The organism is Streptomyces sp. NPDC032940 (genome assembly GCF_040636935.1).
GTDB lineage: Bacteria > Actinomycetota > Actinomycetes > Streptomycetales > Streptomycetaceae > Streptomyces.
Genome location: NZ_JBEZVJ010000007.1, coordinates 258,369 through 314,447 on the forward strand (window position 1 = coordinate 258,369; position 56,079 = coordinate 314,447).

Consider the following 56,079-nt stretch of genomic DNA (forward strand, 5'->3'; position numbering starts at 1 on the left):
GCTGTGCCAGTCTCTTAGTGTAGCCGATACCGTGGGGGAGTATGGTCAACTTGCCTTTTATGTGGGCCAGTTGGCCGCCGAAACTCGCGGAGATCGCCAGATCCACCGGTGTGGCCAGCGCCTGGCGCCACGGCAGTACGGGCAACCCCAGTTCGGAGAACAGCTCGTGGACGCCGTCCTGGAAGACGGACGATCCCGTCGACGTGACCAGGAGCTGCACCCGGAAGTCGTCGTGGAACAGCGGGAGCACGTCGAGCAGGCGTCCGGCGGAGGTGACGTTGTGCACCACCAGCAGGACGTGACGAGACGGCCGCCGACTGTTCCACCGGTGGGAGTCCTCGCCGACCGGCACCCGTATCGCGGCAGGTCCGCCTGGTCCCACAGATGCCTCCGGAGTCGACGCGGCGAGATCGAACGTCCCACCCTATCCGCGCCGCGGAAGGCGAGGCGGGGCAGCCCGGGGCACAGGGACCATCGGCCCTGTGATCCGGGCCCCGGCCGTCCCATCATGGGAGCAGGACGGTGGGGGATCCCGGCGGCCAAGGAGGAGCTATGCCGCACACGGCCGAGTGGAGAGTCCGGCTCCACCTCTTCGAGGACGACGACGGAACCACGAAGGCGCACGTCGTGCTGGACACCGGCACCACGGCGCTCACCGCGCACGGCACCGCGCACTGCCATCCGGCCGACGCGGACGTGGCCGAGATCGGCGACGAACTGGCGGCGGGCCGCGGCCTGCGCAGCATCGCTCAGCAGCTGCTGGACATCGCCGAGCGCGACATCGAGGGCATGGGGTCCTCGCGGCCCGGCCCCCGACAGGTCACCGAACGGTCCAGCCCCCGCTGAGCCCCCGGTCAGCCGGCGGACCCGGGCCCGTCCCCGCCCGCCGGCTCGCCGGTGAGGTGGGGCTCGACGTCCACGACGCCCTCCACGGCACGCGCCAGGCGCACGGCGACCGAGATCAGCGAGGTGTCGTGGATGTGCCCGCGGAGGGTGACGACGCCCTCGTGGACGTGCACGTGCACGGCGTGGCTGAAGGCGGGGAACAGGTAGGAGACCACGGTGCGACGGACCTCCTCCTCGATCTCCTCGTCCGGCCTCAGGAAGACCTTCAGCAGGTCGACGCGGCTGACGATGCCCTGGAGCAGGCCGATCTCGTCGACCACGGGCAGCCTCTTGACGTGCCGGACGGCCATGATCCTGGCCGCCTGCGCGAGCGTGGCGTCGGGGTGGACCGTGATCGCGGGAGCACTCATCAGCTCCTCCGCCGTCACCGCCCCGGCCTTGCCGACGTCGGCCAGCCGCCGGCCCTGCTCGACGAGGCTCGGCTCGCCCTCGCGGAACTCCTCCTTGGGCAGCAGGTCGGCCTCCGAGACGACGCCGATGACCCGCCCTTCCCCCTCCAGGACCGGCATCGCGCTGACCCGCCACTGCTCCATGGTCTGCACGATCTCCTTGAAGGAGGCGTCGCGCCCGACGGCCACGACCGTCCGGGTCATCACGTCGCCGACGATGTGCGGGGTCTCAGGCACCGCATCCTCCTCGTCCCACCGGGCCCATGACTCCACCATCGCCCCGAACCGGCACAGTGCAACCCGGGCCGCGGACCGGCCGGCGGCGAAGGGCGCCCTGTCGGCCGGCTCCTCCTGGCCCCTCGGGGACCGGGCGGCGACGGCGGGTGCCCGCGGTCGTCCTGGGCCTCGGCACCGACGGAACCGCAGCGACGCGCGGCTGGACCGACGGCGTCGCGGGATCCCGCCGGTTCGCATCCCGGCGCGAACCGCCCGATGCTGGGACGCAGGCAGACGGCGGTGTCATCGACGGCACGGAGGAGGACGCGAGCATGCCCGGCGGTACCCCTTCCGGCTGGCGGTTCTGGATCGACAGGGGCGGCACCTTCACCGACGTCGTCGCCCAGGCGCCCGACGGCCGTGTCCGGGCGCACAAGCTGCTCTCCGAGGATCCCGGCCGCTACCGCGACGCGGCCGTCGAGGGCGTGCGGCGCCTGCTCGGACTGGCCCCGGGCGCGCCGATCCCCGGCGACGCCGTCCACAGCGTCCGCATGGGCACCACCGTGGCGACCAACGCCCTGCTGGAACGCGCCGGGGAACGCACGGCCCTGGTGATCACCCGCGGGTTCCGTGACGCCCTGCGCATCGGCCACCAGAACCGCCCGGACCTCTTCGCCCGGCGGATCGAGCTGCCGGAACCCCTCTACGAACGCGTCGTCGAGGTCGACGAGCGCGTCACCGCCGAGGGCGAGGTGCTGCGCCCGCCCGACCTCGACGCGCTCGCCGTCGAGCTGAGGCGTGCATACGCAGAGGGGATCCGCGCGGTCGCGGTCGTCTGTCTGCACAGCGCGCTGCACCCCGCGCACGAGCGTGCCGTCGGCCGGCTGGCCGCCTCCCTCGGCTTCACCCAGGTCTCGCTCTCCTCCGCCGTCGGACCGCTCACCCGGCTCGTCCTGCGCGGCGACACCGCCGTCGTGGACGCCTACCTCACACCGGGACTGCGCCGGTACGTGCACGACGTCTCCCGTGAACTGTCGGGCGTCCGGCTCATGTTCATGCAGTCCAACGGCGGTCTGGCCGCGGCGGACCACTTCCGCGGCACCAACGCCGTCCTCTCCGGCCCGGCCGGCGGCGTCGTCGGCATGGCCGGACTCTCGCAGCAGGCCGGACACGACCGTGTCGTCGGCTTCGACATGGGCGGCACCTCGACGGACGTGTCCCACTTCGCGGGCGACTTCGACCGGGTGCCGGTCACCCGCATCGCCGGAGTCCGTCTGCAGGTGCCCATGCTGGACATCCACACCGTCGCCGCGGGCGGCGGCTCGGTCCTGCGCTTCGACCACGGCCGCTACCAGGTGGGCCCGGACTCCGCCGGGGCGCGCCCTGGCCCGGCCTGCTACCGCGCGGGCGGCCCGCTGACGGTGACCGACGCCAACGTGATGCTCGGACGCGTCCCGCCCGCACACTTCCCCCACGTCTTCGGCCCCGACGGCCACCAGCCGCTGGACGAGACCGTCGTACGGCGGAAGTTCACCGAGCTGGCGGCCCGGATCCACGAGGCCACCGGGGACCGGAGGACCCCCGAGGAGGTGGCCGAGGGCTTCCTCCAGGTGGCGGTCGCGAACGTCGCCGCCGCCGTCAAGCGCGTCTCCGTGCACCGGGGCCACGACGTGCGCGGCTACGCCCTGACGTCCTTCGGCGGCGCCGGCGGTCAGCACGCGTGTGCCGTCGCCGACGCGCTCGGCATCCGCACCGTGCTCGTGCCGCCGCTGGCCGGTGTGCTGTCCGCCCTCGGCATCGGGCTCGCGGATGTCACGACCGTGCACGAGCGGTCGCTGGAACTGCCGCTGGACGACGCCCACATGGACGCGGTCCGGACGACCGCCGGCCGGCTCGAGGCCGCCGCCCGGGACGAACTGGCCGACCAGGGCACCCCGGACGAGCGGATGCGCGTCGCCCGGACGGCACGCCTGCGCTACGACGGGACCGACACCTCCGTCACCGTGCCGCTCGGCGCAGCCGCTGAGATGGCACGCGCCTTCGCCGAACGCCACCGCACGCTCTACTCGTTCCTGCTGGACCGGCCGGTCGTGGTCGAGGCCCTCTCCGTCGAGGCCCGGGGACTGACCTCCCGGCCCGACCTCGGCCGGCTCGGCGGCGAGGACCTGCCGTACGGCGAGGACGACGCGCCCACCACCCGCCTCCACGTCGCGGGCGAGTGGCGGACCGTGCCGCTGCGGGAGCGCACGCGGCTGCGCCCCGGGACGGTGCTGGCGGGGCCCGCCGTGATCGCCGAGGACAACGCGACCACCGTCGTCGACCCCGGCTGGCAGGCCACCGTCACGGAGACCGGACACCTGCGCCTGACCCGGACGGCCACCCCCACCGGGATCCGCACCGCCACCGAGGGCCGGGGCGACGCCGCAATCCGGGCCGATCCCGTGCTGCTGGAGATCTTCAACAGCCAGTTCGTCTCCGTCGCCGAACAGATGGGCGCCCGGCTCGCCGCCACCGCGCAGTCCGTCAACATCAAGGAACGCCTGGACTTCTCCTGCGCCCTCTTCGACCCCGAGGGCGGTCTCGTCGCCAACGCGCCGCACATCCCCGTCCACCTCGGCTCCATGGGCACCGCCGTCCGGGAGATCGTCCGCCGCCGCGCCGGCGGTATGCGGCCGGGGGACGCGTACGCGGTGAACGACCCGTACCACGGCGGCACCCACCTGCCCGACGTCACCGTCGTCACGCCCGTCTTCGGCCAGGCCGGCACCCCGCACGCCGACCGCGTCCTGTTCTACGTCGCCTCCCGCGGCCACCACGCGGAGATCGGCGGCCTCACCCCCGGCTCGATGCCCGCCGACAGCCACCGCATCGAGGAGGAGGGCGTCCTCTTCGACAACTGGCTGCTGGTCCAGGACGGCCGGCTGCGGGAGGCCGAGACCCTGGAGCTGCTCACCGGTGCGCCGTACCCCTCGCGCAGCCCGGCGACCAACCTGGCCGACCTGCGCGCCCAGATCGCCGCCAACGCCAAGGGCGTCGACGAGGTCGACCGGATGATCCGGCACTTCGGCCTCGACGTGGTGCAGGCCTACATGCGGCACGTCCAGGACAATGCGGAGGAAGCGGTCCGGCAGGCCCTCACCACCCTCACCGGCGGGGCGTACCGGTACGAGACCGACTCCGGCGCGGTGATCGCCGTACGCGTCACCGTGGACCACGGCCGGCGCGAGGCCACCGTCGACTTCACCGGGACCTCGCCCCAGCTCCCGTCCAACTTCAACGCGCCGACCTCCGTGGTCACCGCCGCCGTGCTCTACGTCTTCCGGACGCTGATCGCCCAGGACATCCCGCTGAACGACGGCTGCCTGCGGCCGCTGCGCCTCCTCGTCCCGCAGCGGTCGATGCTCGCCCCCGCCTCACCGGCCGCCATCGTGGCCGGCAACGTCGAGACCTCCCAGGCCGTCACCGGGGCGCTCTACGCCGCGCTGTCCGCGCAGGCGGAGGGCAGCGGCACCATGAACAACGTCACCTTCGGCAACGAACGCCACCAGTACTACGAGACGGTCGCCTCGGGCGCCGGGGCCGGCCCCGGCTTCCACGGCGCCTGTGCCGTGCAGACGCACATGACCAACTCCCACCTGACCGACCCCGAGGTGCTGGAGATGCGGCTGCCCGTGCTCGTCGAGGAGTTCTCCGTGCGGCGGGGCAGCGGGGGGCGGGGCCGGTGGCGCGGCGGCGACGGGGTGGTGCGCAGGATCCGCTTCCGCGAGGCGATGACGATCAGCGTGCTGTCGGGGCACCGCCGGGTCCCGCCCTACGGCATGGCCGGCGGTGAACCGGGCGCCCTCGGCCGCCACCACGTGGAACGGGCGGGCACCGTCCTGCCCATGGCGGGCTGCGGCTCCCTGGCCGTACAGCGGGACGACGTGTTCGTGCTGCTCACCCCCGGCGGCGGCGGTTACGGAGACACGGACCCGGAGGGGGCGACGCCGCACTGACCACGGAACGTGCTCACCGCGTGCTCTCGGGCCCCCGGGCGACGACGAGCGGACACTGCGCGTGGTGCAGCAGGGCCTGACTGACCGACCCCAGCAGCAGACCCGCGAACCCGCCCCTGCCGCGCGCCCCCACGACCATGAGCTGGGCGTCCCCGCTCGCGTCGATGAGAGCACGGCGCACCCGGCCCACGACCGGCAGCCGGCGCACCGCCACCTCAGGATGCCGCTCGGCGGGTCCGGCCACCACGGTGTCGATCACCTGCTCGGCGTGCGCGAGCAGCCTCCTCTCGTCCCGCGTCACGAACGGCGGGTCGGCGGGCCCGTCGTAGGCGTCCGCGTCCCCCTCCCTGACCGCGTGCACGGCCAGCAGCCCGGCCCGGCGCAGGGACGCCTCGGCGAAGGCGAAACGCACGGCCTCCGCACAGGAGGGCGAGTCGTCGACGGCCAGCAGCACGGGACCCTCCGGTTCGTCCCGCCCCCGCACGACCAGCACCGGAGACCGGGCGTGGGCCGCCAGATGCCCGGCGGTCGAGCCGAGCAGCAGATGACCGAAGGCGCTCAGCCCGCGGTGGCCGACCACGACGAGGGACGCCGTGCGCGACGCGATCTCCAGCACCACCAGCGGCTCGCCCACCGTCACCTGGCGGGCGATCCCGACCCCGGGAGCCACCCGGTGCACGAGCTGCTCCGCCTCGGCCATGGTGCCGTCCACCATCTCCCGCACCCCCGACCCGCCCGGATTCCAGGGCGGCCCGCCGGGCGGCACATGCGGCATCGGCCGGCCGAACGCGTGCACCAACAGCAGCCCCGAGCCGCGCAGTTCGGCCTCCCGCGCCGCCGTCCCGACCGCCTTCCGGCTCGACGGGGAACCGTCGACTCCCACTACCACGGACCGTGTCATGATCATGCTCCCTCTTCGGTGACCGCCCGGACGCTCACGGGTGCCGTCCGTGCGGCACGGTGATCACGGGGCAGTGCGCGTGGTGCAGCACGCCCTGACTGACGGAGCCCAGCAGCATGCCGCGGAAGCCGCCGCGCCCGCGGGCGCCGACGACCAGCCCGAGGGCGTGCGCCGACGCGTCGGTGAGCACCTGCACCGGGTGCCCTTCGACCACCTCGTGGTGCAGCTCCACCGACGGATGGGCGACGGTGCGCCCGGCCACCGTCTCCGCGAGCAGCTGACGCCATTCCCGCACCGCCGCGTGTTCGTCCATGACGCCGAGCACGGGCGTGTGCCAGGCGTACAGGGCGCGCAGGTTCGCACCGCGCAGGTCCGCCTCGTCGAACGCGAAGTCGACCGCGGCGGCCGCGTCAGGGCTGCCGTCCACGCCGACGACGAGGTACGGCGGCTGCCGGGTGGTGTGCTCGGACTCGCGCAGCACGACGACCGGGCAGGCGGCGCGGGCGGTCAGCGGCAACGCCACCGCCGTGGAGGCGAACAGCCCTCGGCGGGCAGCCGGATGCCGGGAACCGATCACGACCAGTTCGGCGTGCTGGGACTGCTCGGCCAGCACCCACGCGGGAGGCCCCTCGGCCAGCAGCACCGAGACCTCCGCGCCGGGCAGGCGCTCCTCGACGAAGGCGGCCGCGCTCTCGAGGACGTCGTTCCCCGTCGTGTGCAGTTCCTCGCGCCACCGCTCCCACGAGGGACGGCCGCCCTCCGGCCGGTACCCGGGGACCGGTTCGCCCTGCGCGTACACCAGGGTCAGAGGCCGCCGGCGGCGCCGGGCCTCGTCGGCGGCCCAGGTGAGGGCGACGCGTCTGTCCGGATCGGGGTCGACGCCTACCACGATCGGAGCGGGGTTCGGGTCGGTGGACATGGTCACCACCTCACTTCGGACGGTTCGCCCGGCCGCGCCGGAGGGTCATCCCCGGACGACGGCCACCGGGCTGTGCGCATGGTGGAGGACGGCCTGGCTGACCGAGCCGAGCAGCAGTCCCGTGAACCCTCCGCGGCCCCGGGCACCGACCACCGTGAGGCGGGCCGTGCGGCTCGCCTCGATCAGCGCCGGACGCGTCGGCCCCTGCACGGTCCTGCGTTCCACCTTCACGTCGGGATACCGGTCGCTCGTGCCCGCGAGGGTCTCGGCCAGGAGCCGTTCCTCCTCGGCGGCCAGCTGACCGGGCGCGTACGCGTAGGGCTCCGAGGGATCCGTGGGCGGCGGCAGCGGGGAGTTCCACGCGGTCCAGGCGTGCACCGCGACGACGTGGGCCCGCTGTGCCGCGGCCTCCTCGAAGGCGAACCGCAGCGCCGCCGACCCCGCGGGCGAGCCGTCCAGGCCCAGCACGATCGGTCCCGTCGGAACCTCCGGGACCCGGACGACCAGCACCGGGCACCGGGCGTGCGCGGCCAGCCCGGCCGCCGTGGAGCCGAGCAGCGGCCCGGTGAACGCGTTCAGGCCGCGGTGTCCCACGGCGACCAGCTCGGCCGTCCGGGACTCCTCCAGCAGAACGCCGAGCGCGTCCCCCGGACGCACCAGCCCCGAGACGTCCACGCCGGGTGCCGTCGTCCGCGCGCGGAGCACCGCCTCGTCCAGCACCGCGTCCGCCTCCTGCCGGAAGCGTTCCCTGACCGCCCTCGGCAGGACGGTGTCCAGCGGCAGACGGGCCGGCCGGGCGAGCGCGTGCACCACCCGGAGCGCGAGCCCCCGTACCTCGGCCTCGCGGGCAGCCAGGACGACCGCGTCGAGGGCCGGCGCCGAACCGTCCGTCCCCACGGCCATGAAGCCGCTCATCGTTCCTCCTCCCGGCCGGGTGTCAGCTGGCCGCACGTCCCCACTGGGAGCCGATGTGCTGCCATTCGTCCTCCCAGGCCGCACGGCGCCGACGGTCGAGTACCACCCGTGCGCCGTAGTACCCGGCGGCCGCCGCGGTGACGACGGCGAAGGAGGACGCGGTGCCCGTGAAGGCGGCGTCCACCCCGGCCTGGGCCGCTGTGGGCGGCGCGGTGGTCAGGCGGTCCTGCCGGTCGGTCCACAGCGTCACCCGCGAGCCGGCCTTCAGCCCTTCGTCGACCACGGCCCTGCCCGAGTGGCGTGTGCCGTCGGACGCCGTCCAGCGCACGGTGGCGTCGACGCGGTCCTGCGTCGTCCCGCCGACGAGACCACTGCCCTTGGCGTCCGAGACCAGGGTGGCCGTGACCTGGTGGCGTTCGGCGCGCCGCTGTGCGGACGCTTCCCCGCCGGCCTGCGCCCCGAGCACACCGGCCAGGGGGCCCGCCACCGCGATCACGAGCCACGTCAGCAGCAGGACCCATCCTTCGAGCACGTCCTCACGGCGGCGCAACGGATTGCGGCGCCAACGCCACAGGGACCGCCGAGTGGTTCCGGTTCCACGCATCGTGCTCACCTCCGGCCGACGTCTCCAGCCTCACTCCGGAGCCGCCCGGCGTGCAGGGGCCGTTCGGGCACCGCTCGCGGTGGCCGTGGGTCGAAAGGCCCCACATGCCCCGGACCGTCAGCGGTCGGCGGTCTGGTGGACGCGGCGCCGGCACGTGCGGCGAGACCGGTTCCGTGGTGCGGCCGGCCGGCGTGCCGGGGACCACGTACATCCGGTTGCGGGCAGGGAGTCGGCGCGCGGCCGTGCCGCACCCGCCGTCGACACACGGGAAGGGGACACCTCGCGCCGACCACGCGGAACGGCCCCGTGGTGCTCCCCGACAACTACGAGGTGACGGACGTCGCGCTCGCCTTCCGTACGGCCGACGGCCCCCGACCGGGAGCACGGTGGCCCGGGGTCTCAGCGGGTCGCGTCGTCCTCGTGCCGGACGACCACGACGGGACAGGCCGCGTGCTGGGCGCAGCGCTGGCTCACCGACCCCAGCATCGCCCGGGCGAAGGCCCCCCTTCCCCGGCGCCCGACGACGAGGACGTCGGCACCTTCCGAGGCACGGATCAACGCCTCCGAGGGGTCGCCCTCGACGAGCACCTCCCGGAACCCCGGCGGCCGCTCGTCCGGGAAGACGGCGCCCAGCTCCTCGGCGAAACGCTCGCGTGCCTGCTGGAGGTCGAAGTCCGGGTCGATGGCCGGCCCGGCGAAGCCCGTGGCGGACGGGGTGTCCCAGACGTGGATCGCCTCCACGGCCCCGCCGACGGTCCGCGCGTAGCGGTCCGCCCAGCGCAGCGCCGCGTAGGAGGACGGTGACCCGTCCACACCGACGACCACCCGTCGTACCGCCTCAGAGGGTTGCATGGTCACCTCACAGGAGTGTTGTCCGCTACGTCCACGCTGCCCGGTGGCGCCCCGCCGCGCCAGCCGGCGGCCGGCCGCCAGGCCCCCGGCCCAGGGCGTCGTGCGCGGCGGCGAAGGCCGGGTCGCCGAGACGCTCGCGCATCCGGGCGGTCAGCTCGGACAGCGGCTCGGAGACCACGGCCCGGCACGGCTCGGGGCCGCGGACGCGCAGCGCCTCGGGCGGCAGTCCGGCCAGGTCGGCCGTCAGACGGGCGTGCGCCTGCGGCAGGGTGTCCGGCGGGCAGGCGCGACGTCCGCATCTCATCACCGTGCGCAGCAGCGGTTCGCCCCCGGCCGGCGCCGGCTCGTCCCACAGGGCGATGACATCGGCGCCGCCCGGGCGGCGGAAGACCTGCTTGCGTCCCGGCAGGGACATCTTGGCGGACGACAGCTTCATCACGGGGCGGCCGGCGTACTCCACGAGCTTGTAGGCGGAGTCCAGGTACGGGGCGTCGGCCGAGGTGCCGACGCGGGTGCCGACCGCGTACACGTCGATGGGCGCCCCGGAGCGGACCAGGGCGTCCACCGCGTACTCGTCCAGGCCGCCGCTGGCGATGATGCGCACGCCGGGCAGGCCGGCGTCGTCCAGGACGGAACGCACCCGGCGGGCCAGATCGCCCAGGTCGCCGCACCGCGCAGCCCGGCCCCCGGTCGAGGTCGCGCAGCACGCGGGCCGCCGTGCGCGCGCCCCGCACGGTGTCGTACGTGTCCACCAGCAGGGTCACGGGCCCCGGGTGGCAGCGGGCGAAGGCGCGGAAGGCGCTCTCCTCGTCCCGGAAGGCCTCGACGTACGAGTGCGCCATCGTGCCCGAGGCGGGCAGCCCCCAGCGGACCGCCGCCGCCACGTTGCTGGTGCCCGCGAAACCCGCCAGGGCGGCCGTGCGGGCGGCCTGGAGACCGGCGGAGGTGCCGTGGGTGCGGCGCAGGGAGAAGTCGACGACCGGACGGCCCGCCGCGGCCAGGACGGAGCGCACCGCCTTCGACGCGACGGCCGTCTGGTGCGAGACCTGGTTGAGGAGGAAGGTCTCCACGAGCTGGGCCTCGGCGATCGGCGCCGTGACCTCCAGCAGCGGCTCGCCGGCGAAGACCACCCGCCCCTCGGGCACGGCGCGGACCTCTCCGGTGAACGTCATGCCGTCCAGGGCGGCCAGGCCGGCGGGCGGACGGCCCAGCGCGGCGGCGAAGTCCTCCACGTCCGCGGGCGTGACGGCGAAGCCGCCCAGATAGTCGAGGGCCGGTTCCGCCCCGGCGCTCACCAGGAAGCCGCGTTCGGGAGGCACGGCCCGTACGAAGAGGCTGAACGTCGCGGGCCGGTCCATCCCTTCGTGGAGGTAGGACAGCGCCATCGTCACCTCGTACAGGTCCGTGGTGGTCACGTCTGACATGACGGTCACCTCGTCCGTGTCGGCATGCGGCCGGGACACCTCCCAGCGTCGTCCGCTCCCGGGCCGGCCGGAAGGGCCGGGCGGCCCTTCCCGCCCGCGGCACGGGCGACGACGATGGAGAGGGCGAGCGGAGGAGGCTGCCATGGTCCGGGTCCGGCTCGATTCGAAGACGGTGACCACGCTGGTGGCGGAGGCCACCGCCGCCCCGTCCATGCACAACGCCCAGCCATGGCGCTTCCGTTACGTGCGGGCCACTACCCGTGGCTCGACGACGCGGACCTGTTCGTGGCGGCGACGCTCGCCTTCCTGGACGGCGAGGCCCGCATGCGCGACCAAGGCGCATGAGGTACTCATCGAAGGGCGGGTGGGTACCGCTCGCGCCACTCCCCACCAGCTCGGCACAGCGGAGGCCCGCCCGTGATGCGACGGCTCGCCCGAGAGGCTCGCCCATGACCGAGCCGGGGCACCACGAACGGCGTGCGGACGTCCGCGAGACGCACACCTCGGTGATCTTCTTCGCGGGGGACCGGGTGTACAAGTGCAAGAAGCCGGTGGACCTGGGCTTCCTGGACTACACCACGCCGGCCGCCCGTCGTGCGGCGTGCGAGCGCGAGATCACGCTCAACCGGCGGTTCGCACCGGACGTCTACCTGGGCCTGGGCGAGCTGCGCACCCCGGGCGAGGACGAGGCCGAGCCGCTCGTGGTGATGCGCCGCATGCCCGCCGACCGCTGTCTGTCACGCCTCGTCCGGGCGGGAGCGCCCGTCGACGACGCCCTGCGTGCCGTCGCCCGGCAGCTCGCCGCCCGGCACGCCGCCGCGCCCCGGGGCCACGGCGTCTTTGACGAGGGCACCCGCGACGCGCTGGCCGGGCGCTGGGAGGCCAGTTTCGCGGAGGTCGCTTCCATGGCCGCACCGGGCCCGGAGTCCGACGGGACGGCGGAGACCCGGCGGCTGGTCCGCCGCTATCTCGCCGGCCGCAAGCCGCTCTTCGACGCCCGCATCGAGCAGGGCCGGGTGGTCGACGGGCACGGGGACCTGCTCGCCGACGACGTCTTCGTGCTCGACGACGGACCGCGGATCCTGGACTGCCTCGAGTTCGACGACCGGCTGCGCCACGTCGACGGCCTCGACGACGCCGCGTTCCTGGCCATGGACCTCGAGCAGCTCGGCGCACCCGAGTCCGCGGCCTTCTTCCTGGCCCGGTACAGCGACTACGCCGGCGACCCCGCGCCGCCCTCCCTGTGGCACCACTACGTCGCCTACCGCGCCTTCGTCCGCGCCAAGGTGTCCATGATCCAGGCCCGGCAGGGGGCGCCCGGAGCACAGGCGGCGGCCCGCCGGTTCGTCGCCACGGCACTGCGCCACCTGCGCGCCTCGGCCGTCGGCCTGACACTCGTCGCCGGACTGCCCGGCTCGGGCAAGTCCACGTTGTCCGGCGCCCTGGCCGACCGGCTCGGCGCGGTCCTGCTCAGCAGCGACCGCCTGCGCAAGGAGATGGCGGGCATCCCCGCGGAGCAGTCCGCCGCCGCCGACTACGGCGAGGGCCTGTACACACCCGAACGGACGGCCAGAACCTACGCCGAACTGCTCGACCGGGCCGCGGCGCTGCTGGCCCGGGGCGAGTCCGTGGTCCTGGACGCCACCTGGATCGACGCGGCGCAGCGCGAGGAGGCACGGCGTACGGCCGAACGCGCCTGCGCCGACCTCGTCGCCCTGCACTGCCATGTCCCCGGGGACGTGGCGGCGGCCCGCCTCGGCACACGTCCCCCCGGCGCGTCCGACGCCGGCCTCGGCGTGGCCGAGGCCATGGCCGACAGGGAACAGCCGTGGCCCGAAGCGGTCCCGGTCGACACCAGCGGCCCGCTGCGGTCCGCGGTCGCCCGGGCCCTGGCCGCCGTCCGGCCGTGGGGCCCCGACCAGGCGACGGTGTTCCGGCGCCCCTACATGGAGCCGGACTGAGCAGGGCCGTTCGGCCCGCATCGGGGCCGTATCGCCCATGCCGTGTCCCGGGCGCCGTGCGACGCTGGCGATGGAGCCCCGTGCGGCTGCCGCACTGCGCAACCCGACGAAAGGTGGTGGGGACGGTGGAGTTCCCCCTGGTCGTGGGTGTCGACGGGTCCACCGCAGGCTACGCCGCCGTGGACTGGGCGGTGGACTACGCCGCCCGGCACGGACTGCGGCTGAGACTGGTGTACGGGTCCCTGTGGGAACGCTACGAAGGCGCCGTCCCCTCCGGACCCGCCCGGCCGCCGGGCCAGGTGATGGCCGAGAACGTCGTCGCCGTCGCCGCGGAACGGGCCGGCCGCCGCGATCCGGCGCTGCCGGTCACCACCGAGGTGGCCGCCGAGGACCCCGCGAAGGCCCTGCTGGAGCGTGGCCGCGAGGCGCACGCCGTGGTGACCGGGTCACGCGGACGTGGCGGGATCCCGGGACTGCTGCTCGGCTCGGTGGGCCTGGCGGTGGCCGCGCGGGCCACCTGCCCGGTCATCGTGGTCCGCGGGGACGGCGCCGCGCTGGCGGGCATCCACCAACGGATCCTCCTCGGCGTGGGCGAACCGGAGTACGGCGACGAGGCGGTGCGGTTCGCCTTCCGCGAGGCCGAGGCGCGCGGCTGCGCGCTCGACGCCGTCCGCACCTGGCGCCGCCCGGCCGGTGAGCGGGCGGACGGAGCCGCGGCCGACGAGGAACAGGCGGCGGCCGTCCTCGACGCCGTGCTGGGCGCGGCGGAGGCCGACCACGTGGCGGTGAAGGTGGGACGCACCGTCGTGGAAGGACCCGCCCGTTCGGTCCTGCTGCGACGTGCGGCCGCCGCGGACCTCGCCGTCATCGGCGCCCGGCGCCGCCACGAACGCCTCGGACTCCAGCTCGGTCGCGTGGCGCACACCCTGCTGCACCACGCCGACTGCCCGGTCGCCGTCGTCCCGCACATGGTCTGACCGCCCTCGACACGAGGCCGGAAACAGACAGAGGGTGAGAGCCGTGAAACTGCCTGTCGTCGTCGGCGTGGACGGTTCCGAGGCCAGTCTCCGCGCCGCGGAGTGGGCCGCCGACGAGGCCGTGCTGCGCGAACTGCCGCTGCGCATCGTGTACGCCTCCCTGTGGGAGCGGTACGAGGGCTCGGCCGTGGCCGAGGACCTCGGCGAGCGGGCGGAGGACGTGAGCGCCCGGGACATCGTCGACCTCGCCGCCCGGCGGGCCGCACACGGCCGGCCGCAGCTGAAGGTGACCACCGACATCCTGCCGGAGGACGCGGAGCACGCCCTCGTCGGCGAGGGACGCAACGCCTCCGTGCTCGTCGTCGGCACCCGTGGCCGCGGCGGCCTCGCCGAGGTCCTGCTCGGCTCGGTCAGCCTGGGCGTCGCCGGGCGCGCCGACTGCCCGCTGGTCGTGCTCCGCGGCAGCCACGACAACCAGACCGTGCGCCCGGTCCGGGGGCGGGTCGTCGTGGGCGTCGGCGAAGGCGCCGACGACGCGCCCGTGGTCCGGTTCGCCGCCGAGGAGGCGCTGCGGCGCGGGGTACCACTGCACGCCGTACGCGCCTGGCGGCGCCCCGCGCGCGAGATCACCGGGGAAGCGCCGACCGCCGGCGAGCCGGGCGGGACGCACGAGCGGCGGGCGGCCGAGGCCCTGGAGGCCGCGCTGGCCGGCGTCCCGCCCGAGACGCGGGTGCACCGCCACACGGTGGAGGGGCACGCCCGAGGGGTACTCGAGACCGCGTCCCGCGAGGCCGACCTGCTGGTCGTGGGGACCCGGCGCCGCCGAGGTCAGTACGGGTTCCAGCTCGGCCGGGTCACGCTGGCGGTGCTGCACCACTCGACCTGCCCCGTGGCCGTCGTCCGGCACATGTGACGGGCGGACGGCGCACCCCGCAGGGAAGAGACCGGAAGAGAAGCGAGCGAAGGGGAGTGAAGGCCGTGCACGCAGACCGGGACCGGGCCGGGCCCGCGGCCGACGCCTCCTCGGGGGACGAGGGCGTCGCCGACCGCATCGCGCTGCGGCGGGGGCAACTGGGGATGTCCCGCGAGGAGATGGCCGCACGGGCCGGGATGTCCGTGACCTATCTGCGCCAGGTCGAGGAGCTGGGAACCGGCTTCGACCCCGGGGCGCTGATGCGGCTCGCCGCCGTGCTGGACATGCCCTACGAGGAGCTGACCACGGGCCGCCGCGACACGCCGCCCGGCCGGGGCGGGCCGGCGGCCCACCCGGTGCTGGCGCGGCTGTCGGAGCAGGAGTGCTGGCAGCGGCTGGGCACCCACGGCATCGGCCGCATCTCCTACACGGCCGGCGCGGCCGAGGCCCCCGTGGTGATGCCGGTCAACTTCCTGGTGGACGGGCGCAGCGTCGTCTACCGCACCGACCCGGCCGGCGCCGCGGCGGTCCGCGTCGGTGCCCGGGTCGCCTTCGAGACCGATCACATCGACGAGGCCGCGGGCCTGGGCTGGAGCGTCCTGGTGACGGGGACCGTCGAGCACCCCGCCGATCCGGAGACGCTCGAGGCCCTCGCGCGGCGGTACGGGTCGACACCGTGGGCCGGGGGCCGGCGCGACCTGTGGATCCGCGTCGTGCCGGACCGGACGAGCGGCCGTGTCATCGAGCCGCTGCGGGAGGAGTGACGGCCCACGGGGATGGCCGGCGGGGCGCCGCCGGCCCGGGCCGCTGGTCACCTGGCAGCCGGGCCGAGGACGGGCGCCGGTGCTGCCCGCCCCGGCGGTGGCCTCGTCGGGCGGCGACGGCCGGATCGGCCGGCATCAACCGGGCCAGTGCGAGTTGCCGGGCGGTATCCAGCGGGCGGCCCGCCCCCGCCGACGACCGTGGCGGGCCCCTCGAACCGCGCCCCGGCCCACTGCGGGGCGTCCACGCCGGACCGGCCCGCCGACCGATGAGTTTCGAGCCGGGCGGAGGTCACCACGGCATGGCCAAGCTCATCTACTCCATGATCACCTCACTCGACGGCTACGCCGAGGCGGCGGAGGGCGACCTCGGTCTCGGCGCCGAGGACCCGGAGGTGCACACCTTCGTCGGCGACCTCTACCGCCCCGTCGGCACCTACCTCTACGGCCGGCGGATGTACGAGACGATGGTCTACTGGGAGACCGTGCACCCCGGGCCCGACGTGCCGCCGCACATCGCGCAGTACGCCCGCGACTGGCGGGCCGCGGAGAAGGTCGTGTACTCCACGACGCTCGGGTCGGTGTCCAGCGAGCGGACCAGGATCGAGCGGACCTTCGACCCGGACGCGGTGCGCCGGCTCAAGGCCGAGTCCCCTCACGACCTCACCGTCGACGGACCGAACCTCGCGGCCCAGGCGATCGCGGCCGGACTCGTCGACGAGTACCACCTGTTCCTCACCACGAGCGTGGTCGGCGGCGGCAAGCGCTTCTTCCCGGACGGCGTGCGCCTCGACCTCGAACTGGTCGGGCAGCGCGCCTTCGCGAGCGGACTGATCCACGCCCGCTACCGCACCCGTCGAGCCGCCGGCCCGGCGTGACGGGGGACATGACGAGACCCATGACGCACACCGCCCGCCGCATGCACGAGCTCCTGGAGCCCGTCTGCCTGGTCACCTTCTTCGCCGGCGAGGCCGACCGGGAACTGGCCGCGCTCGGCCACCGCACCTACTGGGACGGCTACTTCGCCAGCCGCGCCGCCCCGCTGGGACGGGTGCCGGCGGAGGTCGTGCACGCGGCCTTCTACAGCTTCGCCGACGGTGAGGCCGCGCGGCACATCCCGAGCGCGTGGGAGACCGTCCCGCCCGAGGAGTCCGTCGCCGCGCGGCTGCGGGGCAGCGCGGCCTCCCTGCGGCGGATCCTCGGCGAGGGACTGGCCGGCTCCCCGGGCCTGGTGCGCGCCGCCGACCTGACCACCGAGGCCGCCACGCGCGCGCCGACGGAAGGCCGGGTGATGTTCGCCGGGATGCGTACCCTCCCGATTCCGGGCGACCCGGTGGCCCGGCTGTGGCATTCCGCGACCATGCTGCGCGAGCACCGCGGAGACGGCCACGTCGCCGCCCTGGTCGGCGCCCGCATCGGCGGCACGGAGGCCCACGTGCTCTCCGCGATCGAGCAGGGCATCCACCCGCCCGAGTCCTTCGGACGCATCCACCACCTGCCGAAGGAGCGGCTGGCCTCGGTCATGGCCGGCCTGCGCGAGCGCGGGCTCGTCGACACCGACGGCCGGTTCACCGACGCCGGCCGCGCGACCAAGGCACGCATCGAGGCCCTGACCGACGAACTCGCCGCCCCGCCGTACGACGCCCTGTCTCCCGCCGAACTGGCGGAACTGGTCACCGAACTCGAGCCCCTCACCGCGAGGCTGGTGGCCGCCGGGTCACGGTGACGAGCGGCGACGCACGGGGCCCGAGCCGTCAGGTCACGACGGCGGTGGCGTCCCGCCGGTCCGGGACGGGCTCCAGGCGGACCAGGATCCCCTTGGACGTCGGCTGGTTGCTGATGTCGGCCACGCTGTCCAGCGGCACCAGGACCTGGGTCTCCGGGTAGTACGCGGCGGCGGAACCGCGCGAGGCCGGATACGGGACGACCTCGAAGTCCTCGGCCCGGCGCTCGGTGCCGTCGGTCCACACGCCGACCAGGTCCACGTGCTGCCCCTCGGCCAGGCCGAGAGCGGTCAGGTCCGCAGGACTGACCAGCACCACGCGGCGGTTGCCGTGGATGCCCCGGTAGCGGTCGTTGGGCGTGTAGGGGACGGTGTTCCACTGGTCGTGGGAGCGCAGCGTCTGCAGGAGGAGGTGCCCGTCCGGGATGTCGGGCATCTCCCAGGCGTTGCGGGTGAACATCGCCTTGCCCGAGGCCGTGGAGAAGACGCCCTCGTTCACCGGGTTCGGCAGCCGGATCCCCCCGGGGCGCACCACCCGCCGGTTGAAGTCGTGCAGTCCCGGCACGATCCTGGCGATCCGGTCGCGGATCGTCCCGTAGTCCGCCTCGAACCGTTCCCAGGGGATCTCCGTGCGGTCGCCGAGGGTCCGGCGGGCGAGCCGGCACAGGATGGCGACCTCGCTGAGCAGCACCTTGGAGGCCGGTTCCAGCCGCCCGCGGGAGGTGTGCACCTCGCTCATCGAGTTCTCCACGGTGACGAACTGCTCACCGCCCGCCTGGATGTCCCGCTCGGTGCGGCCCAGCGTGGGCAGGATCAGCGCCGTCTCGCCGCAGATTGTGTGGGACCGGTTCAGCTTGGTGGAGATGTGGGCGGTCAGACGGCACCGGCGCATCGCGTCCTCGGTGACGGCGCTGTCCGGCGCGGCCCGCACGAAGTTGCCGGCCAGGGCGAGGAAGAACTTGATCCGTCCCTCGCGCATCGCCTTGATCGAGTTGACCGAGTCCAGTCCGTGCGCGCGGGGCGGGTCGAAGCCGAACTCCTGCTGGAGCGCATCGAGGAACGAGTCCGGCATCTGCTCCCAGATCCCCATGGTCCGGTCGCCCTGCACATTGCTGTGCCCGCGCACGGGACAGGCGCCGGTGCCCGCCCTGCCGAGGTTCCCGCGCAGCATCAGGAAGTTGACGATCTCCCGGATGGTGGGGACGCCGTGCTTGTGCTGGGTGACGCCCATGGCCCAGCAGACGATGATCCGTTCGCTGCGCAGGACGTCGTCGCGGACCTTCTCGATCTCGTCGCGGGACAGTCCGGTGGCCGCGACGATGTCCTGCCAGCCGACGGTGCGGGCGTGTGCGGCGAACTCCTGGAAGCCGCTCGTGGAGGCCTGGATGAAGTCGTGGTGCAGCACCTCGCCCGGCCGGGCGTCCTCCGCCTCCAGGAGCATCCGGTTCAGCAACTGGAAGAGCGCCAGGTCACCACCGGGCCGGATGTGCAGGAACCGGTCGGCGATCTGGACGCCCGAGCCGACCACTCCGCGTGCCTTCTGCGGGTTCTTGAACCTGAGCAGCCCGGCCTCGGGCAGCGGGTTCACGGCGATGATGCGGGCCCCGTTCAGCTTCGCCTGTTCCAGTGCCGACAGCTGCCGCGGATGATTGGTGCCGGGGTTCTGCCCGACCAGGAAGATCAGATCGGCCTCGTGGAGGTCGTCCAGACTGACCGTGCCCTTGCCCGTGCCGAGCGTCTCGTGCAGGGCGAAGCCGCTGGACTCGTGGCACATGTTGCTGCAGTCGGGCAGGTTGTTGGTGCCGTAGGCGCGGGCGAACAGCTGCAGGACGAACGCTGCCTCGTTGCCGGCCCTGCCGGAGGTGTAGAAGACGGCCTCGTCCGGGGAGTCGAGCGACGTCAGTTCCGTGCCGAGCAGGTCGAAGGCGTCGTTCCAGCTGATCGGCTCGTAGTGGTCGGAGCCCGGCCGCTTGACCACCGGTTCGGTGAGCCGGCCCTGCTGGTTCAGCCACATGTCGGAGCGCCCGGCCAGGTCGGAGACCGAGTGGCGGCGGAAGAACTCGGGAGTGATACGCCGCGTCGTCGCCTCGTCGTTGATGTGCTTGGCGCCGTTCTCGCAGTACTCGTTGCGGTGCCGGTGCCCCGGCGACGGGTCCGCCCAGGCGCACCCGGGGCAGTCGATGCCGTCCACCTGGTTCATGGTCAGCAGCGTCGTCCCCGTGCGCACCGGGGAGGTCTGTTCCAGGGAGTACTCGAGGGCGTGCACGACCGCGGGCACCCCGGCCGCCCACTTCTTGGGCGGGGTCACCGTGAGGCCGTCCTCCGGCTCCTCGCTCGGCGGCTTGTTCATGGGTGTGCCTCTCCTTTTCTGCTGCCGCGGGGCGATCAGCCGACGGGCCAGGTGGGCACCCGGCTCCTGGGCGGTTCCGGTTCCAGGGGGCGGACGTGACCATGGCGGATGACTCCGCGCCAGGCCCCGCACTCCTCACCCAGCCCTTCGATGAACTCCTTGAAGTTCCTCAGCTCGAGACGCACGACGCGCTCGGTCATCGCGGGGACGCGGGCCAGCGCGCCCGCCAGGCCGCGCGGCGCGAACTCCATCCGCACCGTGACCCGGGCCCCGCCCGCGTCGGCCGGCCGGAACGTCACCTCGCCCCGGTGCGAGGGGCCCCGCCCCAGACTCCGCCAGGTCAGGTGCGAATCGGGCACCTGCTCCTGGATCTCGGCCGTGAACTCGCGGTGCACGGGTCCGTATCCGACGACCCACACGAGCACGGTGGGCCGGACCTGATCGACCCGCCGCACCCACGACGTGAACCGAGGGAAGGTCTTGAACTGGGTCCACTGGTTGTACGCCGTGCGCACCGGTACCGAGACCTCTACGGACTCCTCGACCGTGTGCGTGGTGACGCTGTGCATGGCTCACCCACCTCAGGGACTCCGACCGTCACGGTCCTCAGGACTGGGGCCGCTTCCCGTGGTTGGCGGCGTGCTTGCGGCGTGCCTTCTTCTTCCGGCGTCGCTTCGACGACATGTCACCCTCCTGCCCGCGGTCAGACGTACGAGTGCTCTCCGTCCCCACCGTTCCACAGGGCGCCGGATGGCGCGACCGGAGGCGAATTCACGGGCGAACCGGACTAAAGTGGCGCGTAGACCGTGCCCGGACGCCCTCGGCACGCCAAGGAGCTGGAATGCCCGGCGAACCCGAACCCATCAGCGACGACGCCCGACAGGCCCTGGAACGGGAACGCGCCGACCTGCAGGCCGAACGCGGGAGGGTCGCCGCGACGCTCCAGGACTCCGACGACGAGGTGGGCGACCGCGCCGACGCGGCCGACGAACTGCAACGCGCCGACGCACTCCGGAAGCTGGACTCCCGCATCGCCGACATCACCACCCGCCTCACCCGGGCGGCGGACGCGGGCCCGCCCCGGACCGACGCGGTGGGCGTGGGCAGCACGGTCACCGTGCGGTACGGCGACGGCACGGAGGAGACCCTCGAGATCGGCGAACGGGCCGAGGCGTCGGACCAGGCCCTGATCACGGCCGACAGCCCCCTCGGACACGCCCTCCTCGGCCGGCGCCCCGGGGACACCGTCACCTACGACACACCGGCGGGACGCGCGACCGCCGCCGTCGTGTCACTGGGCCGACCGGGCGAACGGTAGGGAGGACGACATGGCCGCGAAGGTCGTCTGTCGCAGGGTGTACGAGGAACCGACGGCGCAGGACGGCAAGAGGGTGCTCGTGGACCGCCTGTGGCCGCGCGGAGTGAGCAAGGAGGCGGCGCACCTGGACACATGGCTGAAGGACATCGCCCCCTCGACCGACCTCCGCCGCTGGTACCACCACGACCCCGAGCGCTTCGCCGAGTTCCGCCGCCGCTACCTCGCCGAACTGGACGACCCGGAGCACGAGGACGCCGTCCGGGAACTGCGCGAGCTGGCGGCCCACGGCAGGGTCACCCTGCTGACGGCCACCAAGGACGCCGACCACAGCGAGGCCGCCGTACTGGCGCAGTGGCTGAACGACGGCGCGCCCTCACACTGACCCGCCCGGCTCGTCCCCGCCGGGCGGGTAGACCAGATGCCCGTCCCGGACGCGCGCGTGCGGATTGAGGACCGCGGGCTTGGTCGTCGCGGCCGACATGATGTGTCCGACCTCCACACCGGCGACGAGCAGCGCATCGGTGATCAGCCTGCGATGACAGCGCCACGGCACCGCCTCACTGCACATGATCGCCGGCCGTCCCTCGGCGGCCAGGCCGGTCAACTCGTCCAGCCCCTCCCGGAATTCGTCGCTCGCCATGTGGTCGGCGTAGTCCCGGAACGCCTTCACCCGCCAGGCGCCGTTCTCGCTCGGCACACCCTTCGGGGTGTGCCGTCGGCCGCCCAGCTGAGGAATCCGCCGGTACTCGATGTCGGGCGGCAGCGCCTCCTCGATCGCGGACCGGTTCCACTGCGGGAACTTCCGTGACGAGGGGAAGGAGCGGACGTCGACCAGGTGGGTCACCTCGTTGTTCCGCAACATCGTCAGCACCTCGTCGAAGTCGCGGGTCGAGTGACCCACCGTGAGGACGCGGTCCGTCATGCAGCCGCCGGCTCGGTGTCGTCGCCCTTCCTGACGGTGCAGTGCAGCGAGTCGTCGCGCACGTCGGCGACGATGGTGTCGCCGGGTTCGGCCTCCCCGCCGAGCAGCAGGTCGGCGATGCGGTTGTCGAGTTCGGCCTGGATGGTGCGGCGCAGGGGACGCGCGCCGAACTCCGGCTGGTGCCCGTGGGCGATCAGCAGCTTCTTCGCGGCTTCCGTGACCTCCAGCTTCATGCCCTGCGCGTGCACCCGCCGCTCGCTCTGCCCCAGCAGATGACCGACGATCTCGCTCAGGTCGTCCTCGGTGAGGCCGTGGAAGACGATGATGTCGTCGATGCGGTTGAGGAACTCCGGCAGGAACCTGCTCCGCAGGTCCTGCATCAGCTCGTCCTTGAGGTCGGACACGTCGCCCTTGTGGTCGAGGATCCGGTGGGCACCGATGTTGGACGTCATGATGACGACACAGTGCCGGAAGTCCACGGTGCGGCCCTGGCCGTCGGTGAGGCGGCCGTCGTCGAGGATCTGCAGCAGCGTGTTGAAGACGTCGGGGTGCGCCTTCTCCACCTCGTCGAACAGGACCACGCTGTAGGGCTGCCGGCGGACCTTCTCGGTGAGCTGGCCCGCCTCCTCGTACCCGACGTAGCCGGGAGGGGCCCCGACGAGACGGGCGACCGTGTGCTTCTCCTGGAACTCGCTCATGTCGAACCGGATCATGCGGTCCTCCTCGCCGAAGAGCAGCTCGGCGAGGGTCTTGGCCAGCTCCGTCTTGCCCACGCCGGTGGGACCGAGGAACAGGAAGGAGCCCACGGGCCGGTTGGGGTCGCCCATGCCGGCCCGGTTGCGGCGCACGGCCCGCGAGACGGCGGTGACCGCCTCGTCCTGGCCGACGATCCGGGAGTGCATCTCCTCCTCGAGCCTCAGCAGCCGCTCCTTCTCGCTCGCGGTGAGCTGGGAGACCGGGATGCCCGTACGGCGGGAGATCACGTCCGCGATGTCGGCGGCGGTGACGGAGACGACGCCCTCGCGGCGCTCCTCGATGCCCGCGAGCTCACCCTCCGCCTCGGCGATCTGCCGCTTGAGCTCGGAGGCCCTGTCGAAGTCCTGCGCGGCGACGGCCTGGTCCTGTTCCCGGCGCAGCTTCGCGATGCGGTCCTCGCGGCTGACGACCTCCGTGGAACGGGCGGCGCTGCGCAGCCGCACCCGCGCGCCCGCCTGGTCCATCACGTCGATCGCCTTGTCCGGCAGGAAACGGTCGCTGACGTAACGGTCCGACAGGTCGGCCGCCGCGGCCAGGGCGCCGTCGGCGAAACGGACCTGGTGATGGGCCTCGTACACGTCGCGCAGCCCCTCGAGGATCTGCACCGTCTCCTCGACCGTCGGCTCGGGCACCAGCACCGGCTGGAAGCGGCGTTCGAGTGCGGCGTCCTTCTCGACGTGCTTGCGGTACTCGTCGATGGTCGTCGCGCCCACCACGTGCAGTTCGCCGCGTGCCAGGGCCGGCTTGAGCATGTTGCTCGCGTCCATCGAGCCCTCACCCGTGGCACCCGCGCCGACGACGGTGTGCAGCTCGTCGATGAACAGGATGATCTCGCCCTCGGCCTGCTGGACGTCCTCGATGACCTTCTTCAGCCGCTCCTCGAACTGGCCCCGGTACTGCGCGCCCGCCACCATGCCGGACAGGTCGAGGGCGACGACCCGCTTGTCCTTCAGGGTGTCGGGGACCTCGCCGGCCACGATGCGCTGCGCCAGCCCTTCCACGATCGCGGTCTTGCCGACGCCGGGCTCCCCGATCAGGACGGGGTTGTTCTTGGACCGCCGGGAGAGGATCTCGACGGTCTGCTCGATCTCCTCGGCCCGCCCGACGACCGGGTCGAGCTTCCCGGCCTTCGCCTCCTCCGTCAGGTCCCGGCCGTACTCGTCGAGGGTCGTCTCCGGCTGTCCCCGCTCGGCGGACTGCCCGTCCGCGCCGGCCGCCCGCTCCGTGAGGCCCTGGAGCTTCTTCACGTCCTCGCCCTCGGCGCCCAGCAGCCGGGCGGCCCCCGAGTCGGCGCCGTCGAGCAGCGCGCCGAGGATGTGCTCGGGCCCGATGTAGGACACGCCGGCCGCCTGGGAGCGGGCGTAGGCGGTGGCCAGGGTGCGTTTGGCGGCCGGGGTGAGGCCCGGCTCCGAGGACGGTTCGGCCGACTCGCGGGGGAGGACCTTCGCGATCTGGGAGGCGAGCGTGTCGGGGTCCACCCCGGCCTGGGCGAGCAGCCCGCGTGCCGGCTCGACCTTCGTGGCCGCCCACAGCAGGTGCTCGGTGTCGAGATCGGACGTGCCGTCCTCCACCGCCCGCCGTGCCGCCAGATTGAGCAGCTCCTGCGAGGACTCGGTCAGCAGCCGCCCGATCGGCACCCGCTGCACCGCCGGGGGCGAGGACGTGGGCGACATGCCGAAGAACCGGTTCAACAGGTCACTGAAGGGATCGGACGAGCCGAAACCGAAGGAAGACATCGACATGACAGCTCCTGGCCTGGGGCAGCGTGCAGCGACACGGTGTCCTTCAACCGAACCGCGTCGCCGCGGCCCCCGCAACCCGAGGGCGGAGCCTGCCGCGCGGACCGAGTTGGCAACGCGGGGAGGTGTCGGGTACACCCGTGAGGTGTTGTTTCGCCAGCTCGAATACCTGGTGGCCCTCTCCCGGGAGCGCCATTTCGCCCGCGCGGCCCAGACCTGCCACGTCTCCCAGCCCGCCCTCTCCGAGGCGATCCGGAAACTGGAGGACGAACTGGACGTGCCGCTCGTCCGGCGCGGCCGCAAGTACGAGGGGCTCACGCCGGAGGGCGAGCGCATCGTGGTGTGGGCGCAGCGCATCCTGGCCGACCGCGACGCGCTCCGGGACGAGGTCGGCGCTCTGCGCACGGGGCTGAGCGGCCGGATGCGGATCGGCTCGGTGCCCACCGCCTCCGGTGCCGTCTCCCTCCTGACGGGCCCGTTCTGCGCGGCGCATCCGCTGGTCACCGTGGAGGTCATGGCGGATCTCCAGTCGGTGGACATCCTCCGGCAGGTGCAGAACTTCGAGATCGACGCCGGCATCACCTATCTGCACGGAGACCTCCCGGAGGGCGTCCGGGCCGTCCCGCTGTACGAGGAACGCCATGTGCTGCTGACCACCGCCGCGGAGAGCGCGGCCCAGGGGCCGGCGGTCACGTGGGCGGACGCCTCACGCCTTCCGCTGTGCCTGCTGACCGGGACCATGCTGGGCCGGCGGACGGTGGACGGCATCTTCGCGGAGGCCGGACTGAGGCCCTCCCCACGGATCGAGACCGACTCGGTGGGCACCCTGTTCGCCCATGTGAGGACCGGTCAGTGGGCCAGCGTCGTGCCGCACGCCTGGCTGCACGTCTTCGGGGTGCCGCAGGGCATGCGGGCCGTGCCCCTGATCGAGCCCGCCCGCACGGTACCGGTCGGACTCGTGACCAGCGCCCGGGAACCCGGCTCGGTGATGGCCCGCGCGCTGACGGACGTCGCCCGGCGCACCGACGTCGCCGCCGCACTGGAGCGCCTGCCCCGGGAGCGGTGACGCACCCGGGTCACGGCCGGCCAGCGGGCACCGGCTCCAGCCGCTCGGCACCGGTGTAGACGTTCATCGACGTGCCGCGCAGAAAGCCCACCAGGGTCATCCCGCTCTCGGCCGCCAGGTCGACGGCGAGCGAGGAGGGGGCGGAGACGGCCGCCAGCAGCGGGATGCCCGCCGTGACCGCCTTCTGCACCAGTTCGAAGGAGGCCCGGCCGCTCACCATCAGCACCGACGACCGCAGGGGCAGCAGCCCGGACCGCAGAGCGTGCCCCACTACCTTGTCCACGGCGTTGTGGCGGCCCACGTCCTCGCGCAGGCACAGCAGCTCGCCCTCGGCGGAGAACAGCCCGGCGGCGTGCAGGCCGCCGGTGCTGTCGAACACCTTCTGCGCCGACCGCAGCCGGCCGGGAAACGTCGCGAGCAGCTCCGGGGCCAGGCGCAGCGGGTCCTCGGCCACCGGCCAGGCCGCCACGGTGCGCACCGCGTCCAGACCGGCCCTGCCGCACAGTCCGCACGCGGACGTCGTGTAGAAGTGCCGCTCCAGCGACGTGTCCGGAGCCGGCACGCCGGGGGAGAGGGCGACGTCGACGATGTTGTACGTGTTGCCGCCGTCCGCGGTGGCGCCCGAGCAGTAGCGGATCCCGGCCACGTCGGCGGCCGCGTGCACCACGCCCTCGCCCACCAGGAACCCGGCGGCGAGATCGAAGTCGTCGCCCGGGGTGCGCATCGTGATCGTCAGCGCCCGGCCGCCGACCCGGATCTCCATCGGCTCCTCGACGGCCAGGGTGTCCGGGCGTGCCGAGGCCACGCCCTCCCGGACCCGCAGTACCCGCCGCCGTACGGTGACCCGTCCCATCCGCTTCCGTCCTCTCCTCGGGCGCACTGCCGCCGTGGTGCCGGATTCCGGCGCACGCGGAAATCAGAAGCTTTTCCCGTGTCGCGAATACGCCGGATTCGGCGAGAGCAGCTTTCCGCAGCGCTCATGGACAGTCAAAGAGGTGACGCCGATGACCTGGTAAACGGCGCCTGTGCGCACGGCGGGCGGGCCGTCGCCTATCGTGCGATCGGCAGGGCTTGTTTGACGTGGCCGGGAAATGTGCCGACGATGACGAGAAGTGCCGGGCCGTACTTTTCCCTTTCCGCCGCAGGGTGGCGAAAACCCCGCATTCGGCGGGTGACGGTATTCGGCCCCGATCAGCAGAGGGATCGACAGAACTCATGCCCCGACGGTATCCCGGCCGTTGTCCGGACCTGACCTGGGAACAGGCGCGCGCGACGGCGCTCCGCAGTGGAGCGCCGCTCCCCGCGGTCACCTGCACGCTGCCCGACGCTCTCGGACACGCCCTGGCCGCGCCGCTCGGCGCGCTCTGTGACCTCCCTCCGTTCGACACCTCCGCCATGGACGGCTGGGCCGTCGCCGGAGCCGGCCCGTGGCGGCTGCGCGGCGACGGCGTCCTGGCGGGAGCGGCGGAGCCGGTGACGCTGGGGCACGGCACCGCCGTACCCGTCGCGACCGGCGCCCCGCTGCCGGCCGGTGCCACCGCCGTCCTGCGCACCGAGCACGCGCAGGTCCGCGACGGCGTCCTGCGCCACCGGATCGCGGACCTCGGCGGCCCGCCCGCCGGCCGTGACGTCCGGCCCCGCGGTCAGGAGTGCCGGTCCGGCGAGACCCTGCTCCCCGCCGGCACCACCGTGACCCCGGCGGTGCTGGGCCTGGCCGCCGCGGCCGGCTGCGACCACCTGTCCGTGCACCGTCGCCCGAGCGCCGAACTCCTCGTGCTCGGCGACGAGTTGCTGGCCCGCGGGGTCCCCAGGGGCGGACGAGTCCGGGACGCCCTCGGTCCCATGGTGCCGCCCTGGCTGGACTGCATCGGAGCCCGGACCGTCGGCGTCCGCCGCATCGGGGACGACCTCCGACTGCTCCAGGAGGCCGTCCGCAGCTCGCCCGCCGACGTCGTCGTCACCACCGGCAGCACCGCCGCCGGCCCCGTCGACTTCCTCCACGACGTCCTCCGCCGTGAGGGCGCCGTGCTCACGGTCGACTCCGTCGCCGTACGGCCGGGCCACCCGATGCTGCTCGCCGAACTGCCGCCCGCCGCCGACGGCCGCGCCCGCCGGCTCGTGGGACTCCCCGGCAATCCGCTCGCCGCCGCGGCCGCAGCGGTGACCCTGCTCCGTCCGCTGCTGCGGCGCCTGGGCGGGCACGCCGACCCCGAGCCCCTCCGGCTGCCCGCCGCGGCCGACCTGGCCGGCCACCCCCACGACACACGTCTGCTGCCGGTGCGGCACACCGGCGAAGGAGCGGTGCCGCTGCCGTTCGACGGCCCGGCCATGCTGCGCGGACTGGCGCTCGCCGACGGCCTCGCGGTCGTCCCGCCCGGCGGGGCCCGGGCCGGTGCCCACGTCAGGTTCCTGAGACTTCCGGGGCGGTGAAGGCCGCCCGGGCCCGGGTCGCGGAGCGCGAACCTGGAAAGAGCAAGGAGTACGTGCCAGACATGCCGAACCTTCGCCACCTCCTCCCTCCCGGGCCACGCAACGGCCGGCGGCCCTCGGTGGCGGGTGCGCGGCAGGTCCTGTCACCCCGCGGTGCCCTGACCCTGCACGAGGCGGACGGAGCCCTCCTGTTCGCCGTGCGGGCCGCGCTCGCCATGGGCACCCTGGCGGTCCCGATCACCCTGGCGGGCCGCCCCGACCTCGCCGTCTACGCGATGCTGGGCTCCTTCACCACCACCTTCGGCCGCGATCTGCCCTACCGGCGCCGCGCCCCCGTCCTCGCTTTGGTGGCCGCCGCCATGACCGCGCTCGTCGCCTGCGGCGCGGCCCTCGCCGCGTGGGTGGGGCAGGGCGCCGGTGCGGCCGGCACCGCCGCGGTGGTCGCGGCGACCGCCCTGGTCGCCGGTGCGGCGAAGTTCGCGTGCGACGCCGCGAGGCTGGGCGGGCTCGGCGCGGTGCTCCTGCTGTTCTCCTTCGCCGTCGCCGCCAACGACACGACCACCGGGGCCGACGTGCTGCCCTACACCGCGCTCGCCGCGGCCGGCGCGGCCTGGGCCTGGGTGCTGGCCCTGTCGGGACGGCTCGTGCACCCCGACCGGCCGCAGCGCGTCGCCGTGGCCACCGCGCTGCGCAGATTCGCCGGTCTGCTGGACGCGGCCGCCGCCGGGGAACCGTCCCGGCGGACCCGGCACCGGGCCACCACCGCCGTCCTCCACGCCTACCACTGCCTCGGCGTCGCCCCGCTCGTGGACGCCGGGACGTCCGAACCGGGCCGCGAGGCGGTCTTCCGGCGGCTGACCGACCTGTCGTGGACCCTGCTCGTCCGGTCGGCCCGGCAGGACGGCGAAGACCCCACGGCCACGGCGGAACTGCTGCGGCGACAGGCACGTCTGCTGACCAACCGGCGCCGCCGTGGCCCCGTCGTGCTGGACGCGCTGTGCCCCCGTCCCGCGGCATCCCCGGTGGGACGGCAGCACACCGCCCCGCCCGCCGTCGCCGCACCGGACGGTCCCGCGGCACGCCGGGCCACCGAACTGCTGAGGGGCCGGCACGGCACCGTCCCCTTCGCCGTACTCGCCGTACCGGCCCTGCGGATGGCCCTGGGCACCGGCGTGGCGGGCGGCGTGGCCGCTCTCCTCCACCTCGAGCACGGCTACTGGGCGGCGATCTCCGCGTCCGCCGTGCTGCACTCGGTCAACCTGCGGATCACCTCGCAGCGTGCCGTCCAGCGCGCCCTCGGCACGGCGGCCGGACTGCTGCTCGCCTTCGCGGCCCTGGCGGCGGGCGTGGAACCCGTGGTCCTGGCGCTGCTGATCGTGGTCCTGGAGTTCCTGCTGGAGTACGCCGTCGTCCGCAACTACGCCCTGGCCGTCGTCTTCGTCACGCCGCTGGCCCTGCTGCTGAGCGACCTGGCGGCCCCCGCTCCGGCCGGCGAACTCGTCCTCGACCGGGTCCTGGGCAGCGTCGTCGGCATCGTCGTCGCCCTGGTGTGCGCGCTGCTCGTCGTCCACGACCGCGCCGCGATCCGGGTGGAGCACGCGCTGGCCGGCTGCGAGGAGGCCGCGGACCGTGCCGCCCGGGTGCTCGGGACCCTCGCCGGGCCGCCGCCCGCCCACGTCTCCGTACAGCTGGCGCTGGCCGTCGTGGAGCTGCGCGAGGCCGACGACGCGGCCTCCGGGGAGCTGTGGCCGGCCGGGATCGACCCGGCCGTGCTCGCGACCACCGAGCAGCGCGCCTACCGCCTGCTCGCCCGCCTGCACGGGCCCCGGTGGTGAACGGACGTGCCGGCGGGCCGCTGCCTCACACCAGCTCGGGCCTCGGTTCCGTGAGGTCCGGGCCCGGGTCCGGGTCCGAACGCGGCGCGGGCACGGCCTTCGGCTCCCACCGCCCGGTCGTCCGCACATAGCCGTAGATCACGGAGGCCATCGCCAGGAGGAGCAGCGGTCCGAACAGCCACGGACACCCGGCCATCTCCCGCGCCAGGAAGCGGTACGCCAGCAGCAGCAGCGCGAAGACGGCCGTGCCGTGGGCGACCAGCAGGGTGGCCGACCGGTCCCAGCCGCGGGCGAGCGCACGCATCGCCGCCTCGACCGTGAGCGCGAACACCACGCCGGCGACGAGGTCCGTGCCGTAGTGGTAGCCGAAGCCCAGCGTCGCGATGAGGGTGCCGGCCAGCCAGAACGTCCCCGCCCAGCGCACCGGCCGGGAGCCCCGGCGGGTGTGGACGTACAGCGAGGTGGCCCACGCCGTGTGCAGGCTCGGCATGCAGTTGCGCGGGGTGATCCCGTCGAACGGGATCGCGTGCGGGACGCCGACCTGCGGCAGCGCGCCGGGCCACACGTCGGCCACCGCCCAGGCGCCGCCTTCCCAGCCGTAGGCGAAGACCGGTCCGACGACCGGGAAGATCATGTAGACGGCCGGTCCGATCAGCCCGATGACCAGGAACGTACGCACCAGATGATGGCGCGGGAAGCGGCGCTCGGCCGCCACGTGACGCAACTGGTAGAGCCCGACGAGGGCCGCCGCCAGCGGGAGCTGACTGTAGATCAGGTGGATCGAGTGTTCGCCGACCGGGCCGGTGGCCCGGAGCAGGCGGCCGACCAGCCACGACGGATCGCCCAGCGCGTGATCCGCGATCACCAGGTACGGGTCGAGCACCGTCGGGCGGGTCTTCGACGTGATGAGCAGCCAGGTGTCACCCGTCTTGTGGCCGGCCACCAGCAGCAGGCCCAGCCCGGTGCCCTTCAGGAGCAGCGCCCGTTCGGCACCGGTGCGGCGCGTGACGGCGACGACCCCGCAGCCCAGGACGGCCCACAGCGCGCCGTTGCCGAAGTTGAGCTCGGCGCCGGCCAGCCACCGCACCAGCAGGAAGACCAGGTCGACGCCGACCGCGGCGCAGAGCGCGACGAGCCGCTGCCGCCAGGTGAGCACCACCATCGTCAACGCGAGACCGGCGTACAGCAGCGGACCCGACCTGGGGGAGAGCACCACCTCCTGCGCCTGGTAGGTGACCGGCCCCGGCACGCCGTAATGGCGCGCGGCGCATTCCAGCGCCACGAGGAATCCGAGGGTCGCCACACCCGCAGTCGCCCACAGCATCGCCCGTGGCCGGCGCAGCGCGGCGAGCACAGAGGCGCGGTCCGTCCGCCGGGGTGTTCGTGGGGGAGCAGTTCTGTTCGGCATGGTTTCCCGGTGAAGAGCCGACGGTCGGGGGGACCGTCGTGAGAGCTCGAACATGCTAGCGGCATGCCGGGAGGTGCCCTGGAGAGGGGAGCGCCAGGGGACGCGGGGCCGCGGCGGGCCGGTCAGCCGCCCGGGCGGATGAGGAGCAGGGCGATGTCGTCGCCCGGGGACGGCGCGTGCCGGATGAGGGCGTCGGCCATGGCGTCGAGGTCGGCCGGGTCGCAGTGTTCGAGCAGCCCGGCGAGGGCGGCGGTCGCGTCGTCGGGGTCCACGCCGGGAGCCTCGACCAGGCCGTCGGTGTAGAGGGCGAGCACGGAGTCGTGCGGCAGCGGGACGTCGAGTGCCGGATAGACGGTGTCGGGCTCGATGCCCAGCAGCAGCCCGGGGGGCACCCGCAGGAGTTCGGTGCGCCCGTCGGCGTGGCGCAGCAGCGGCGGCGGATGGCCGGCGGTGGCCAGGCACGCGCGCCGGGCGGAGAGGTCGAGGTGGACGTAGACGCAGCTGGTGAACAGGCCGGGGTCGAGATCGGTGAGCAGCCGGTTGGTGCGGGCCAGCACGTCGGCCGGGGACGCGCCCACGGTGGCGTGGGCGTGCACGGCCGTGCGGACCTGCCCCATGAGGGCCGCGGCGTCCACGTTGTGCCCCTGGACGTCGCCGATGGCGGCACCGACCGTGTGGTCGTCCAGGCGGATGAGGTCGTAGAAGTCGCCCCCGATGCCCAGGCCCCGGGCGGCCGGCAGATAGCGGGCGGCGACCCGCAGACGGGGGATCTCGGGCAGCGTGTGCGGCAGGAGGGCGGACTGCAGGCGGTGGGCGAGGTGGTCCTTGCTGTCGTAGAGCCGGGCCCGGTCCAGGGCCTGCCCGACCAGACCGGCCAGGGAGGTGAGGACCGCGCGCTCGCCGGGCGGGAAGTTCCGGGGACGGTCGTAGGCGAGGAGGACGGAGCCGATGGGGCGGCCGGACGCGATCAGCGGCAGGAAGGCCCACGACGCCATCCCGTCCTGGTGGAGGGTGGCCGGGTAGGCGCGCCTGAGGTCGGCGAAGGACGGGAAGAAGCCCGGCATGCCGGTGGTCAGGACCTCGCAGCCGGGGATGTCCGAGCTGAGCGGGATGCCGTCGAAACCGCTGATGATCTCGGGGGAGTAGCCCCGGTGGCCGAGGATCTTCAGGCGGCCGTCCTCGGCGGTCATCAGCACCATGGCCTGCGCGCCGAGAGCGGGAAGCAACTGGTCCGCGGTCTGCTCGACCACGTCCTGGACACCGACGGCCTCGGTGAGGGTGGCCGCCAGGTGCATCAGGTGGTAGAGCACGGTGGCGCGGCTGGGACCGGCGGTCGGCACGGACGAGGATGCGGGCGCCTCTCCGGTGGGGTCGCTGCGGGTGATGCGCACGCTGATGCCCGACGAGTCCGGGTACAGCTCGAAGGACAGCCACGTGTCCGGGGGACGCAGCACCGTGAAGGCCTGCGGCTGCCGGCTGACCAGCGCGGCCCGATAGCGGTCCTCGACCTGGGGGACGTCCATCCACGGCAGCGACTCCCAGGGCAGCGTGCCCAGCACCTCCTCGGCGTCCCGGCCGAGGAGTCCGGCGGCGTCCGGGGTGATGAAGGTGATGTGGCCGTCGATGTCCAGTGCGCAGGACCCCCCGGGCAGACGGTCGACGAAGGCCGAGACCACCGTCGCCTCATCGGGGGAGACGCGACGGCCGGCCGGCGGCGGCAGCACTCGCGGCCGGTCGGCCGGCAGCAGCGGGTCGCCGCGGTCCGCCGCCCGGCCCAGCGGGCCGGCCAGCCTGCGGCAGCCCTTCTCGATGGTGTCGCGCTCGCTCCGGCTCAGCCGGCTCGGCCGGTCCCCGGCCCACATGAGCACCAGCCCGCCCCGCAGCTCCCCGTCCGCGGCGATCGGCGCCGCCGCCAGCGCGAACTCGTACGGCAGGACGAGTGCGGGCCGGGGGTAGCGGCGGGCCATCTCCTCCTGGCCGCCGATCCAGACCAGGCGCCGCTCGCGCACGGCGTCCGCCACCGGGATGGGGTCGGTCAGCGCGACCCGCCGCCACGGGGTCGCGATCTCCTGAGGCACCCCCGCGACCAGGACCAGCCACAGCGCGTCACCGCCCGGCGGCAGCACATACAGCAGCCCGCCGAACGCCTCGCACTCCCGCACCACGGCGGCCATCGCCTCGTCCATCAGCCGCCCGTCCCGACTCGCGGCCGGGCCGGTCCCGCCGCACCGGTCCGAGGCCGTCGTCTCCGGGCCCCCGGCCCGCTCACCCCGGCCCGTCGGCCGGACCGAACATCGCCCATAACCGGACACTACGCCCTGCCCGCCGCCCCGGCATCCGGTCCGCGGCGGCGGGTCCGCAGGCGACGACGGGGTCATGATCGTGGAGCACGGCGTCGTCGTCACCGACGCCCCGACCCAGGAGGAACCATGCCGGTCAGCCCCGTCCCCGACACGATGCGCGCCGCCTGTATCGACGCCGTCGGACCGGCCGACGCCATCCGGTACGGGACGCTGCCCGTGCCGCCCGTCGGACCCACGGACGTGCTCGTACGCGTGGAGGCCGTGGCCGTCGACCCCGTGGACACCTTCGTGCGGTCCGGGGCCTACGCCACCCCGCTCCCGTTCCCCTTCGTCGTCGGGCGCGACCTCGTCGGCGAGGTCGTCCGGACCGGACCCGGCGCGGTGGGCTTCACGCCCGGGCAGCGGGTGTGGTGCAACAGCCTGGGACACGCGGGCCGGCAGGGCGCCTGTGCCGAGTACGCGACGGTCGCCGTGGAACGCCTCTACCCGGCGCCGCCCGGCGTCTGTGGGGAGCACCTCGTCGCGGCCGCGCACCCGGCGGCGTCGGCCTGGCTCGCGCTGTTCCGGCACGGGCGGCTGAGGACCGGCGAGACCGTGTACGTCGGCGGCGGGGCCGGCAACGTGGGCGGTGCCGCCGTCGCCCTGGCCGCCCGGGCCGGCGCCCGGGTGATCGCCACGGCAAGCGCCGAGGACGCCGCGACGGTCCGGGCCCTGGGCGCCGCCGAGGTCCTCGACTACCGGGCCCCGGATCTCGGCGAGCGGCTGCGCCGGGCCGCGCCCCGCGGATACGACCTGCACCTCGACACCTCCGGGCACGGCGTGCTGGCCGACTCCGTCGAGCTGCTGGCGCACGGCGGGCGCCTGGTCGCCATGGTCGGACTGGGCGGCGGCCCCTCCGCGCTGCCGCTGGGCCGCCTCTACACCAAGGACGCGAGCATCGTCGGCTTCGCCATCAGCAACGCCACGACCGTCGACCTCGCCGAGGCGGCCGAGGGGGTCGTGGGCGTCCTGCGCGACACACCATGGCGCCCGCGCATCGCCGGCCGGCTGCCGTTGTCGCGGACGGCGGAGGCCCACCGGAGGCTTGAGGCCGGGGCGGTCGGCGGCCGGCTGGTCCTCGTACCGGCCGACGGGGAGAGCGTGTGAGTCCGGCGGCCCTTGCGGCCCTGGCGGCGAGGCTTCCTCACACGGAGGCGGCGACGGAGTCGTCCAGCGGGCGGGCGCCCGGCAGCTGGTGGCGTGCGGCCACGAGGGCCGACTCGACGTCCCGGGTGCCGGTGGCGATGCACAGGGTGTAGGAGACGTCCTCCAGCCGCTGGCGGGCCTCGGGCGTGCCGTGCTCGGCGTGCAGGGCCTCGAGGGACGCGTACTGCTTCAGCAGGTCGGTCAGGACGGCGGGGTGGGCCATGAGCATCGGACGTCTCCCTTGTGCGCGGTGTGCGAGATGTACGAGCGCCGGGCGGGCTCGCCGGACGTCGTGCGGCACCGGACAGGGGGTCGCCGGCCGCCGTCGCGACGGGGCCTGTGGTCCCAAGCACCTGGCACGCCGAATGCCCCGCCGCACGCGCTCCAAACCGTCACCTCGTAAGGCGGCCCGCCGGTCTCACCTCCCGAGCGGCTGGGTGAACCGCAGCAGGTTGCCGGCGGGGTCGCGGAACGCGCAGTCGCGGACGCCGTAGGGCTGGTCCATCGGTTCCTGGAGCACCTCGCCGCCCGCCGAGCTGACGCGCTCGAACGTGGCGTCGCAGTCGTCGGTCGCGAAGATGACGCCGCGCAGCAGGCCCTTGGCCATCAGCTCGGCCATGGCCTGCTTGTCCGCCGGGGAGACGCCCGGGTCGGCGGCGGGCGGCTCCAGGACGATGTTCACGTCCGGCTGCGCGGGCGACCCCACGGTCACCCAGCGCATCCCCTCGAAGCCGACGTCGTTGCGCACCTCGAGGCCGAGCACGTCGCGGTAGAAGGCGATCGCCCGGTCGTGGTCGTCGACGGCGATGAAGCACTGGGAGAGCTTGATGTCCATGCCGTTCACGCTACGACGGCGCCGCGGGACCCGCTTCTCCGTTCCTGACCGGCCTTCTGACCGGCCGCGTGTGGATCTTGGCCATGCAGGCGGGGACGGCGGCGCCGGGGCCGTGGTCCCGGGCCCGGTACGCGCTCGGGCTCTCCCCGACCAGCTGTGTGAACCGCGAGCTGAACGATCCCAGCGACGTACAGCCGACCGCGAAGCAGACCTCGGTCACCGACAGGTCGCCGCGCCGCAACAGCGCCTTGGCCCGCTCGATGCGGCGGGTCATCAGATAGCTGTAGGGCGTCTCGCCGAACGCGGCGCGGAAGCTGCGGGAGAAGTGCCCCGGTGACATCAGGGCGTCCCGCGCGAGGGCCGGGACGTCCAGCGGCTCGGCGTAGTCGCGGTCCATCCGGTCGCGGGCCCGCCGCAGCCGGACGAGGTCGTCGAGTGCCAGCCGTCCCATGCGGCGAGTCTCCCACAGCCCCGGGGACGCCGTGCCGTCCGAGGCCCGGTCCGGGTCGGCGGACGCCGCCGTTCCGTACCCGGTGGTGCCGGACGACCGGACATACTGCACGCAGACGAGCCAGGGGACGCCGCCGCCGGGCCGCGCGGCGGACCCCGCCCGACCGAGGGAGACACCATGAGCAAGGCCACGCGGACCGACACCCGCCCGCCTGCGCCGCACGCCGCCGACGGCCACGACCTGATCCGCGTGCACGGCGCACGCGAGAACAACCTCAAGGACGTCAGCATCGAGATCCCGAAGCGGCGCCTGACGGTGTTCACCGGGGTCTCCGGATCGGGCAAGAGCTCACTGGTGTTCGACACCATCGCCGCCGAGTCGCAACGACTGATCAACGAGACCTACAGCGCCTTCGTGCAGGGTTTCATGCCGACCCTTGCCCGGCCCGAGGTCGACGTCCTGGACGGCCTGACGACCGCGATCAGCGTCGACCAGCAGCGCATGGGCGGCGACCCCCGCTCCACCGTCGGCACCGCCACCGATGCCAACGCGATGCTGCGCATCCTGTTCAGCCGGCTCGGCGAGCCGCACATCGGCCCGCCCAGCGCGTACTCCTTCAACACCGCATCGGTCCGGGCGAGCGGCGCGATCACCGTGGAGCGCGGCAACAAGAAGGCGGTGAAGGCCACCTACCAGCGCACCGGTGGCATGTGCACGCGGTGCGAGGGCCGCGGCACCGTCTCCGACATCGACCTCGCCCAGCTCTACGACGACTCCAAGTCGCTGAGCGAGGGCGCGTTCACCATCCCAGGCTGGAAGTCGGACAGCCAGTGGACCGTGCAGGTCTACGCCCAGTCCGGCTTCGTCGACCCGGACAAGCCGATCCGCGACTACACCGACAAGGAGCTGCGGGCCTTCCTGTACGGCGAGCCGGTCAAGGTCAAGGTCAACGGCGTCAACCTGACCTACGAGGGTCTGATCCCCAAGATCCAGAAGTCGTTCCTGTCCAAGGACAAGGAGGCGATGCAGCCGCACATCCGGGCCTTCGTGGAGCGCGCCGTCACCTTCACCACCTGCCCCGAATGCGAGGGCACCCGGCTCAGCGAGGGCGCCCGCAGCTCGCGGATCGGGAAGGTCAGCATCGCCGACGCCTGCGCCATGGAGATCCGAGACCTGGCCGAGTGGGTCCGCTCCCTCGACGAGCCGTCGGTGGCACCGCTGCTCACCGCGCTGCGGCACACCCTGGACTCGTTCGTGGAGATCGGGCTGGGCTATCTCTCCCTGGACCGGCCGGCCGGCACCCTCTCCGGCGGCGAGGCACAGCGCGTCAGGATGATCCGCCACCTCGGCTCCTCGCTCACCGACGTCACCTACGTCTTCGACGAGCCCACCATCGGCCTGCACCCCCACGACATCCAGCGGATGAACGACCTGCTGCTGCGCCTGCGGGACAAGGGCAACACCGTCCTCGTCGTGGAGCACAAGCCGGAGACCATCGCCATCGCCGACCACGTCGTCGACCTCGGTCCCGGCGCCGGCACGGCGGGCGGCACCGTGTGCTTCGAGGGCACCGTCGAGGGGCTGCGGGCCAGTGACACCATCACCGGGCGGCACCTCGACGACCGGGCCGGCCTCAAGGAGGACGTGCGCGAGCCGACCGGCGTCCTGGAGATCCGCGGCGCGACCGCGCACAACCTCCAGGACGTCGACGTCGACATCCCGCTCGGCGTGCTCTGTGTGGTCACCGGCGTCGCGGGCTCCGGAAAGAGTTCGCTGATCCACGGCTCGCTGCCCGCAGGGGCGGACGTCGTCTCCGTCGACCAGAGCCCCATCAAGGGCTCGCGCCGCAGCAACCCGGCGACCTACACCGGACTGCTCGACCCGATCCGCAAGGCCTTCGCCAAGGCCAACGGCGTCAAACCCGCCCTGTTCAGCGCCAACTCCGAGGGTGCCTGCCCCACCTGCAACGGTGCCGGTGTCATCTACACCGACCTGGCGATGATGGCCGGCGTCGCCACGCCCTGCGAGGACTGCGAGGGCAAGCGGTTCCAGCCTTCGGTGCTCGAGTACCGCCTCGGCGGCCGCGACATCAGCGAGGTGCTCGCCATGCCCGTGGACGAGGCGGCGGAGTTCTTCGGCGCCGGTGAGGCCCGTACGCCCGCCGCGCACCGGATCCTCGAGCGGCTCGCCGACGTCGGCCTCGGCTACCTCACCCTCGGCCAGCCGCTCACCACCCTGTCCGGCGGCGAGCGGCAGCGGCTGAAGCTGGCCACCCACATGGCCGACAAGGGCGGCGTCTACGTGCTCGACGAACCGACCACCGGCCTCCACCTCGCCGACGTCGAGCAGTTGCTCGGCCTGCTGGACCGGCTCGTCGACTCCGGCAAGTCCGTCATCGTCGTCGAGCACCACCAGGCGGTGATGGCCCACGCCGACTGGATCATCGACCTCGGCCCGGGCGCCGGCCACGACGGGGGCCGCATCGTCTTCGAGGGCACCCCCGCCGACCTCGTCGCCGCCCGCTCCACCCTCACCGGCGAGCACCTCGCGGCCTACGCCGGGGCCTGAGGACGCGTGCCCGGACGGGCCCCCTCCCGTCCGGGCACGCCCGAGTGGTGCGGCGGCGGCACACGGTCCACGCTGGCCGGGAACCGTCCACGCCTCTCGGACAGAGGCAGCAGGGAGCACCGACATGGCCGGCAAGCGCGACCGGGGGAATGAGCCGAAGAAGGGCGAGAAGGTCGCCTGGAGCAGTCACGGCAGCGAGACCGAGGGCACGGTCGAGAAGAAGATCACCGGACGGACCGAGGCCGCCGGCCGCACGGTGGACGCCTCGCCCGACGACCCGCAGTACCAGGTCCGCAGCGACAAGTCCGGCAGGTCGGCCGTGCACAAGCCGTCCGCGCTCAGGAAGAAGAAGTGAGCGGTGTGGACGACGGGGAACGCGAGAAGACCTGGGGCGGCTTCCGCGAGCTGGTCAACATGACCCCGGCCGGCCTGGAGAAGTGGCTCGCCACCGAGGCCTCCCGCGACGCCGGACAGCACCGGGACGGCGGGGAGTCCACCGGGCACGCCTCCGGCCGCCGCATCGTGGAGATCCTGCGGACGAGGAAGGCCGACCTCTCGGACGACGACTACGACCACATGCGCAAGGTCGTCGGCTACGTCCGCCGGCACCTGGCCCAGCGCCCGTCGGGCGAGGTACGCGACACCCGCTGGCGGCACTCGCTCATGAACTGGGGCCACGACCCGCTGGCCTGACGCACCGTGGCCCGACGCACCGGAGATGACACCCCATGACCGACATGCACCGGCGTCCCGACGGCGTCACCGACGCCACGGTGGAGGCCCTCGGGTCCCTGTCCAAGGCGCTGGAGACGGTCGAACGCGCCCGCGGACACCTCTACTCCTTCCACCAGCTCACCGGCACCGCCGACCTGGAACTGGACCGCGCCGTGCGCCTCCTGCGCGAGTCCGGCCACCCCGAGTGGGCCGAGCGCGTGGAGACGGAGATCCTCGGCCGCAACGTCATCCCCGGCCACTGGACCTTCCAGATCGTCGAGGCGTACGACCAGACGTACTACCGGGCGTTCAAGGACCTGGAGAGCGAGGTGGCGGCGGAGCTGGCCGGGGGCCGGAGCCATCTGTACGAGGCAGAGCTGAAGGAGGCCCGCCGCACCCGTGGTCACGCCGACCACACCGCCCGACCCGACAGCCCCGGCACCCGACCGCCCAACGCCCCCTTCACCTGACGGCCGGCCCCCGGTCAGTCGCGGCCGCGTGCCCGCCGGAACCGGGCCAGCCCCTCGGCCAGGTCCACCACGGGGTCGGGATACGCCTCGCGCCCGGGGCCGCGCAGCTTCCACGGCTCGTGCACAGCCGGTCCGTCGATCCCGGCCAGCTCGGGCACCCAGCGGCGCACATACGCGCCGTCGGGGTCGAACCGCCTGGCCTGGGCGAGGGGGTTGAGGACGCGGTGCGGGCGGGTGTCCGTGCCGGTGCCCGCCGCCCACTGCCAGTTGAGCTGGTTGTCGGCGACGTCACCGTCCACCAGCAGATCCAGGAAGTACCGGGCGCCCACGCGCCAGTCCACGTAGAGCGTCTTGGCCAGGAAGGACGCCGTCAGCAGCCGGCCGCGGTTGTGCATCCAGCCCTCGTGCCGCAGCTGCCGCATGGCCGCGTCGACGATCGGATATCCGGTACGCCCCTCCCTCCACGCGTCCACGTCCCGCCGGGCGTCGGCACCGGTGCGCCACCGGTCGTCACGGGTCCGGTAGTCGTGCGCGGCGGCGTGCGGCCGGGCGGCCAGGACCTGGCGGTGGAAGTCGCGCCAGGCCAGCTGCCGCACGAACGCCTCGGCGCCGGGGCCGCCGGCGCGGCGCGCACGGTGGACGAGTTCGGCCGGGGAGAGGGTGCCGAAATGCAGGTCGGGGGAGAGCCGGGAGGTGGCGTCGCCGGCCAGGTCGTCGTGGTGGTCGGCGTAACCCGCGACGGGGCCGCGCAGCCAGGCCGTCAGCCGCTTGCGGGCCGCGCTCTCGCCGCCCGCGGGCAGCCCGGGGGAGAGCCGCGTGGGATCCGGACGCTCCGGCAGCGGCCCGGAGCCGACTCCCTCCGGCACGCGGATCCGGCGCGGAGCCGCCAGGGGCTCCCGAGGGCGCTGCTCCGACCAGCGCCGCAGATACGGCGTGAACACGGCGAAGTGGTCGGAGGCGGCGGGCGTGACGGCACCGGGGGCCACGACCGTGGTCACGGCGTCGTGGACGTGCAGCCGGCACCCCTGGGCCCGCAGGGCGTCGCGCAGCCGCTCCTCGCGGCGGTGGGCGTAGGCGCTCACGTCGGCCGCCATGTGCACCTCCTCGGCCTCCGTATCCCGGACCACCGCGCACACCTGGGCCACCACGTCACCGAAGCGCACGACCAGTCGCCCGCCCCGCTCCCGCAGCCGTGCGTCCAGGTCCCGCAGGCAGTCGGCGAGGAACGCCAGCCGGTTGGGCACCGCGAACCCGGCCGCGTCGACGGCCCGGTCCCGGACGAACAGCGGCACCACGTCACTGCCCCGGTCGAGGGCGGCGCGCAGCGGCGGGTGGTCGTGCAGGCGCAGGTCGGCGGTGAACAGGACGACCCGTACGGACATGGTGCTCCTTCGAGAAGGGGGCCGGCGGGCACCCCGAGGGCTCAGGCGTCCGGCGCCGGACGGGACGGTCCGGCCCCGGGCGTGCGGGCGGCGGCCCGGGCGATGTTGCGGGCCATGCCGCCGAACACCACGGCGTGGAAGGGCCATACGCTCCACCAGTAGGCGTGGCCCGCCAGCCCGTGCGGATGGAACAGGGCCCGCTGGCGGTACCGCGTCCGGCCCGCGTCGTCCGTGTCGGCGTACATCTCCAGCCAGGCCAGGCCCGGCAGCCGCATCTCGGCGCGCAGCCTCAGCAGCCGGCCGGGGACGATCTCCTCCACCCGCCAGAAGTCCAGCGAGTCGCCCGCCCGCAACCGGGCGGCGTCGCGCCGGCCGCGGCGCAGGCCCACCCCGCCCACCAGCCGGTCCAGCCAGCCCCGTACCGCCCAGGCGAGCGGGAAGGAGTACCAGCCGTTGTCGCCGCCGATGCCCTCGATCACCCGCCACAGTGCCTCGCGCGGGGCGTCGACACCGAGCGCGCGGTCGTCGGTGTAGAGGCTGCCGCCCGCCCAGTCGGGGTCGGTGGGCAGCGGGTCGCTGGGCGCGCCGGGGAGGGACGCGGACGACCAGCGGGTGGTCACCCGCGCCTCCCGCACCCGGCGCAGCGCCAGCCGGAGCGCGTCGTCGAAGCCGAGGGGACCCCCGGGCGGGGCGGGCACGTACCGCTCGATGTCGTCGTCCCGGCACACCACCTCGTGGCGCAGCGACTCGGTGAGCGGGCGCGCGATCGATGCCGGCACAGGGGTGACCAGGCCCACCCAGTGACTGGACAGGCCGGGTGTGAGCATCGGCACGGGCAGGATCAGCCGTCGGGGCAGCCCGGCCACCTCGGCGTAACGGAGCATCATGTCCCGGTAGGTGAGGACGTCGGGGCCGCCCACGTCGAAGACGCGGCTGACGTCGGCCGGCATGTGCGCGCTGCCGACCAGGGCGCGCAGCACGTCCCGGACGGCGACCGGCTGGATGCGGGTGTGGACCCAGCTCGGCGTCACCATCACCGGCAGCCGCTCCGTGAGGTAGCGCAGCATCTCGAAGGAGGCCGAGCCCGAGCCGATGATGACGGCGGCCCGCAGGACGGTCGTGGGCACCCCGGAGGCCAGGAGGATGCGGCCGACCTCCGCCCGCGACCGCAGATGCGGCGACAGCTCGCCCTCCGGCACGCCCGACGGGGTGAGGCCGCCGAGGTAGACGATGCGGCGCACCCCCGCGGCCTTCGCCTGCCCGGCGAAGGTGCGGGCCGCCCGTCGGTCGGTCGCCTCGAAGTCCCGGCCGGTGCCCAGCGCGTGCACCAGGTAGTAGGCGACGTCGACGCCCTGGAGCGCCCGGCCCACCGACTCCGCGTCCAGCACGTCGCCCCGCACCACCTCCACGTCCGCCGCCCAGGGATGGTCGCGCAGTCTGCCCGGGGAACGGGCCAGACACCGCACCGCATGCCCGGCGGCGAGGAGTTCCGGCACGAGCCGGCCCCCGATGTATCCCGTGGCGCCGGTGACCAGGCAGCGGCTGCCCGGCGTGCCGTCACCATCCGTGCCGCCGGGGCCTTCGCTTTCCTCGCTCATGGGGTTCCGTCTCTCGTGGGGGCATCCGTCATGCTGACCTGTTCCCCGGACCTGCCGTCATGGGCGCGCCGTGGGCGGATTGCACCTTCTTCACGCTGATCGTGTGACCTATACGCTGATCGCGTGGCGACAGCGAACCAGCGCGGACGGCGCACGCGCGAACGGGAGACCCGGGCCGGGGCCTCGTGCGAACGGGAGACCCCGGCCGGGATCGAGGTGGGCGACCTGCACGTCCTCGCCGCCGGACTGCGGCGGATGAACGGTGAGATCAACCGTCTCGTGCACGGCTTCGCCGCCTCCCACGGGCTGCACGCGACCGACGTCCAGGCGCTCGCGGCGATCCTGGACGCCGAGGAGCCGATGACGCCGGGACGGCTGCGCGAACACCTGGGGCTGACCTCGGGCGCGGTCACGGCGTGCGTGGACCGACTCGAACGCGCCGGACATGTGCGCCGGGTCAGGGAGAGCGCCGACCGCCGGGTCGTCCATCTGCACTACGTGCCCGACGCCCGCGCGGCGGCCCGGACGTACTTCCGGCCGCTGGCCGACGCCGCGGCGGCGGCCAGGGACCGCTTCGAGGCGGGGGAACTCGCGGTCGTGGCGCGGTTCGTGGCGGCCCTGAACGAGGAACTGCGGCTGGTACGGTCCGCCGACGAACGCTGACGGCCACCGGTCCACGGCACGTCCACCCGTGAGATAACTCGATCATTGAGATTGTTTATGATCGAGGTAATTCGCCGGCATCCCGCCCGATCGGCCGGCACCCCGCGCGCCAACGGAAGACCTGGAGACCCGCAGACCGATGACCCGCACCTCACGAGCCCGGTGGCTCGTCCCCGTCGTCCTCCTACTGGTCTGGCTCGGCATCGGCGGGGCGCTCGGCCCCTACGCCGGGAAACTGGCTGAGGTCGCCACCAACGACCAGGCCGCGTTCCTGCCCCGCAGCGCCGAGTCCACCCGGGTCATCGACGCGCGGAAGGCCTTCCAGCAGGACGAGACCCTCCCGGTGATCGTCGTGTGGACCGCGGAGGGCGGCGGCGAGGTCACCGCCCGTCGAGCCGAGGCCACCCGCGCGGTCGCGGGACTCGAGGGCGAGCCCGGGACCGTCGGTCCCGCGACACCCGCGCTGCCCTCCGGCGACGGCGAGGCCCTCCAGGCCGTCGTCCAGGTCGAACCCGGTCTCGGCGAGCGCCTGCCCGACGTCCTCGGGCACATCCGAGAGGCCGCGGAGCAGGTCCCCGGCACCCGCGCGCAGCTCGCCGGTCCGGCGGCCTCACAGGCCGACCTCTCCGACGCCTTCTCGGGCATCGACGGGCTGCTCCTCGGCGTCGCCCTGATCACCGTGCTCGTCATCCTGCTGCTCGTCTACCGCAGCGTCCTGCTGCCCCTGGTCATCATCCTCGGCGCCGTCTTCGCGCTGGGGCTGGCCTGCGCGATCGTCTACACGCTCGCCGACCGCGACGTCGTGCGCGTCGACGGGCAGGTCCAGGGCATCCTCTCCATCCTCGTCATCGGCGCCGCCACCGACTACGCCCTCCTGCTCACCGCCCGCTTCCGTGAGGAACTGCCCCGGCACCCGGACCGCTTCGACGCCGCGCGTGCCGCGCTGCGCACCTCCTGGGGAGCCGTCGTCGCCAGCGCGGCGACCGTCGCCCTGGGACTGCTGGCCCTGCTGCTCAGCGACCTGACCAACAACCGCGCGCTCGGCCCCGTCGGCGCCATCGGCATCGTCTGCGCCGTCCTGAGCACGCTCACCTTCCTGCCCGCCGTCCTGGTCCTGCTCGGCCGGGCCGCCTACTGGCCGGCCAGGCCCGTCCGCGCCGACGACCCGGAGGGCGGACACCGCCTGTGGCACCGTGTCGCCGCACTGGTGGACCGGTCCCCGCGCCGCATCTGGGCGGCCTGCCTCGCCGGGCTGCTCGCGTGCGCCGCCTTCTGGCCCACCCTCGAATCGAAGGGCGTGCCGCTGGACGAGATCTTCGTCAACGACGCTGCCTCGGTCGCCGCCCAGGAGACCCTGGCCAGGCACTTCCCCGGCGGCTCCGGCAACCCCGCTGTGATCATCGCGGACGCGGACCGGACCGCGCCCGTCCTCGCGGCGGCCCGGGACACGCGCGGCGTCGCCTCCGCCACCGCGGTGACCGCGTCGGGCCGGCCCGGCGACGGCGCCCCGAAGGTGGTCGACGGGCGGGTGCGCATCGACGCGACGCTGCAGGCGCCGGCGGACAGCGACGCCGCCAAGGAGGCCGTGGCACGCCTGCGCACCTCGGTGCACGCCGTCCCGGGGGCGGACGCCCTCGTCGGCGGCTACACCGCCCAGCAGTACGACACCCAGCGCACCGCCGAGCACGACCGGACGCTCATCGTGCCCGTGGTGCTCGCCATCATCCTGGTCATCCTGACCGGCCTGCTGCGCTCGCTGCTGCTGCCGGTGCTGCTGGTGGTCACCGTGGCGCTGAACTTCCTGGCCACCCTGGGCGTCTCCGCCCTGGTCTTCCGGCACGTGTTCGGCTTCAGCGGCACGGACGCCTCCGTCCCGCTGTACGGGTTCGTGTTCCTGGTCGCCCTCGGCGTGGACTACAACATCTTCCTCATGTCCCGGGTCCGGCAGGAGTCGCTGCACCACGGGGTGCGCCAGGGCATCCTGCGCGGCCTGCCCGCCACGGGCGGCGTCATCACCTCGGCCGGTGTCGTGCTCGCCGCGACGTTCGCCGCGCTGGGCGTGATCCCGCTGGCCTTCCTCGTGCAGATCGCCTTCATCGTCGCCTTCGGCGTCCTGCTGGACACGCTGGTGGTGCGCTCGCTGCTCGTCCCGGCCCTGGCCCGCGACATCGGCGCCGTCGCCTGGTGGCCGAGCCGCCTCGCCCGCCGGGCCCCCGGCGAAGCGGAGGGATGACCGCCGCCCGGCCCCGACGCCGGACGTCACCCGTCGGCGGGGGCGTTCCGGTGGGGGCGCACCGTGCCGAGGAAGCGCCGTACGCCGATCTCGATGACGACCCGCTCCGGATTCACCCGCGGCCGCCGGTAGCGGGCCGTGTACCGGGCCTCCGCGTCCCGGACCGCGTCGGCGTCGTCCCGTACGGTCGCCACGCCCTCCAGCGTGGACCAGCGCCGGCCGTCCACCTGGCTCACGGCGACGGCGGCCTTCCCGGCCCGCTCGACGTTGCGCACCTTGGCGGTGTCCCGGCCGGTGATGACGCGCGCGGTGCGCGTCGCATGGTCGTACGTCACCCCGACCGGGACCAGATGGGGGCTGCCGTCGGCGCGCGGCGTCGACAGGAAGCACACCCGGCGCTCCTGCCAGAAGGCGACGAACTCGGCGTCCGCGTCGTCCTGTTGCCCGGTGTCCATACGTCTCCTCGGCCCGGCCGTCGATGATCGTCGTTCGCTCCTCAGCCTACGACGCGCACGCGGACGCGAGCGCCCGTCGCCGGCGTGAGGAGCCCGCGCAACCGCCGGGCGCGGGGGCGCGAATGCGTCCGAACGGGTGAATCCGGCGAAACCTTCCCCGGTGTCATGTTCGAGCCGCCCCCGGGTAGACGGGGCCGACGGCAGAGACGTACGCGCCGAGGAACGGAGCACACGAGGCGATGACGCACGCAATCGCAGCCACCGGCACGGCCACCGGACCGCAGTCGGCGGCCTCCTGGTCGGACTGGGTGGGCGACCACACCACCGCACTCGTCGGAGTACCGCTGCGGATCGCGCTCATCGTCGTGATCCTGCTGGTGGTGCGCGTGGTGGCCAAGAGGGCCATCACCCGGGTCGTGCAACGCGTACTCGAACCCTCGGCAGGCGACAACGAGCGCACCCGCACCCGGTGGTCCGGCCGGGGCCCCGCCGTACTGCACCGCGACCGGACCCGGGTGCGGCAGCGGCGCGAGCAGCGGGCCCGCACCATCGGCTCGGTGCTCAGCAGCGCCGTGACCATCGTGCTGTTCATGGTCGGCGTCGCCATGGTGCTCGACCAGGTCGGCATCGCGCTCGGCCCGCTGCTGGCCAGTGCCGGAGTCGTCGGCCTGGCCATCGGCTTCGGCGCGCAGAGCCTCGTCGCCGACTACCTGTCCGGCCTGCTGATCATGATCGAGGACCAGTACGGCGTCGGCGACTCCGTCGACCTGGGGGAGGCCGTCGGCGAGGTGGAGCACGTCGGCCTGCGCCTGACCCATGTGCGCGACCTCAACGGCGGTCTGTGGCACATCCGCAACGGCGAGATCCTGCGCGTCCGCAACGACAGCCAGGAGTGGGCCCGCGCCGTCCTGGACGTCGCCGTGACCTACGACGCGAACCTCGACACCGTCTACCGCGTCCTCGAGGACGCCGGCCGCACGCTCCGCGAGGACGCGGACTTCGCGGACCTCCTGCTGGAGGACGTGTCGGTGTGGGGTGTGCAGTCCCTCGACCCGGACGGGGTCGTGGTGCGGGTCGCGGTCCGCACCGTGCCCCTCCAGCAGTGGGGCGTCACCCGCGAACTGCGCCGCCGGGTCAAGGACGCCCTGGACGAGGCCGGCATCGACATCCCCTTCGCGCGCAACGTGTGGGTGCGCGGCGGCGACTCCTCCGAGCCCGACTCGGCCGCCCTGCGCTGACGCGGGGCGGGGACGGGACGCACTTGCCGTTCCGGCAAAGCCGTTCGCCGTGTCGGCGCAGGTGGGTGCAGCCTGGCGGAGACGGGCCGCGCATCCCGCGGGCCCGGCCGAGCAGACGACCGTGTCCGTTCCCCAGGAGGCACGCATGACCGACACGCCCGCACCCGCCCCCGCCGCCGAGTTCTGGGAGGCCCGCTACCGCGACACCGACCGCGTCTGGAGCGGCCGCCCCAACGCCCTCCTGGTCCGGGAGACCGGAGACCTCGCTCCCGGTACCGCACTCGACCTGGGATGCGGCGAGGGCGCGGACGCCGTGTGGCTGGCCGGCCGCGGCTGGCGCGTCACCGGAGTGGACATCTCCGCCACGGCGCTCGAACGCGCAGCCGGGCACGCCGCCGACGCCGGGGTCGGTGACCGCGTCTCCTGGGAGCGCCACGAACTCGGGCACTCGTTCCCCCAGGGCTCCTTCGACCTGGTGAGCGCCCACTATCTGCAGTCGCCGGTGGCCCTCGACCAGGGGACGGTCCTGCGCGCCGCGGCAGCCGCCGTCGCGGACGGCGGCACCCTCCTGGTCGTCATGCACGCCGGCTGGCCCTCGTGGCAGACCGAACCGCCCTTCGACGCGGTGTTCCCCACCCTGGACTCGGTCCTCGACGAGCTGGCGCTGCCGGCCGGCGAGTGGACCGTCCTGACCAAGGAGACCGTCCGCCGGCCGAGCGCCTCCCCCGAGGGCGCCGAGGGCCACCGCGACGACAACGTGTGGCGCCTGCGGCGCGGGTGAGGGCCGCACAGACCGCACACACGCCCGCGCACCGCAGTCCGCGAGACCCACCTGACTGTCCGAAATGTTGAAAAAGTATCTTCTGAGAATTTTGAGAAGAGAGGAATGCTTTGTGGCTTCCCGGACACCTGTGGTGTGAAGGCCTTTGGCTACCAGAGGAGATGGTGAAATGCCTTCCAAGGACAAGGTGCTCGAGGAAGTCACCGAGAACATCGACATCGAGGCAGTGCTCGACCCCGCCGAGCCCGACGGAGTCTTCAGGGACAGCCGCGAGTGCGCCGGTCTCGCCCTGCAGTCCGGCGGCGGGCACCTGCTGCTCTCGCCCCCGACCCCGCGCCCGAAGAAGGGCTGACGGACCGACGGGAGCAGTGAGATGGAGCAGTCGAGCACATCAGCCCTCCTCCAGGGCACGGTGCTGGACCTCGCTTCGGACGTGGTCTCCGCTCTTCGGAGCGGAGACCACGCGCGAGCGGGCGGCACCGCGACGACGGACGGCGCGGGCGCGGGCATCACGCGCGCCGCCATACGCATCCTGGGCGCCGACACACTGCTGCCCACCGCACTTCTGGGCGTTCCGCCCGACCCCGGCCTCCTCGCCGTCTTCCAGGACGCCGTGGCGGCCCATGCGCCGCGCCCCGACGCGGCCCCGACCGTCGTATGGAGCCACTGGGCGATGGCCCGCGCCCTGCGCCGGACCGAAGCACCCCTGGCCGGACCGCTCGCCGGCGAAGGCGGTGGCGAACCCGACGCCGGCTGGCTCGACGACGCCGGCTGGCAGCAGCTGACCCACCAGCTCGCCGTGCTCGCCCCGCTGGCCCTGCCCGGCGAGGACTGCGCGGTGACCCGCGCGGCCCGGCGCCGCCCGGTGGACGTCGCCCGGGGCTTCGTGCGGGCGGTGCGCCGCCGGGACTGGCAGCAGGCCGCCGGCGCCGGACGCTGGCTCACCCTCCTGGACGGCGTGCCGGACACCCTCGGCCTCGAGACGGGCCTCGACTTCGTACGGCTCATGGGCGGCAGCGACCCGCGGGTCGCGCTCCAGCTGGAGGCGGCGCGGCTGATGCCGGCCGGAGTCCTCCTGTGAGCACGGCGCACACGGCGCACCCGGCACACGCGGCGCACCCCGCCCGTACGGCTCCCGCGAACGCGGCACCGGACGGCGACCGATGGCACGAGGAGGACGCCCGGCAGGTGCGGCGGATCGAGGAGTCCGCGCTCGCCTGGGTGCACGCCCACCGCGACCGCTTCGAGCTCGGCGACGACGCCCTCGCCGCCGAGGGCCAGGTCAACCGCACCTGGAAGCCGCTGGGCGAACTCGCCCGGGTCTGCGCCTCCGTGTCCCTGTGCACCCCGCCGTCGGACCCGCTGCACGCGCGCGTGACCGCCCTGCTTGAGTTCGCCTGGCAACAGACCCGCCAGGGCGAGCTGTTCCTGCTGATGCAGTCGCTGGAACCCTTCGCCACCTACCCGCTCGAGGTCTACGCGGCCTTCGCCTCCGCCGGACACCGGCACCCCGGCTACGAGGACTCCGCCGCCCTGGTCGCCCGCACCCGCGGCTGGCGGCTGACCGAGCAGTACCCCACCCGGCGGCTCGGCGTCCTCGAGGCCGAACGGCACAGCGGCATCCCCCCGCACGGCCGGGTGCCGCAGGTGCTCGACCGCACCTGGCTGGGCGGTCTGCCCGAACCCTGGACCTTCGAGCGCGCGGCCGGCTACGCGCTCACCCACGTCGTCTTCCACCTCACCGACTGGGGCCGAACCGCCCGGGGCGTGCCGCCCGACCTCGCGGCCTACCTGCTGCACTGGCTGCCGCCCTGGCTCGACACCTGCCTGGAGGCCAGGATGTGGGACCTGAGCTGCGAGCTGCTGGCGGTGGCGGCCAGTGTGCCCGGCCCGCCCCCGCCGGCGGTGCTGCGGGACGCCTGGCGGCGGCTGGCCCAGGCCCAGCACCCCTCGGGCGCGATCCCGGAGGAGGGTGCTTTCCAGGACGCCGCGGGCCCCGACCCGGAGGAACCCTACGACTTCACCGACTGTTACCACTCCACCCTGATGGCGGTCTTCGCCGCGGCCCTCACGCGGGCCCGGCCGGAGCACGCCGCACCGGGGCACAGCGGACAAGGAGCGCCGGCATGACGGACACCCGGCTGATACACAACGTCGGCGTCGGCGCCCTGGAGTGGCTGTGGTCCCACCGCGACGGATTCCGGCTGGAGCCGGACGCCGACCCCGAGGTGGGCTTCCTGGAGCGCTTCAAGCCGGTCGGCGAGCTCGCCCTGATCTGCACGGTGCTCTTCCGCGAGGGCGTGGCCGGCACCCGGCAGGCGCAACTGGCCCGCCAACTGCTCGACCACACCTGGCGGGAGACCCTGGACGGCGGCCGCATGCTGGCCCGCGGCCAGCGCATCGAACCGTTCTCGCCCATCCCGTTCGAGGTGTACCTGCCGTTCAAGGAGCTGGGCTACAGCCAGCCCGAGGTGGAACGCGCCACCGTGCTCAACCACCGCCTCGACAGCTGGGCGAGGTTTCCCGTGACGCCCACCCGCCGGCTGGGCCTGTCCGCCTTCCAGCGCCGCTTCGGCCTGCCCGCCCGGCCGCCCGAGTCGGAGCTCGCCGGCACCACCTGGCTGGCCGCCACCCCCGAACCGTGGACGGTCGAGGGCCACACCGCCTACGACATCACGCACACCGTCTTCCACCTCACGGACTGGGGCGAGAACCCCGGCGGCCTGCCGCCCGGCACCGCCGACTACCTCGCCACCTGGCTGCCCGTCTGGCTCGACGACTGGCTGGACCTCAAGCGCTGGGACCTGCTCGGCGAACTCCTCGTCGTCGACGCCTGCCTGCCCCGCCCCACCCTCGACCGGGCGGCCTGGGAGGGCTTCGCCGCCGCCCAGCAGCCCGACGGCGCGATGCCCGCGATCCGGACGATGCCCGAGGGCGACCCCGAGGAGGTGTTCGACATCGTCTACCACCCGACGCTCGTCGCCGCCTTCGCGTCACTGCTGGCCACCTCACGCGCCCTCACCGAGCTGGCGCACGCCGCCTCATGACGGCGCGGCACCGCCCCTGGCCGGGTGAGCCCCCGGCCGACGAGGACGCACCGCCGGCGGACGCCGCCCCCGACGAGGACGGCCTGCGCGAGCGGCTCGCCGCCGCCGCGGACGCCTGCGACGCACCCGACGTCGTCCTCGCCCTCTCCCGGCACGGCCGCCGCACCGTCCACAGCGGCGGCACCGGCGCGCCCTCCGACATCGCCCGCGAGGACCTGCGCTACGAGATCGGCTCGGCCTCCAAGACGTTCACCGGACTCCTGCTGGCCCGGCTCGTCCGGCAAGGCGCGCTCACCGGCGGCGAGCCGGCCGCCGCCTGTCTCGATCCCGGCCGGACCGTCGGGCCCGAGCCCGTGACCCTCGCCCACCTCATCACCCACACCGCGGGACTGCCCGCGCTGCCCCGCGACTTCCTCCCGCGCACCCTGCCGGCCCGGCGCACCAACCCCTACGCCCGCTACCCGGCCGCCCGGGTCACCGACGCCTTCCTGCGCCACCGCCCCCGGCACCGGCCCGGCACACGCTGGCACTACTCCAACTTCGGCGTCGCCGTGCTCGGACACGCCGTCGCCGCCGCCACCGGCACACCCTGGCAGGACCTGCTCACCGAGCACGTCCTGCGCCCGTTCGGCCTGAGCGGCACGGCCCTCGCGGCCGAGGACCCCAAGATCGACGCCGCCGGGTACGGCAAGGACGGCCGCACCCCGGTGCCGCCGTTCGACGCGGGCGGCTTCCAGGCCGCCGGGGCCGTCCGCGCCACCCCCCACGACCTGCTCGCGTTCCTCGAGGCCCATCTCGACCCCGCGGGCTCACCGGCGGCCGGCGCCCTGCGCGCGGTGCGGGTTCCGGTGCTCCGGCGGGGACTGGACCACCGGCACGTGCACACGATGGCCTGGTTCCGGCACCCCACCGACGGCGGGCCGATGTACTTCCACAGCGGGGCCACCCTCGGCCAGCAGGCGTTCCTCGGCTTCCGGCCCGGCACCGGCACCGCCCTGGCCGCGGTGTGCACCCGCCGCTTCCGCGCCCGCGACCCGTTCATCGCCACCGCCTACGCGCTGCTCGCCGACGGCTGACGCACACGCCCCCGGCGCGGGGCGACGGCCCTGCGCCGGGGGCGTGTGCGTCGGTCAGGCGGGTCGGTCAGGCGTGCCGCCGGGTGTCACACCCGCTGCCACAGGGCCGGCGTGCTCGCCGGCGACCCCGCGCCCTGCGCCTGGTGGTTCTGCAGACACCGGTAGCGCACCCCGTCGTACGACACCGTGGCCCCGGCCTGGTAGACCCGGCCGGCGGCCCACGCGTCCGCCGCCGCGTTGTCCTGCGGCGCGGGCGTCTGGGTCTGGGCGGCCGTGGTGGTCAGGGTGAGACCGAAGTCGCTGAGCAGCGGGTTGACCGGCTGGTAGAACGTGGTGCCGCCGTTGGTGCAGTCACCGGAGCCGCCCGACGTGGTGCCCTGCGCCTGGACGCCCGCGACGAAGGGGCCGCCGGAGTCGCCCGGTTCGGCGCACACCGTGGTCTCGGTCAGCCCGTCGACGGTGCCCTCCGCGTACCGCACGCTCGTGTCGTGCTGGCGGACGGTGCCGCAGTGCCAGCCGGTGGTGGACCCGGAACGGCACACCGACGCCCCGACGAGCGCCTCCACCGAGCCGGCGATCCGCACCTTCTGCCCGTCCTGCGCCTTCACGTCCGGCGTGGCGGTCCAGTCGTCGTTGACGGCCACCCAGGCCATGTCCTTGCCGGGGAAGGTGGAGCTCTGGAAGGTGCCCTGGTCGCTCTGGTCCGACCCGGTCGTCCGCGCGCCCGGCCTGCCGCAGTGACCGGCCGTGGCGAAACCCTGCTCCTCGCCCTTGGTGACGGAGAAGCCGATGGAGCAGCGGGCCTGCGCGTCGATGTAGTAGGCGTCGCCGCCCACGAGGTCCTTCAGCAGCCGCGGCCGGTTCGCGGACACCCGCACACCCACGTTCTCGGCCTCGACGCCGGCGCTCCTGACGAAGGACGCCGCGGCCTCCTCGCTGGTCGCCTGGACCATGACCCGGTTGGTCCGCACGTCGACGTACCAGACCGGCGTCTCGGCGGCGCCGGTCCGCACGGCGGCGGCGTCCAGTTTCTCCTTGACCGAGGCCAGCTGCGCCAGCGGCCTCTCGACGACCGCCGCCCTGGCACCCTGCGCCTCGATCGTGCCCTTGTCCGCGGCGTCGGTGGTGGCGACGGTCAGCTCGGCGGAGGTCGCGCCGCTCACCCAGGCCCCGGCGAAGCGGTCGCCCAGCGAGTTGCGCAGCCGGCCCGCACGGGTGCCGGCCTCCGCCTCGTTGACCAGCCGGGCCGTCGCCTGACCGGGCGCCAGCTTCAGGTCGCGTTCCATCGCGCGCAGCACCTGTGCCGGCGCCTTGCCGGCGCCGAGTGCCTGCGCGGCGGTGGGCTGCGGCGCGGGCGCGGCCGACGCGGCCGGGGGGAACGCGGTCAGGGCGAGTGCGCCGAGCGCGGTCAGGGCGGCGCGGCGGGTGCGCGCGGCATGTCTGCCGACCATGCGATGTGCCTCCTTCGAGGGCTGTGCGAGACAGCGCGGAAAACGAGTGACCTGGTGGACCGGCCCTGGGTCAGTGAGCGACCGGGACGAAGTCACAGGTTTTGCCAGAAATCCGCGCACGCATGCCGGACACGCGCGCCTTCCCCGCGACGGGGGACGCGGTGGGTGCAAGTGCAGTACACGCGCGGGCCCGCCCCGCCCGGCTCAGGCCGGCTGCAGCCCCGGCGCGCCCGCCTCGGTGACGAAGGAGGCGGCGGTGGTGACGGCGGCGCCGGGCGTGGTGACCGCCGGCACCGTCCGGAAGTCCAGGTGGGCGGCTCGGCGGCCCAGTTCGGCCCGCAGGTAGCCGCGCTTGCCGTTGTAGAACTTCAGATGCGGATTGGCCCGCATGTACGTGTCCCAGTTGGCGGGCTGCTCCACGCCGTCCCGGCCGCTGGCGACGGACGTGCAGGTGACCTCCGTGCCGAGGGTCGCGGACGCGGGGTCGTCGAAGTCGTCCTTGACGTCGAAGGCGTAGGCCACGTGCACGTCGCCGGTGAGGATCAGCCAGTTGTCGACCCCGGCCGCCTTCGCCCCGGCGACGACCCGGTCGCGGGAGGCCCGGTAGCCGTCCCAGGCGTCCATGGAGAGCGGGGCGTCGGCGGTCACGTCGAACTTGCGCTGGGAGAAACAGACCTGCTGCGGCATCACGTTCCACAGCGCCGTCGAGCTCCGCCAGCCGTCGATCAGCCACTTCTCCTGCGCGGCGCCGGTCATGGTGCGCGCCGGATCGTCGGACTCGGCGCCCGGAGCGTGCGGACGGTCGTCGTAGGCCTGGTCGGAGCGGTACTGGCGGGTGTCCAGGACGTCGAACTGGGCGAGGGTGCCCCAGTGCAGCCGGCGGTACAGCCGGGCGTCGGGGCCCTGGGGCAGCTGCGCGGCGCGCAGGGGCTGGTTCTCCCAGTAGGCGCGGTAGGCGGCGGCGCGGCGCAGCAGGAACTCGGCCGGCGGCACCGCGTTCTCGGGGACGCTACCGGCGTAGTTGTTCTCCGTCTCGTGGTCGTCCCAGGAGACGACGAAGGGGTGGGCGTGGTGGGCTGCCTGGAGGTCCCGGTCGGTCTTGTAGAGCGAGTAGCGCAGCCGGTAGTCGGCGAGGGTCATGGTCTCGCGGTTGAACACGTCGGGCAGCGTGATGTCCGTGTAGCGCCGCTCGCCGCCCGCCGAGTTCACCGCGTACTCGTAGAGGTAGTCGCCGAGATGGAAGACCACGTCGATGTCGTCCTCGGCGACGTGCCGGAGCACGGTGTAGTAGCCGTCCTGGTAGGCCTGGCAGGCGACGGCGGCGAGCCTCAGGGAGCCCGCGTCGCTGCCCGGCGCGGGCGCGGTGCGGGTGCGGCCCGCCGGGCTGATCCAGGACCCGGTCCGGAAGCGGTAGTAGTACTCGGTGCCCGGCGTCAGGCCCGTGACGTCGACGTGGACGCTGTGGGCGTACTCGGCGTGTGCGTCGGCGGTACCCCGGAGCAGGACGCCCGCGAAGCGCTCGTCGAGGGCCACCTCCCACTCGACCGCCACCCGCTCCGTGCCCATCCCGCCGTCCGCCAGGAAGGGCTCGGGTGCCAGCCGGGTCCACAGCAGCACCGAGTCCGGCAGCGGGTCGCCGGAGGCGACGCCGAGGGTGAAGGGGTCCTTGGTGATACGGGCGGTCCGCGCGCGGGCGGCGACCGCGCCCAGGGCCGGCAGATTGGTGGTGAAGGCCAGCGCGGCGGCGGCCGCGGTGACGGTGAGGAAGCGCCGCCGGCCGAGGTGCCGGGCGGCGGCGGACAGCACGGCGTCGTGCGGGGAGAAGGCGTGCTCGGCCAGTGCGCTGTGACGGCCCGTGGGCGCCATCTGGTGTCCTCTCGTACGTGGACCTCGCGTCGGGAAGAGCCGCGGTGCGCGGACGCCGCATGTTATGCAGACAAAATGACCAAAATGCTCAGGGCGTGCGGAGTGATCACACAGGAGGCGGTACGCGCGTGTGACCGCCGCCGGCCCGGGGCACCCGGTGCGGGCACGGAAGCGCGTACGCGGCGGTGGAGAGGCGGCGGGCCGGGGCGATGGCCAGGAGACGGCGCTACGAGGTGGCGGCCTCCGGCCGCTGGTGGGATGCGGAGGACAACCGCTGGCTGCCGGCCGGCGAGGTGCACGCGTGGGAGCAGGGCACGAACCAGACCGTGTGCGGGCTGTCCCTCCACCGGTCGCAGCTGTCCCGCTTCCCGGCGGTCGGCTGGGCCGACGTGCTGCCCGAGTCGGGCGGCGCGGCCGACGCGGTCCGCCGGGTCTGCACCCCTGCCCGCCTAGTCCGTCCGCCCCCGCGGCCGTGGTACCGGA

Annotated in this window: 49 protein-coding genes and 3 pseudogenes; 29 read left to right on the forward strand and 23 right to left on the reverse strand. The window is 74.0% G+C overall.

Annotated elements, in window-relative coordinates; genetic code table 11:
* Positions 1 to 382, reverse strand: a pseudogene (locus AB0E77_RS12885) (hypothetical protein); the annotation flags it as partial.
* 170 nt (positions 383 to 552) lie between these two features.
* On the opposite strand from AB0E77_RS12885, the gene AB0E77_RS12890 reads away from it, so the two are divergent.
* Positions 553 to 846 (forward strand): dsRBD fold-containing protein, encoded by a 294-nt coding sequence (locus AB0E77_RS12890; protein WP_361569230.1) that lies wholly within the window; start codon positions 553 to 555, stop codon positions 844 to 846.
* Positions 847 to 854: 8 nt separating this feature from the next.
* Here AB0E77_RS12890 and AB0E77_RS12895 read toward each other — a convergent pair whose 3' ends face one another.
* Positions 855 to 1,532: a CBS domain-containing protein gene (locus AB0E77_RS12895; RefSeq protein WP_361569232.1), complete on the reverse strand. Its 678-nt coding sequence runs from the start codon at positions 1,530 to 1,532 to the stop codon at positions 855 to 857.
* A gap of 311 nt (positions 1,533 to 1,843) precedes the next feature.
* On the opposite strand from AB0E77_RS12895, the gene AB0E77_RS12900 reads away from it, so the two are divergent.
* Complete coding sequence (locus tag AB0E77_RS12900) at positions 1,844 to 5,506, forward strand: hydantoinase B/oxoprolinase family protein (RefSeq protein ID WP_361569233.1); 3,663 nt, start codon at positions 1,844 to 1,846, stop codon at positions 5,504 to 5,506.
* 13 nt (positions 5,507 to 5,519) lie between these two features.
* On the opposite strand, the gene AB0E77_RS12905 is transcribed toward AB0E77_RS12900, so the two are convergent.
* The 6 genes and pseudogenes from AB0E77_RS12905 to AB0E77_RS12930 form a co-directional block, all read right to left on the reverse strand.
* Entirely contained in the window at positions 5,520 to 6,407 is an 888-nt protein-coding gene (locus AB0E77_RS12905) for a universal stress protein (protein ID WP_361569234.1), read from the reverse strand.
* 34 nt (positions 6,408 to 6,441) lie between these two features.
* Positions 6,442 to 7,326, reverse strand: coding sequence for a universal stress protein (locus AB0E77_RS12910; protein ID WP_361569235.1), 885 nt, complete (start codon positions 7,324 to 7,326; stop codon positions 6,442 to 6,444).
* Positions 7,327 to 7,371: 45 nt separating this feature from the next.
* Entirely contained in the window at positions 7,372 to 8,241 is an 870-nt protein-coding gene (locus AB0E77_RS12915) for a universal stress protein (RefSeq protein ID WP_361569237.1), read from the reverse strand.
* 22 nt (positions 8,242 to 8,263) lie between these two features.
* On the reverse strand, positions 8,264 to 8,845 hold the full coding sequence (locus tag AB0E77_RS12920; protein WP_361569239.1) for a hypothetical protein: 582 nt from the start codon (positions 8,843 to 8,845) through the stop codon (positions 8,264 to 8,266).
* 399 nt (positions 8,846 to 9,244) lie between these two features.
* The gene (locus AB0E77_RS12925) at positions 9,245 to 9,697 is read right to left on the reverse strand and encodes a universal stress protein (protein WP_361569240.1); all 453 of its coding nucleotides are present in this window, start codon (positions 9,695 to 9,697) and stop codon (positions 9,245 to 9,247) included.
* Positions 9,698 to 9,722: 25 nt separating this feature from the next.
* A pseudogene (locus AB0E77_RS12930) lies at positions 9,723 to 11,121 on the reverse strand (nicotinate phosphoribosyltransferase).
* A 142-nt stretch (positions 11,122 to 11,263) separates the two neighbouring features.
* On the opposite strand from AB0E77_RS12930, the pseudogene AB0E77_RS12935 reads away from it, so the two are divergent.
* From AB0E77_RS12935 to AB0E77_RS12965, 7 genes and pseudogenes are all read left to right on the forward strand, one after another.
* Positions 11,264 to 11,374 (forward strand): annotated as a pseudogene (locus AB0E77_RS12935) (nitroreductase); the annotation flags it as partial.
* A 196-nt stretch (positions 11,375 to 11,570) separates the two neighbouring features.
* Positions 11,571 to 13,082 carry an AAA family ATPase gene (locus AB0E77_RS12940; RefSeq protein ID WP_361569242.1) on the forward strand — a complete coding sequence of 504 codons (1,512 nt, stop codon included), beginning with the start codon at positions 11,571 to 11,573 and terminating at the stop codon, positions 13,080 to 13,082.
* A 116-nt stretch (positions 13,083 to 13,198) separates the two neighbouring features.
* Complete coding sequence (locus AB0E77_RS12945) at positions 13,199 to 14,059, forward strand: universal stress protein (RefSeq protein ID WP_361569243.1); 861 nt, start codon at positions 13,199 to 13,201, stop codon at positions 14,057 to 14,059.
* A gap of 34 nt (positions 14,060 to 14,093) precedes the next feature.
* Positions 14,094 to 14,972 (forward strand): universal stress protein, encoded by an 879-nt coding sequence (locus AB0E77_RS12950; protein ID WP_361569244.1) that lies wholly within the window; start codon positions 14,094 to 14,096, stop codon positions 14,970 to 14,972.
* A 65-nt stretch (positions 14,973 to 15,037) separates the two neighbouring features.
* Positions 15,038 to 15,736: a pyridoxamine 5'-phosphate oxidase family protein gene (locus AB0E77_RS12955; protein WP_361569245.1), complete on the forward strand. Its 699-nt coding sequence runs from the start codon at positions 15,038 to 15,040 to the stop codon at positions 15,734 to 15,736.
* A gap of 299 nt (positions 15,737 to 16,035) precedes the next feature.
* Positions 16,036 to 16,611, forward strand: a complete 576-nt coding sequence (locus tag AB0E77_RS12960; protein ID WP_361569247.1) for a dihydrofolate reductase family protein — start codon at positions 16,036 to 16,038, stop codon at positions 16,609 to 16,611.
* A gap of 20 nt (positions 16,612 to 16,631) precedes the next feature.
* Positions 16,632 to 17,459, forward strand: a complete 828-nt coding sequence (locus AB0E77_RS12965; RefSeq protein WP_361569249.1) for a MarR family transcriptional regulator — start codon at positions 16,632 to 16,634, stop codon at positions 17,457 to 17,459.
* Positions 17,460 to 17,487: 28 nt separating this feature from the next.
* Here the strand turns inward: AB0E77_RS12965 and AB0E77_RS12970 are convergent, their stop codons facing one another.
* Positions 17,488 to 19,806 (reverse strand): FdhF/YdeP family oxidoreductase, encoded by a 2,319-nt coding sequence (locus AB0E77_RS12970; RefSeq protein ID WP_361569251.1) that lies wholly within the window; start codon positions 19,804 to 19,806, stop codon positions 17,488 to 17,490.
* 35 nt (positions 19,807 to 19,841) lie between these two features.
* Positions 19,842 to 20,375, reverse strand: a complete 534-nt coding sequence (locus AB0E77_RS12975) for an SRPBCC family protein (protein ID WP_361569253.1) — start codon at positions 20,373 to 20,375, stop codon at positions 19,842 to 19,844.
* Positions 20,376 to 20,647: 272 nt separating this feature from the next.
* Here AB0E77_RS12975 and AB0E77_RS12980 point away from each other — a divergent pair, with 272 nt between their 5' ends.
* Positions 20,648 to 21,124 carry a GreA/GreB family elongation factor gene (locus tag AB0E77_RS12980; protein WP_361569255.1) on the forward strand — a complete coding sequence of 159 codons (477 nt, stop codon included), beginning with the start codon at positions 20,648 to 20,650 and terminating at the stop codon, positions 21,122 to 21,124.
* A gap of 10 nt (positions 21,125 to 21,134) precedes the next feature.
* A complete protein-coding gene (locus tag AB0E77_RS12985; protein WP_361569257.1) occupies positions 21,135 to 21,506 on the forward strand; it encodes a DUF488 domain-containing protein in 372 nt (123 codons plus the stop codon).
* Here the strand turns inward: AB0E77_RS12985 and AB0E77_RS12990 are convergent.
* Positions 21,498 to 22,046, reverse strand: a complete 549-nt coding sequence (locus AB0E77_RS12990; RefSeq protein WP_361569258.1) for a DUF488 domain-containing protein — start codon at positions 22,044 to 22,046, stop codon at positions 21,498 to 21,500. The two genes, AB0E77_RS12985 and AB0E77_RS12990, sit on opposite strands and share 9 nt — an antisense overlap.
* A complete protein-coding gene (locus tag AB0E77_RS12995; RefSeq protein ID WP_361569260.1) occupies positions 22,043 to 24,544 on the reverse strand; it encodes an ATP-dependent Clp protease ATP-binding subunit in 2,502 nt (833 codons plus the stop codon). Before AB0E77_RS12995 ends, AB0E77_RS12990 begins: the two co-directional genes overlap by 4 nt.
* Positions 24,545 to 24,686: 142 nt before the next feature.
* On the opposite strand from AB0E77_RS12995, the gene AB0E77_RS13000 reads away from it, so the two are divergent.
* Positions 24,687 to 25,607, forward strand: a complete 921-nt coding sequence (locus AB0E77_RS13000) for a LysR family transcriptional regulator (RefSeq protein WP_361569261.1) — start codon at positions 24,687 to 24,689, stop codon at positions 25,605 to 25,607.
* A gap of 10 nt (positions 25,608 to 25,617) precedes the next feature.
* Here the strand turns inward: AB0E77_RS13000 and fdhD are convergent, their stop codons facing one another.
* Entirely contained in the window at positions 25,618 to 26,460 is an 843-nt protein-coding gene (fdhD, locus tag AB0E77_RS13005) for a formate dehydrogenase accessory sulfurtransferase FdhD (protein ID WP_361569262.1), read from the reverse strand.
* Positions 26,461 to 26,822: 362 nt separating this feature from the next.
* On the opposite strand from fdhD, the gene AB0E77_RS13010 reads away from it, so the two are divergent.
* Both AB0E77_RS13010 and AB0E77_RS13015 read left to right on the forward strand, forming a co-directional pair.
* Positions 26,823 to 28,037 carry a molybdopterin molybdotransferase MoeA gene (locus AB0E77_RS13010; RefSeq protein WP_361569263.1) on the forward strand — a complete coding sequence of 405 codons (1,215 nt, stop codon included), beginning with the start codon at positions 26,823 to 26,825 and terminating at the stop codon, positions 28,035 to 28,037.
* Between the two features lie 62 nt (positions 28,038 to 28,099).
* Positions 28,100 to 29,872 carry an FUSC family protein gene (locus AB0E77_RS13015; RefSeq protein ID WP_361569265.1) on the forward strand — a complete coding sequence of 591 codons (1,773 nt, stop codon included), beginning with the start codon at positions 28,100 to 28,102 and terminating at the stop codon, positions 29,870 to 29,872.
* 25 nt (positions 29,873 to 29,897) lie between these two features.
* Here AB0E77_RS13015 and AB0E77_RS13020 read toward each other — a convergent pair whose 3' ends face one another.
* Positions 29,898 to 31,196, reverse strand: coding sequence for a phosphatase PAP2 family protein (locus AB0E77_RS13020; RefSeq protein ID WP_361569323.1), 1,299 nt, complete (start codon positions 31,194 to 31,196; stop codon positions 29,898 to 29,900).
* 206 nt (positions 31,197 to 31,402) lie between these two features.
* Positions 31,403 to 33,466 (reverse strand): SpoIIE family protein phosphatase, encoded by a 2,064-nt coding sequence (locus AB0E77_RS13025; RefSeq protein WP_361569267.1) that lies wholly within the window; start codon positions 33,464 to 33,466, stop codon positions 31,403 to 31,405.
* 270 nt (positions 33,467 to 33,736) lie between these two features.
* Between AB0E77_RS13025 and AB0E77_RS13030 the strand changes: the two genes are divergently transcribed.
* The gene (locus AB0E77_RS13030; RefSeq protein ID WP_361569325.1) at positions 33,737 to 34,729 is read left to right on the forward strand and encodes an NADPH:quinone reductase; all 993 of its coding nucleotides are present in this window, start codon (positions 33,737 to 33,739) and stop codon (positions 34,727 to 34,729) included.
* Positions 34,730 to 34,766: 37 nt separating this feature from the next.
* Here AB0E77_RS13030 and AB0E77_RS13035 read toward each other — a convergent pair whose 3' ends face one another.
* The 3 genes from AB0E77_RS13035 to AB0E77_RS13045 form a co-directional block, all read right to left on the reverse strand.
* A complete protein-coding gene (locus AB0E77_RS13035) occupies positions 34,767 to 34,997 on the reverse strand; it encodes a DUF5133 domain-containing protein (protein ID WP_361569269.1) in 231 nt (76 codons plus the stop codon).
* A 189-nt stretch (positions 34,998 to 35,186) separates the two neighbouring features.
* Positions 35,187 to 35,603, reverse strand: coding sequence for a VOC family protein (locus AB0E77_RS13040; protein WP_361569271.1), 417 nt, complete (start codon positions 35,601 to 35,603; stop codon positions 35,187 to 35,189).
* 10 nt (positions 35,604 to 35,613) lie between these two features.
* On the reverse strand, positions 35,614 to 36,054 hold the full coding sequence (locus AB0E77_RS13045; RefSeq protein WP_361569273.1) for a helix-turn-helix transcriptional regulator: 441 nt from the start codon (positions 36,052 to 36,054) through the stop codon (positions 35,614 to 35,616).
* Positions 36,055 to 36,231: 177 nt separating this feature from the next.
* On the opposite strand from AB0E77_RS13045, the gene AB0E77_RS13050 reads away from it, so the two are divergent.
* From AB0E77_RS13050 to AB0E77_RS13065, 4 genes are all read left to right on the forward strand, one after another.
* On the forward strand, positions 36,232 to 38,622 hold the full coding sequence (locus AB0E77_RS13050; protein WP_361569274.1) for an excinuclease ABC subunit UvrA: 2,391 nt from the start codon (positions 36,232 to 36,234) through the stop codon (positions 38,620 to 38,622).
* Positions 38,623 to 38,746: 124 nt separating this feature from the next.
* Entirely contained in the window at positions 38,747 to 38,977 is a 231-nt protein-coding gene (locus tag AB0E77_RS13055) for a DUF2945 domain-containing protein (protein WP_361569276.1), read from the forward strand.
* Between the two features lie 5 nt (positions 38,978 to 38,982).
* Positions 38,983 to 39,315 carry a DUF3140 domain-containing protein gene (locus AB0E77_RS13060; RefSeq protein ID WP_361569327.1) on the forward strand — a complete coding sequence of 111 codons (333 nt, stop codon included), beginning with the start codon at positions 38,983 to 38,985 and terminating at the stop codon, positions 39,313 to 39,315.
* A 35-nt stretch (positions 39,316 to 39,350) separates the two neighbouring features.
* On the forward strand, positions 39,351 to 39,806 hold the full coding sequence (locus tag AB0E77_RS13065) for a hypothetical protein (protein WP_361569277.1): 456 nt from the start codon (positions 39,351 to 39,353) through the stop codon (positions 39,804 to 39,806).
* Between the two features lie 14 nt (positions 39,807 to 39,820).
* On the opposite strand, the gene AB0E77_RS13070 is transcribed toward AB0E77_RS13065, so the two are convergent.
* Both AB0E77_RS13070 and AB0E77_RS13075 read right to left on the reverse strand, forming a co-directional pair.
* Entirely contained in the window at positions 39,821 to 41,188 is a 1,368-nt protein-coding gene (locus tag AB0E77_RS13070) for a deoxyribodipyrimidine photo-lyase (RefSeq protein ID WP_361569279.1), read from the reverse strand.
* A 41-nt stretch (positions 41,189 to 41,229) separates the two neighbouring features.
* Positions 41,230 to 42,786, reverse strand: a complete 1,557-nt coding sequence (locus tag AB0E77_RS13075) for an SDR family oxidoreductase (protein WP_361569281.1) — start codon at positions 42,784 to 42,786, stop codon at positions 41,230 to 41,232.
* Between the two features lie 210 nt (positions 42,787 to 42,996).
* Between AB0E77_RS13075 and AB0E77_RS13080 the strand changes: the two genes are divergently transcribed.
* Together AB0E77_RS13080 and AB0E77_RS13085 are read left to right on the forward strand one after the other, a co-directional pair.
* A complete protein-coding gene (locus tag AB0E77_RS13080; RefSeq protein WP_361569329.1) occupies positions 42,997 to 43,449 on the forward strand; it encodes a helix-turn-helix domain-containing protein in 453 nt (150 codons plus the stop codon).
* 139 nt (positions 43,450 to 43,588) lie between these two features.
* Complete coding sequence (locus tag AB0E77_RS13085; RefSeq protein ID WP_361569283.1) at positions 43,589 to 45,682, forward strand: MMPL family transporter; 2,094 nt, start codon at positions 43,589 to 43,591, stop codon at positions 45,680 to 45,682.
* Between the two features lie 26 nt (positions 45,683 to 45,708).
* Here the strand turns inward: AB0E77_RS13085 and AB0E77_RS13090 are convergent, their stop codons facing one another.
* The gene (locus AB0E77_RS13090) at positions 45,709 to 46,137 is read right to left on the reverse strand and encodes a PPOX class F420-dependent oxidoreductase (protein ID WP_361569285.1); all 429 of its coding nucleotides are present in this window, start codon (positions 46,135 to 46,137) and stop codon (positions 45,709 to 45,711) included.
* Between the two features lie 239 nt (positions 46,138 to 46,376).
* Between AB0E77_RS13090 and AB0E77_RS13095 the strand changes: the two genes are divergently transcribed.
* The 7 genes from AB0E77_RS13095 (at position 46,377) to AB0E77_RS13125 (ending at position 52,279) form a co-directional block, all read left to right on the forward strand.
* Positions 46,377 to 47,375, forward strand: a complete 999-nt coding sequence (locus AB0E77_RS13095) for a mechanosensitive ion channel family protein (RefSeq protein ID WP_361569287.1) — start codon at positions 46,377 to 46,379, stop codon at positions 47,373 to 47,375.
* Positions 47,376 to 47,520: 145 nt separating this feature from the next.
* Positions 47,521 to 48,156 (forward strand): class I SAM-dependent methyltransferase, encoded by a 636-nt coding sequence (locus tag AB0E77_RS13100; RefSeq protein ID WP_361569289.1) that lies wholly within the window; start codon positions 47,521 to 47,523, stop codon positions 48,154 to 48,156.
* A gap of 169 nt (positions 48,157 to 48,325) precedes the next feature.
* On the forward strand, positions 48,326 to 48,508 hold the full coding sequence (locus AB0E77_RS13105; RefSeq protein ID WP_361569291.1) for a hypothetical protein: 183 nt from the start codon (positions 48,326 to 48,328) through the stop codon (positions 48,506 to 48,508).
* A gap of 21 nt (positions 48,509 to 48,529) precedes the next feature.
* Positions 48,530 to 49,237 carry a hypothetical protein gene (locus tag AB0E77_RS13110; RefSeq protein WP_361569293.1) on the forward strand — a complete coding sequence of 236 codons (708 nt, stop codon included), beginning with the start codon at positions 48,530 to 48,532 and terminating at the stop codon, positions 49,235 to 49,237.
* A 107-nt stretch (positions 49,238 to 49,344) separates the two neighbouring features.
* Entirely contained in the window at positions 49,345 to 50,286 is a 942-nt protein-coding gene (locus AB0E77_RS13115; protein ID WP_361569331.1) for a hypothetical protein, read from the forward strand.
* Positions 50,283 to 51,203 carry a hypothetical protein gene (locus tag AB0E77_RS13120; RefSeq protein ID WP_361569295.1) on the forward strand — a complete coding sequence of 307 codons (921 nt, stop codon included), beginning with the start codon at positions 50,283 to 50,285 and terminating at the stop codon, positions 51,201 to 51,203. The genes AB0E77_RS13115 and AB0E77_RS13120 overlap by 4 nt, the downstream gene beginning before the upstream one ends.
* Positions 51,200 to 52,279 carry a serine hydrolase domain-containing protein gene (locus AB0E77_RS13125; protein WP_361569297.1) on the forward strand — a complete coding sequence of 360 codons (1,080 nt, stop codon included), beginning with the start codon at positions 51,200 to 51,202 and terminating at the stop codon, positions 52,277 to 52,279. Before AB0E77_RS13120 ends, AB0E77_RS13125 begins: the two co-directional genes overlap by 4 nt.
* Before the next feature lie 86 nt (positions 52,280 to 52,365).
* Here AB0E77_RS13125 and AB0E77_RS13130 read toward each other — a convergent pair whose 3' ends face one another.
* Together AB0E77_RS13130 and AB0E77_RS13135 are read right to left on the reverse strand one after the other, a co-directional pair.
* On the reverse strand, positions 52,366 to 53,730 hold the full coding sequence (locus AB0E77_RS13130; RefSeq protein WP_361569299.1) for a trypsin-like serine protease: 1,365 nt from the start codon (positions 53,728 to 53,730) through the stop codon (positions 52,366 to 52,368).
* A gap of 204 nt (positions 53,731 to 53,934) precedes the next feature.
* Positions 53,935 to 55,596, reverse strand: a complete 1,662-nt coding sequence (locus tag AB0E77_RS13135) for an alkaline phosphatase D family protein (RefSeq protein WP_361569301.1) — start codon at positions 55,594 to 55,596, stop codon at positions 53,935 to 53,937.
* Between the two features lie 209 nt (positions 55,597 to 55,805).
* On the opposite strand from AB0E77_RS13135, the gene AB0E77_RS13140 reads away from it, so the two are divergent.
* Positions 55,806 to 56,079: hypothetical protein (locus AB0E77_RS13140; RefSeq protein ID WP_361569303.1), on the forward strand; the 274-nt coding region annotated here is incomplete at its 3' end.

Coding starts and splice junctions, on each gene's coding strand:
- AB0E77_RS12970 (WP_361569251.1), bottom strand. CDS start 19,806: ATGAACAAGCCGCCGAGCGAGGAGCCGGAGGACGGCCTCACGGTGACC.
- AB0E77_RS13130 (WP_361569299.1), bottom strand. CDS start 53,730: ATGGTCGGCAGACATGCCGCGCGCACCCGCCGCGCCGCCCTGACCGCG.
- AB0E77_RS12990 (WP_361569258.1), bottom strand. CDS start 22,046: ATGACGGACCGCGTCCTCACGGTGGGTCACTCGACCCGCGACTTCGAC.
- AB0E77_RS12965 (WP_361569249.1), top strand. CDS start 16,632: ATGACGCACACCGCCCGCCGCATGCACGAGCTCCTGGAGCCCGTCTGC.
- AB0E77_RS12940 (WP_361569242.1), top strand. CDS start 11,571: ATGACCGAGCCGGGGCACCACGAACGGCGTGCGGACGTCCGCGAGACG.
- AB0E77_RS12905 (WP_361569234.1), bottom strand. CDS start 6,407: ATGACACGGTCCGTGGTAGTGGGAGTCGACGGTTCCCCGTCGAGCCGG.
- AB0E77_RS12985 (WP_361569257.1), top strand. CDS start 21,135: ATGGCCGCGAAGGTCGTCTGTCGCAGGGTGTACGAGGAACCGACGGCG.
- AB0E77_RS12890 (WP_361569230.1), top strand. CDS start 553: ATGCCGCACACGGCCGAGTGGAGAGTCCGGCTCCACCTCTTCGAGGAC.
- AB0E77_RS13030 (WP_361569325.1), top strand. CDS start 33,737: ATGCGCGCCGCCTGTATCGACGCCGTCGGACCGGCCGACGCCATCCGG.
- AB0E77_RS13035 (WP_361569269.1), bottom strand. CDS start 34,997: ATGCTCATGGCCCACCCCGCCGTCCTGACCGACCTGCTGAAGCAGTAC.
- AB0E77_RS13120 (WP_361569295.1), top strand. CDS start 50,283: ATGACGGACACCCGGCTGATACACAACGTCGGCGTCGGCGCCCTGGAG.
- AB0E77_RS12915 (WP_361569237.1), bottom strand. CDS start 8,241: ATGAGCGGCTTCATGGCCGTGGGGACGGACGGTTCGGCGCCGGCCCTC.
- AB0E77_RS13040 (WP_361569271.1), bottom strand. CDS start 35,603: ATGGACATCAAGCTCTCCCAGTGCTTCATCGCCGTCGACGACCACGAC.
- AB0E77_RS13070 (WP_361569279.1), bottom strand. CDS start 41,188: ATGTCCGTACGGGTCGTCCTGTTCACCGCCGACCTGCGCCTGCACGAC.
- AB0E77_RS13045 (WP_361569273.1), bottom strand. CDS start 36,054: ATGGGACGGCTGGCACTCGACGACCTCGTCCGGCTGCGGCGGGCCCGC.
- AB0E77_RS12920 (WP_361569239.1), bottom strand. CDS start 8,845: ATGCGTGGAACCGGAACCACTCGGCGGTCCCTGTGGCGTTGGCGCCGC.
- AB0E77_RS13100 (WP_361569289.1), top strand. CDS start 47,521: ATGACCGACACGCCCGCACCCGCCCCCGCCGCCGAGTTCTGGGAGGCC.
- AB0E77_RS12900 (WP_361569233.1), top strand. CDS start 1,844: ATGCCCGGCGGTACCCCTTCCGGCTGGCGGTTCTGGATCGACAGGGGC.
- AB0E77_RS12975 (WP_361569253.1), bottom strand. CDS start 20,375: ATGCACAGCGTCACCACGCACACGGTCGAGGAGTCCGTAGAGGTCTCG.
- AB0E77_RS13105 (WP_361569291.1), top strand. CDS start 48,326: ATGCCTTCCAAGGACAAGGTGCTCGAGGAAGTCACCGAGAACATCGAC.
- AB0E77_RS13010 (WP_361569263.1), top strand. CDS start 26,823: ATGCCCCGACGGTATCCCGGCCGTTGTCCGGACCTGACCTGGGAACAG.
- AB0E77_RS13065 (WP_361569277.1), top strand. CDS start 39,351: ATGACCGACATGCACCGGCGTCCCGACGGCGTCACCGACGCCACGGTG.
- AB0E77_RS12925 (WP_361569240.1), bottom strand. CDS start 9,697: ATGCAACCCTCTGAGGCGGTACGACGGGTGGTCGTCGGTGTGGACGGG.
- AB0E77_RS13110 (WP_361569293.1), top strand. CDS start 48,530: ATGGAGCAGTCGAGCACATCAGCCCTCCTCCAGGGCACGGTGCTGGAC.
- AB0E77_RS13015 (WP_361569265.1), top strand. CDS start 28,100: ATGCCGAACCTTCGCCACCTCCTCCCTCCCGGGCCACGCAACGGCCGG.
- AB0E77_RS13025 (WP_361569267.1), bottom strand. CDS start 33,466: ATGGACGAGGCGATGGCCGCCGTGGTGCGGGAGTGCGAGGCGTTCGGC.
- AB0E77_RS13020 (WP_361569323.1), bottom strand. CDS start 31,196: ATGCTGTGGGCGACTGCGGGTGTGGCGACCCTCGGATTCCTCGTGGCG.
- AB0E77_RS12995 (WP_361569260.1), bottom strand. CDS start 24,544: ATGTCGATGTCTTCCTTCGGTTTCGGCTCGTCCGATCCCTTCAGTGAC.
- AB0E77_RS12980 (WP_361569255.1), top strand. CDS start 20,648: ATGCCCGGCGAACCCGAACCCATCAGCGACGACGCCCGACAGGCCCTG.
- fdhD (WP_361569262.1), bottom strand. CDS start 26,460: ATGGGACGGGTCACCGTACGGCGGCGGGTACTGCGGGTCCGGGAGGGC.
- AB0E77_RS13075 (WP_361569281.1), bottom strand. CDS start 42,786: ATGAGCGAGGAAAGCGAAGGCCCCGGCGGCACGGATGGTGACGGCACG.
- AB0E77_RS13125 (WP_361569297.1), top strand. CDS start 51,200: ATGACGGCGCGGCACCGCCCCTGGCCGGGTGAGCCCCCGGCCGACGAG.
- AB0E77_RS13090 (WP_361569285.1), bottom strand. CDS start 46,137: ATGGACACCGGGCAACAGGACGACGCGGACGCCGAGTTCGTCGCCTTC.
- AB0E77_RS12960 (WP_361569247.1), top strand. CDS start 16,036: ATGGCCAAGCTCATCTACTCCATGATCACCTCACTCGACGGCTACGCC.
- AB0E77_RS12910 (WP_361569235.1), bottom strand. CDS start 7,326: ATGTCCACCGACCCGAACCCCGCTCCGATCGTGGTAGGCGTCGACCCC.
- AB0E77_RS13135 (WP_361569301.1), bottom strand. CDS start 55,596: ATGGCGCCCACGGGCCGTCACAGCGCACTGGCCGAGCACGCCTTCTCC.
- AB0E77_RS13055 (WP_361569276.1), top strand. CDS start 38,747: ATGGCCGGCAAGCGCGACCGGGGGAATGAGCCGAAGAAGGGCGAGAAG.
- AB0E77_RS13085 (WP_361569283.1), top strand. CDS start 43,589: ATGACCCGCACCTCACGAGCCCGGTGGCTCGTCCCCGTCGTCCTCCTA.
- AB0E77_RS13050 (WP_361569274.1), top strand. CDS start 36,232: ATGAGCAAGGCCACGCGGACCGACACCCGCCCGCCTGCGCCGCACGCC.
- AB0E77_RS13095 (WP_361569287.1), top strand. CDS start 46,377: ATGACGCACGCAATCGCAGCCACCGGCACGGCCACCGGACCGCAGTCG.